General features: G+C 66.1%; 57 protein-coding genes (2 of these 57 running past the window's edge). 30 read left to right on the top strand and 27 right to left on the bottom strand.

All coding sequences use genetic code 11. From position 1 onward, the window contains the following. Both FBY28_RS14525 and FBY28_RS14530 read left to right on the top strand, forming a co-directional pair. A protein-coding gene (locus FBY28_RS14525; RefSeq protein ID WP_141867867.1) for an ABC transporter permease crosses the window boundary here: on the top strand, positions 1-570 show its 3' portion. 396 nt of this gene lie to the left of the window's left edge; 570 of the gene's 966 nt are visible here — the last part of the coding sequence; the start codon falls outside the window, past its left edge; the stop codon is at positions 568-570. Further along, a complete protein-coding gene (locus FBY28_RS14530; RefSeq protein ID WP_160145491.1) occupies positions 567-2,249 on the top strand; it encodes a dipeptide ABC transporter ATP-binding protein in 1,683 nt (560 codons plus the stop codon). Before FBY28_RS14525 ends, FBY28_RS14530 begins: the two co-directional genes overlap by 4 nt. A 13-nt stretch (positions 2,250-2,262) precedes the next feature. Here FBY28_RS14530 and FBY28_RS14535 read toward each other — a convergent pair whose 3' ends face one another. Beyond that, positions 2,263-3,087: a GntR family transcriptional regulator gene (locus FBY28_RS14535; RefSeq protein ID WP_160145492.1), complete on the bottom strand. Its 825-nt coding sequence runs from the start codon at positions 3,085-3,087 to the stop codon at positions 2,263-2,265. A 104-nt stretch (positions 3,088-3,191) separates the two neighbouring features. Between FBY28_RS14535 and FBY28_RS14540 the strand changes: the two genes are divergently transcribed. Continuing rightward, positions 3,192-3,974, top strand: coding sequence for a glucosamine-6-phosphate deaminase (locus FBY28_RS14540; protein ID WP_141867872.1), 783 nt, complete (start codon positions 3,192-3,194; stop codon positions 3,972-3,974). 24 nt (positions 3,975-3,998) lie between these two features. Here the strand turns inward: FBY28_RS14540 and FBY28_RS14545 are convergent, their stop codons facing one another. The 10 genes from FBY28_RS14545 to FBY28_RS14590 all read right to left on the bottom strand — a co-directional run bounded on the left by FBY28_RS14545 (position 3,999) and on the right by FBY28_RS14590 (position 12,962). Next, on the bottom strand, positions 3,999-4,589 hold the full coding sequence (locus tag FBY28_RS14545) for a hypothetical protein (protein ID WP_141867874.1): 591 nt from the start codon (positions 4,587-4,589) through the stop codon (positions 3,999-4,001). 8 nt (positions 4,590-4,597) lie between these two features. After that, positions 4,598-5,056: a lipoprotein LppJ family protein gene (locus FBY28_RS14550; RefSeq protein WP_216847696.1), complete on the bottom strand. Its 459-nt coding sequence runs from the start codon at positions 5,054-5,056 to the stop codon at positions 4,598-4,600. Positions 5,057-5,153: 97 nt separating this feature from the next. Continuing rightward, positions 5,154-6,974 (bottom strand): alpha/beta hydrolase, encoded by a 1,821-nt coding sequence (locus tag FBY28_RS14555; protein ID WP_216847697.1) that lies wholly within the window; start codon positions 6,972-6,974, stop codon positions 5,154-5,156. Between the two features lie 122 nt (positions 6,975-7,096). After that, positions 7,097-8,239 carry a sulfotransferase family protein gene (locus FBY28_RS14560; RefSeq protein ID WP_141867878.1) on the bottom strand — a complete coding sequence of 381 codons (1,143 nt, stop codon included), beginning with the start codon at positions 8,237-8,239 and terminating at the stop codon, positions 7,097-7,099. Beyond that, the gene (locus FBY28_RS14565) at positions 8,236-9,018 is read right to left on the bottom strand and encodes an SDR family oxidoreductase (RefSeq protein ID WP_141867880.1); all 783 of its coding nucleotides are present in this window, start codon (positions 9,016-9,018) and stop codon (positions 8,236-8,238) included. Before FBY28_RS14565 ends, FBY28_RS14560 begins: the two co-directional genes overlap by 4 nt. Before the next feature lies 1 nt (position 9,019). Then, complete coding sequence (locus tag FBY28_RS14570; RefSeq protein WP_141867882.1) at positions 9,020-10,147, bottom strand: hypothetical protein; 1,128 nt, start codon at positions 10,145-10,147, stop codon at positions 9,020-9,022. A gap of 133 nt (positions 10,148-10,280) precedes the next feature. Beyond that, entirely contained in the window at positions 10,281-10,769 is a 489-nt protein-coding gene (locus FBY28_RS14575; RefSeq protein ID WP_141867884.1) for an SRPBCC domain-containing protein, read from the bottom strand. A gap of 236 nt (positions 10,770-11,005) precedes the next feature. Beyond that, a complete protein-coding gene (locus FBY28_RS14580; protein ID WP_216847698.1) occupies positions 11,006-11,533 on the bottom strand; it encodes a CIA30 family protein in 528 nt (175 codons plus the stop codon). Between the two features lie 115 nt (positions 11,534-11,648). Next, positions 11,649-12,110 (bottom strand): DUF4174 domain-containing protein, encoded by a 462-nt coding sequence (locus tag FBY28_RS14585; RefSeq protein WP_141867886.1) that lies wholly within the window; start codon positions 12,108-12,110, stop codon positions 11,649-11,651. Between the two features lie 150 nt (positions 12,111-12,260). Beyond that, entirely contained in the window at positions 12,261-12,962 is a 702-nt protein-coding gene (locus tag FBY28_RS14590) for an HD domain-containing protein (RefSeq protein WP_141867888.1), read from the bottom strand. Between the two features lie 166 nt (positions 12,963-13,128). On the opposite strand from FBY28_RS14590, the gene FBY28_RS14595 reads away from it, so the two are divergent. Further along, on the top strand, positions 13,129-13,782 hold the full coding sequence (locus FBY28_RS14595; RefSeq protein ID WP_141867890.1) for a DJ-1/PfpI family protein: 654 nt from the start codon (positions 13,129-13,131) through the stop codon (positions 13,780-13,782). A 328-nt stretch (positions 13,783-14,110) separates the two neighbouring features. On the opposite strand, the gene FBY28_RS14605 is transcribed toward FBY28_RS14595, so the two are convergent. Together FBY28_RS14605 and FBY28_RS26060 are read right to left on the bottom strand one after the other, a co-directional pair. After that, on the bottom strand, positions 14,111-15,109 hold the full coding sequence (locus tag FBY28_RS14605; protein ID WP_141867894.1) for a GlxA family transcriptional regulator: 999 nt from the start codon (positions 15,107-15,109) through the stop codon (positions 14,111-14,113). A 71-nt stretch (positions 15,110-15,180) separates the two neighbouring features. Then, complete coding sequence (locus FBY28_RS26060; protein WP_216847699.1) at positions 15,181-15,393, bottom strand: hypothetical protein; 213 nt, start codon at positions 15,391-15,393, stop codon at positions 15,181-15,183. 23 nt (positions 15,394-15,416) lie between these two features. Here FBY28_RS26060 and FBY28_RS14615 point away from each other — a divergent pair, with 23 nt between their 5' ends. The 17 genes from FBY28_RS14615 (at position 15,417) to FBY28_RS14695 (ending at position 31,246) form a co-directional block, all read left to right on the top strand. After that, a complete protein-coding gene (locus FBY28_RS14615) occupies positions 15,417-15,860 on the top strand; it encodes a MarR family winged helix-turn-helix transcriptional regulator (protein ID WP_141867896.1) in 444 nt (147 codons plus the stop codon). A gap of 98 nt (positions 15,861-15,958) precedes the next feature. Beyond that, positions 15,959-16,489, top strand: coding sequence for a GNAT family N-acetyltransferase (locus FBY28_RS14620; RefSeq protein WP_216847700.1), 531 nt, complete (start codon positions 15,959-15,961; stop codon positions 16,487-16,489). A gap of 78 nt (positions 16,490-16,567) precedes the next feature. Continuing rightward, positions 16,568-17,293 (top strand): SDR family NAD(P)-dependent oxidoreductase, encoded by a 726-nt coding sequence (locus FBY28_RS14625; RefSeq protein WP_141867897.1) that lies wholly within the window; start codon positions 16,568-16,570, stop codon positions 17,291-17,293. A gap of 149 nt (positions 17,294-17,442) precedes the next feature. Further along, positions 17,443-18,285 carry an SDR family NAD(P)-dependent oxidoreductase gene (locus FBY28_RS14630; RefSeq protein WP_141867899.1) on the top strand — a complete coding sequence of 281 codons (843 nt, stop codon included), beginning with the start codon at positions 17,443-17,445 and terminating at the stop codon, positions 18,283-18,285. A gap of 11 nt (positions 18,286-18,296) precedes the next feature. After that, complete coding sequence (locus FBY28_RS14635) at positions 18,297-19,217, top strand: ferritin-like domain-containing protein (protein WP_141867901.1); 921 nt, start codon at positions 18,297-18,299, stop codon at positions 19,215-19,217. Continuing rightward, complete coding sequence (locus FBY28_RS14640) at positions 19,214-20,692, top strand: flavin-containing monooxygenase (RefSeq protein WP_141867903.1); 1,479 nt, start codon at positions 19,214-19,216, stop codon at positions 20,690-20,692. The genes FBY28_RS14635 and FBY28_RS14640 overlap by 4 nt, the downstream gene beginning before the upstream one ends. Before the next feature lie 9 nt (positions 20,693-20,701). Continuing rightward, positions 20,702-21,460, top strand: a complete 759-nt coding sequence (locus tag FBY28_RS14645; RefSeq protein ID WP_141867905.1) for a MerR family transcriptional regulator — start codon at positions 20,702-20,704, stop codon at positions 21,458-21,460. A gap of 92 nt (positions 21,461-21,552) precedes the next feature. Further along, on the top strand, positions 21,553-22,308 hold the full coding sequence (locus FBY28_RS14650) for an LppU/SCO3897 family protein (RefSeq protein ID WP_141867907.1): 756 nt from the start codon (positions 21,553-21,555) through the stop codon (positions 22,306-22,308). 354 nt (positions 22,309-22,662) lie between these two features. Then, positions 22,663-23,385, top strand: coding sequence for an MgtC/SapB family protein (locus FBY28_RS14655; RefSeq protein WP_141867909.1), 723 nt, complete (start codon positions 22,663-22,665; stop codon positions 23,383-23,385). Between the two features lie 117 nt (positions 23,386-23,502). Then, positions 23,503-24,495 carry a substrate-binding domain-containing protein gene (locus tag FBY28_RS14660; RefSeq protein ID WP_141867911.1) on the top strand — a complete coding sequence of 331 codons (993 nt, stop codon included), beginning with the start codon at positions 23,503-23,505 and terminating at the stop codon, positions 24,493-24,495. A gap of 47 nt (positions 24,496-24,542) precedes the next feature. After that, positions 24,543-25,499 (top strand): ABC transporter permease, encoded by a 957-nt coding sequence (locus tag FBY28_RS14665; protein WP_216847701.1) that lies wholly within the window; start codon positions 24,543-24,545, stop codon positions 25,497-25,499. Further along, complete coding sequence (locus FBY28_RS14670) at positions 25,496-26,278, top strand: ATP-binding cassette domain-containing protein (RefSeq protein ID WP_141867915.1); 783 nt, start codon at positions 25,496-25,498, stop codon at positions 26,276-26,278. The genes FBY28_RS14665 and FBY28_RS14670 overlap by 4 nt, the downstream gene beginning before the upstream one ends. Continuing rightward, positions 26,256-27,173, top strand: a complete 918-nt coding sequence (locus tag FBY28_RS14675; RefSeq protein ID WP_141867917.1) for a PfkB family carbohydrate kinase — start codon at positions 26,256-26,258, stop codon at positions 27,171-27,173. The genes FBY28_RS14670 and FBY28_RS14675 overlap by 23 nt, the downstream gene beginning before the upstream one ends. Next, the gene (locus FBY28_RS14680; protein ID WP_141867919.1) at positions 27,170-27,820 is read left to right on the top strand and encodes a nucleoside/nucleotide kinase family protein; all 651 of its coding nucleotides are present in this window, start codon (positions 27,170-27,172) and stop codon (positions 27,818-27,820) included. The genes FBY28_RS14675 and FBY28_RS14680 overlap by 4 nt, the downstream gene beginning before the upstream one ends. After that, entirely contained in the window at positions 27,817-28,833 is a 1,017-nt protein-coding gene (locus FBY28_RS14685; RefSeq protein WP_141867921.1) for a LacI family DNA-binding transcriptional regulator, read from the top strand. Before FBY28_RS14680 ends, FBY28_RS14685 begins: the two co-directional genes overlap by 4 nt. Before the next feature lie 74 nt (positions 28,834-28,907). Continuing rightward, positions 28,908-30,026: a cellulase family glycosylhydrolase gene (locus FBY28_RS14690; RefSeq protein ID WP_141867923.1), complete on the top strand. Its 1,119-nt coding sequence runs from the start codon at positions 28,908-28,910 to the stop codon at positions 30,024-30,026. Between the two features lie 95 nt (positions 30,027-30,121). Then, positions 30,122-31,246: a coiled-coil domain-containing protein gene (locus FBY28_RS14695; protein ID WP_216847702.1), complete on the top strand. Its 1,125-nt coding sequence runs from the start codon at positions 30,122-30,124 to the stop codon at positions 31,244-31,246. Here FBY28_RS14695 and FBY28_RS14700 read toward each other — a convergent pair. The 3 genes from FBY28_RS14700 to FBY28_RS14710 form a co-directional block, all read right to left on the bottom strand. Then, positions 31,227-32,405, bottom strand: a complete 1,179-nt coding sequence (locus FBY28_RS14700; RefSeq protein ID WP_174241632.1) for a lycopene cyclase family protein — start codon at positions 32,403-32,405, stop codon at positions 31,227-31,229. The two genes, FBY28_RS14695 and FBY28_RS14700, sit on opposite strands and share 20 nt — an antisense overlap. A gap of 77 nt (positions 32,406-32,482) precedes the next feature. Next, complete coding sequence (locus FBY28_RS14705; protein WP_216847703.1) at positions 32,483-34,741, bottom strand: CocE/NonD family hydrolase; 2,259 nt, start codon at positions 34,739-34,741, stop codon at positions 32,483-32,485. Between the two features lie 118 nt (positions 34,742-34,859). Beyond that, positions 34,860-35,528, bottom strand: coding sequence for an NADPH-dependent F420 reductase (locus FBY28_RS14710; RefSeq protein ID WP_141867925.1), 669 nt, complete (start codon positions 35,526-35,528; stop codon positions 34,860-34,862). Positions 35,529-35,707: 179 nt separating this feature from the next. On the opposite strand from FBY28_RS14710, the gene FBY28_RS14715 reads away from it, so the two are divergent. Then, on the top strand, positions 35,708-36,556 hold the full coding sequence (locus tag FBY28_RS14715; protein WP_141867927.1) for an HpcH/HpaI aldolase/citrate lyase family protein: 849 nt from the start codon (positions 35,708-35,710) through the stop codon (positions 36,554-36,556). A 5-nt stretch (positions 36,557-36,561) separates the two neighbouring features. Here the strand turns inward: FBY28_RS14715 and FBY28_RS14720 are convergent, their stop codons facing one another. Then, a complete protein-coding gene (locus FBY28_RS14720) occupies positions 36,562-37,326 on the bottom strand; it encodes a DUF1906 domain-containing protein (protein ID WP_141867929.1) in 765 nt (254 codons plus the stop codon). 136 nt (positions 37,327-37,462) lie between these two features. On the opposite strand from FBY28_RS14720, the gene FBY28_RS14725 reads away from it, so the two are divergent. Further along, positions 37,463-37,903 (top strand): carboxymuconolactone decarboxylase family protein, encoded by a 441-nt coding sequence (locus tag FBY28_RS14725; RefSeq protein ID WP_286178075.1) that lies wholly within the window; start codon positions 37,463-37,465, stop codon positions 37,901-37,903. Between the two features lie 185 nt (positions 37,904-38,088). On the opposite strand, the gene FBY28_RS14730 is transcribed toward FBY28_RS14725, so the two are convergent. Further along, positions 38,089-39,420, bottom strand: a complete 1,332-nt coding sequence (locus FBY28_RS14730; protein WP_141867933.1) for an HNH endonuclease signature motif containing protein — start codon at positions 39,418-39,420, stop codon at positions 38,089-38,091. A 345-nt stretch (positions 39,421-39,765) separates the two neighbouring features. Between FBY28_RS14730 and FBY28_RS14735 the strand changes: the two genes are divergently transcribed. Continuing rightward, the gene (locus tag FBY28_RS14735) at positions 39,766-40,071 is read left to right on the top strand and encodes a hypothetical protein (protein WP_141867935.1); all 306 of its coding nucleotides are present in this window, start codon (positions 39,766-39,768) and stop codon (positions 40,069-40,071) included. 219 nt (positions 40,072-40,290) lie between these two features. On the opposite strand, the gene FBY28_RS14740 is transcribed toward FBY28_RS14735, so the two are convergent. The 3 genes from FBY28_RS14740 to FBY28_RS14750 are packed head-to-tail and all read right to left on the bottom strand — an operon-like array spanning position 40,291 to position 43,043. Continuing rightward, positions 40,291-40,677, bottom strand: a complete 387-nt coding sequence (locus FBY28_RS14740; RefSeq protein WP_141867937.1) for a DUF3054 domain-containing protein — start codon at positions 40,675-40,677, stop codon at positions 40,291-40,293. Then, entirely contained in the window at positions 40,670-41,968 is a 1,299-nt protein-coding gene (locus FBY28_RS14745; protein ID WP_216847704.1) for a M23 family metallopeptidase, read from the bottom strand. Before FBY28_RS14745 ends, FBY28_RS14740 begins: the two co-directional genes overlap by 8 nt. Next, positions 41,958-43,043 (bottom strand): lysylphosphatidylglycerol synthase transmembrane domain-containing protein, encoded by a 1,086-nt coding sequence (locus FBY28_RS14750; RefSeq protein WP_141867939.1) that lies wholly within the window; start codon positions 43,041-43,043, stop codon positions 41,958-41,960. Before FBY28_RS14750 ends, FBY28_RS14745 begins: the two co-directional genes overlap by 11 nt. Positions 43,044-43,115: 72 nt before the next feature. Here FBY28_RS14750 and FBY28_RS14755 point away from each other — a divergent pair, with 72 nt between their 5' ends. Beyond that, on the top strand, positions 43,116-44,261 hold the full coding sequence (locus tag FBY28_RS14755) for an AI-2E family transporter (protein ID WP_141867940.1): 1,146 nt from the start codon (positions 43,116-43,118) through the stop codon (positions 44,259-44,261). On the opposite strand, the gene mmpL3 is transcribed toward FBY28_RS14755, so the two are convergent. The 3 genes from mmpL3 to trmB form a co-directional block, all read right to left on the bottom strand. Beyond that, on the bottom strand, positions 44,221-47,091 hold the full coding sequence (mmpL3, locus tag FBY28_RS14760; protein ID WP_141867942.1) for a trehalose monomycolate exporter MmpL3: 2,871 nt from the start codon (positions 47,089-47,091) through the stop codon (positions 44,221-44,223). The two genes, FBY28_RS14755 and mmpL3, sit on opposite strands and share 41 nt — an antisense overlap. Before the next feature lie 64 nt (positions 47,092-47,155). After that, entirely contained in the window at positions 47,156-47,857 is a 702-nt protein-coding gene (locus tag FBY28_RS14765; RefSeq protein ID WP_141867944.1) for an NYN domain-containing protein, read from the bottom strand. 28 nt (positions 47,858-47,885) lie between these two features. Beyond that, positions 47,886-48,644: a tRNA (guanosine(46)-N7)-methyltransferase TrmB gene (gene trmB, locus FBY28_RS14770; RefSeq protein WP_174241633.1), complete on the bottom strand. Its 759-nt coding sequence runs from the start codon at positions 48,642-48,644 to the stop codon at positions 47,886-47,888. A 125-nt stretch (positions 48,645-48,769) separates the two neighbouring features. Here trmB and FBY28_RS14775 point away from each other — a divergent pair, with 125 nt between their 5' ends. The 3 genes from FBY28_RS14775 (at position 48,770) to FBY28_RS14785 (ending at position 52,779) form a co-directional block, all read left to right on the top strand. Continuing rightward, positions 48,770-49,486, top strand: a complete 717-nt coding sequence (locus FBY28_RS14775) for a hypothetical protein (protein ID WP_216847705.1) — start codon at positions 48,770-48,772, stop codon at positions 49,484-49,486. Continuing rightward, complete coding sequence (locus FBY28_RS14780) at positions 49,483-50,805, top strand: hypothetical protein (RefSeq protein ID WP_141867948.1); 1,323 nt, start codon at positions 49,483-49,485, stop codon at positions 50,803-50,805. The genes FBY28_RS14775 and FBY28_RS14780 overlap by 4 nt, the downstream gene beginning before the upstream one ends. Positions 50,806-50,949: 144 nt before the next feature. After that, positions 50,950-52,779, top strand: a complete 1,830-nt coding sequence (locus FBY28_RS14785) for a phosphoenolpyruvate carboxykinase (GTP) (protein WP_141867950.1) — start codon at positions 50,950-50,952, stop codon at positions 52,777-52,779. A gap of 15 nt (positions 52,780-52,794) precedes the next feature. Here FBY28_RS14785 and FBY28_RS14790 read toward each other — a convergent pair whose 3' ends face one another. Together FBY28_RS14790 and FBY28_RS14795 are read right to left on the bottom strand one after the other, a co-directional pair. Further along, entirely contained in the window at positions 52,795-53,232 is a 438-nt protein-coding gene (locus FBY28_RS14790; RefSeq protein WP_141867952.1) for an SRPBCC family protein, read from the bottom strand. Next, positions 53,229-54,554, bottom strand: coding sequence for a DUF2867 domain-containing protein (locus tag FBY28_RS14795; protein ID WP_141867954.1), 1,326 nt, complete (start codon positions 54,552-54,554; stop codon positions 53,229-53,231). Before FBY28_RS14795 ends, FBY28_RS14790 begins: the two co-directional genes overlap by 4 nt. Before the next feature lie 136 nt (positions 54,555-54,690). Here FBY28_RS14795 and fadD4 point away from each other — a divergent pair, with 136 nt between their 5' ends. Beyond that, a complete protein-coding gene (fadD4, locus tag FBY28_RS14800) occupies positions 54,691-56,208 on the top strand; it encodes a fatty-acid--CoA ligase FadD4 (protein WP_141867956.1) in 1,518 nt (505 codons plus the stop codon). 3 nt (positions 56,209-56,211) lie between these two features. Here fadD4 and FBY28_RS14805 read toward each other — a convergent pair whose 3' ends face one another. Next, on the bottom strand, positions 56,212-56,922 hold the full coding sequence (locus FBY28_RS14805) for an SDR family oxidoreductase (protein ID WP_141867958.1): 711 nt from the start codon (positions 56,920-56,922) through the stop codon (positions 56,212-56,214). 86 nt (positions 56,923-57,008) lie between these two features. Between FBY28_RS14805 and FBY28_RS14810 the strand changes: the two genes are divergently transcribed. Beyond that, positions 57,009-57,671 carry the 5' portion of a helix-turn-helix domain-containing protein gene (locus tag FBY28_RS14810; RefSeq protein WP_141867960.1) on the top strand. It continues 156 nt past the right edge of the window, so 663 of the gene's 819 nt are visible here — the first part of the coding sequence; its start codon is at positions 57,009-57,011; its stop codon lies beyond the right edge, outside the window.

A 57,671-nucleotide genomic window follows, 5' to 3' on the forward strand; every position in this document is an offset into this window, starting at 1 on the left:
ATGCGGGTGACCGACTACTTCATGGTCATACCGCAGATCGTGTTGATGATCGTGGTGGCGGCGGTGTGGGGCCCAAAGCTGAGCCACGTCATCGTGGTCATCGGCTTCCTGATGTGGACCAGCACCGCCCGCGTGGTGCGAGCCCAGGTGAAGACCCTGCGTGAACGTGTCTATGTTCAGCGGGCGGTGTCGATAGGCGCTGGACATCCGCGAATAATCGCCCACCACATACTTCCTCAGTTGGGACCCTTGCTCATCGCCAACGCGGTGCTGGCCATCACGCTGGCGATCTTCAACGAGACCGCCCTGGCCTTCCTCGGTCTGTCCGATCCGACGGCGGTCACCTGGGGAACGATCATGGAACACGCGTTCGTCCGCGGCGCCATCAGCACCGGGGCATGGTGGGCCATCGTTCCCCCCGGACTGTGTGTGGCAATCCTGATCATGGGGTGCTATCTGCTGGGCAATTCGATCGAGGACACCCTCAATCCCCGGCTGCGCTCATCTCATCTTTCCCGGAAATCGTGGACGATGCGCCCGCTGGTGGGCCGCGGAAAGGACGCACTGTGAGTGCGCAGAACGCCTTGGAGATCGTCGATCTCAATGTGTGGTTCGAACCGCGGGAGACCCGTGCGGCCGGTCCCGTCCACACCGTGAAGAACCTTTCGTTGAGCGTGGCGCCCGGGGAGCGGGTGGGCCTGGTCGGCGAGTCGGGTTGCGGCAAGACCACCACCATTCTGGCCGCCATGGGGTTGTTGCCGTCCACTGCCACCGTCGGTGGTGAAGTACGCGTCAACGGTACGAACATCATCGGTGCCGGTGAGGCCGGTATCAACGGCCACCGGTGGACCGATATCGCCATGGTCTTCCAGGGTGCGATGAGCGCTTTCAACCCCGTGAAGACCATCGGATGGCAGGTCCGGGAAGCCCTGAGATTTCATGACATCGCCCACGGGAAGAAGGCGGTGGCCCGGTGTCGCGAGCTGCTCGACCTCGTCGGTCTGCCGCCGGACAGTGATGAGCGCTTCCCGCACCAGCTTTCCGGCGGGATGAAGCAACGTGCCGTCATCGCGATGGCGCTCGCCTGCGACCCGAAGGTGCTGCTGGCCGACGAGCCCACCACTGCTCTGGATGTCGTCGTCCAGGATCAGGTGCTTCGGCTGCTCGTTCGGCTGTGCAGTGAGCTCGGCTTGGCGCTGGTACTGGTCACCCACGACCTGGGCGTGGTGGCCCAGGCCTGCACACGCGCAGCGGTGATGTACAGCGGTGAGATCGTGGAAGAGGGGACCGTCGATGATCTCTACCATCGCCCGGCACATCCCTACACACGCACCCTTTTCGAGGCGACTCCGAACCTCGACGACGTGGCCGCCGGAGCGGTGCCTGTCGGCTCGCAAACGCCGACACTCGTCGTGCAAGACCTGCACGTCACCTACAGTGAAGGCGCCAAAAAGCCGTCACGACAATGGCTTACCCGTGCCGTGCGGCGACAGACGCTATCGGCAACTGCGCCGGCGGATGCTGTCGACGGTGTCAGCCTCCAGGTTGCCGAGGGCGAACTCGTCGCCTTGGTCGGACAGTCGGGATGCGGTAAGACGACGACACTGCAGGCAGTCCTGGGCATGCAGCCTGTGCGGTCCGGGTCCATCCAGATCGACGGGGTGGAGGTCGCCGGCCTGAGCGCACGCGCGTGGCGACCGCTACGCCGCCATGTCCAGATGATCTATCAAGATCCCTACGAGGCGCTCGACGGTCGGTTGCGAATCGAGGACACGATGGCCGAACCGCTGTTGGTCCACGGTATCGGCGACAACCGGGAGCAACGTCGAACCCTGGTTGCCCAGGCGCTGCGTGACGTTGGTCTGGATCCCTCGCGACTGGCCCAACGTTATCCGCACGAACTGTCCGGCGGCCAGCGTCAACGCGTCGCGATCGCTGCCAGTCTCGTGCTGCGGCCCCGTTTGTTGCTGGCCGACGAACCGGTGTCGATGCTGGACGTGTCGGTGCGTACCGGCGTGCTGGAACTGCTCGACCGGCTGCGGCGTGAGCACCGGATGGGCATCCTGATGATCACCCACGACCTGTCGACGGCGACGGCTTACGCCGACCGGGTCATCGTCATGCGTGAGGGGCGCATCGTAGAAACGGGCACGCCCTGGCAGATCGTCAACGAGCCCGCCGATTCCTACACCCGAAAGCTGTTGGACAGTGTGCCCAGTCCGGACCCGACACGCCACCGCGCCTCCTGAGCCGCGGCGCCGGTCATTCCCCGGTGGTGGGCGCAGATCCGAAGGGGCGCACCGACCACGGCCCGGTACGTGCCGGCTCCACCAGGCGGCGTCCAGACGTTCCCGAGACATAGAACAGAAACTCGCGCGCCGGGTAGGTCTGTTGGAAGCTGTCGAAAGCGGTCCCCTCGGCATTGACGCTCACACCGCGGATCCGCACCACGTTGTCCTTCGCCGTCAGCTTCAAATGCTCGCGCTCCAGCGAGTTGGGATGGTCGACCTCGAAGACCTGTTCCACGAAGTCATCGGTGAATCCGTAACGTTCGGCGAGAAATCCGTACAGGGATCCGCCGGTGGCGAGTCGTTCCTCGTCCAGGGACGGCACCAGGCTCAGCGGCAGCACCGCCTTCTCCAACAGTTTGGGCACGTTGCCCAGCCGACGCAGCCTGCAGATCTCCCACACCGGCTGTCCGGCCTCGATCCGCAAGGCGGCGGCGTGGTTGTCACTGGGCTGCCCGACCATCAGGCTGACGAGCTCGGTGGCGAGTTCGACGCCGTCGTCGTGGCCCTTGAGGGTCTCCAACAAGGCGCCGGGACGCGAGGGTTCACTGACGATCCGCTGCGGGGCCACGAACGTTCCGACACCCTGATGCCGCACGATCTTTCCGCTGTGGGTGAGTTCGTCAAGCGCACGACGCACAGTGATCACGCTGACATCGGCCATCTCGGCGAGTTCGGCGGTGCTCGGCAGCTGATCACCCTCATGCAGATTCTGCTCCTCGATGAGCGATACAACGAGGTCGTACACCTGCTGATATCGCAGCGGGCGCGCGGTCTTGCCGGTGCCGTCGTCGTTCACAAACCCTCCCCGGTGAGCTGCCGGCCGGTCCTGCAGGGGCACCGATGCGTGCCCTACGTGGCCATCTAACTACCTACATTGTCATACAAGGAATGAGGTTTGATATGAGAGTCGTCATCTGCCCCGACCTGGCTGTGGTCGCCACCACCGCCGCCGATATCGTGACCGATTTGGCCGTCCGTAAACCACAAGGGACGCTGGGGCTTGCCACCGGTTCCAGCCCGCTGGGGCTCTACGCCGAATTGGCCGAGCGGGTCGCCGCAGGTCTGGACATGAGTGGGTTATCCGGTTTCGCTCTCGACGAGTACGTCGGGCTCGCCCCGGACGATCCGCGTAGTTACGCCTACGTGATCCGGACGCGGGTCACCGAGCCACTCCGACTGAAACCCGAAAATGTTTACGTACCAACGGGACTCGGTGATGACCTGGGCGCTGAATGCCTGGCCTACGAAGACGCCATCCGCGCGGCCGGCGGTATCGACATCCAGATACTCGGGATCGGGCGAAACGGGCATCTGGGTTTCAACGAGCCCACCTCGTCATTCGCCTCCCGCACGCGGGTGGCGTCGCTGGCCAGTTGGACCCGACAGGACAACGCGCGCTACTTCGGCTCACCGGATGACGTTCCGCGAGAATGCGTCACCCAGGGGTTGGGCACCATCATGGCTGCTCGGATGACCCTGTTGATCGCCACCGGCGCGGCGAAGGCCGGCGCTGTTGCCCGCGCGGTGGAGGGCCCGGTCTCGGCGCTGTGCCCGGCTTCCATCCTCCAGCATCACGAGAACGCCGTCGTTATCATCGACGAGCAGGCCGCCGGCGAACTCGCATTGGTGGACTACTACCGCGACACTCACCGCCGGAGCACCCGCGATACAGTCGCCGGCTGACTCGCCAGTTGTGTATCCCCAGATTCAGGTAGTGATTCGAGGCGGGGTGCGCGGCTCACATGACCACCTGCCGCACGTGCGCCCCTCGGATCGGCAAAAGGAACTTGCCCAGTACAGGAGCACGGTGAACAACAGGACAAATTTCGTCAGCGCGGCGCGTCGAGCGGACACCACTTGTGCCTCTGGATCCCAGCCCCGCAACACGTTCAGTAATGCCACGCCCTCGCGTGCGTCCGCGGCCACCGCGACCGCACATGCGGTCTGCGCCCACGAAAACACGGGCACCCCCGACCGTCGCTTACCGAATCGACGGTCAGCGTGCTCGGCGAGCAGCGCCGAAAACACTCCGTACGTGGCCATGTAACCGAAGTCGAGCCACAACGACGCGCGGGCAGCCGCAATACCCTTCGGGCCCCAGCTTTTCATGATCGACGCCGCACGGTGCTCGCTGCCCGCCAACTCGAATGCGATGATTCCCGGTCCACCCGTAGCGTGGAGTGTGCGCTCCAACCGAAGCATCACCACGGTCGCGGCAACGAACAGGCCGCCCGCACGTCGCGTCGCCGTTCGCAACTGAGCGTCAGTCGTCGAGTGCACCGATGCCGCCAATAACATGGTCGACCTTATGATCTCAGCTCGTCGGTGATCGACACCGGTTGCATGCCACCGGCTTTCACCTGATCGGTGGTACTCCGGCATTCGCCGAGCACCTGGACTCGTCCACCGCCCTGATGTTCGGTCAGGATCGCCATAATCTTGCCCTGGTGGACCACCCTGCCGTGCGGCATCGCCCCCGGCGGGGGCCCGGGGGTCCAGCCCTGGTCGACCATCGTCGCCTCGACCTGCGCCAGATAGGTATCCGGTGGCGTGCCGGCGGGAACGGCGAAGCGGAAACCGGCGATACCGCGGAACGGCGGCTCGTTCTGGTCGTTGCACGCGCCGAACTTGAAGGATCCGCTGACGCCCTGCAGACGCGCGGAACGCACGATCTGACGGGCGGGCTCGACCACCTGCGCGCGTATCTGGTCATCGCTCAGCGCGGGGCCGTCCAGCTCACCGGAGGCATCCGAAGGTGAACTCATGTCAGTACATCCTCCCAACAGCAATACAGACAAGGCAACGATGCCGGCGGCCGCGATCCGTCGAACGGGACCGGCGACAGCCGTGTCGTCGGTGATCTCAGTAGCCATGGTCATTGGTGATCGATCCTCGTGGACGGTCCCCTTCGGGATCATTGAGTGCGGGTAGGCCAGGTATTCGAGTGTCCCAGTCGGGCAGGTCGATCGGGGGCAGTCCCGGGAGATCGATCTTGTCGGGCAGTCCGATATGCGGTTGCCGTCGCCCCTCGGCCAGCAGTCCATTGTCGCCGAGGGTATCCGCATCACCGGTGGCGATATCCGTCATCGCTCGCAGGGATTCGCTGCCCACCTGGTAGTACTTCGAGTGATCGCCGAAGGACAAACCGTCGCGTCCCACCGCCTCGGCATCGAAGCGCACCGAACCGAAGCCGTCGCCGGCAGGGTCTCGGCCCAGGCCGGCCTCCAAACCCAACGGGTAGTTCAGCTCGCGGTTGATGATGTCGGGGATCGGGCCGGCCTGGCCGATCCAGCTGACCGGATCGGTGGAGGCGGCCCCGACGTACACCTTGCCGCCCTCGGGCAGATGGAAATCCGACGCGCTGTTGGCCAAGTCTGTTCCCGGGCTGCCGATCAACACCGCATTGTCGGCCTTCATGCCGCTGCCGGCGAACGCATCGGCCACCGTGGTGGACCCGTAGGAGTGGCCGATGACGGTGAGGTTTGCGGGCACGCCCTCATGGGTGGCGGCCAGGCCGTTGACATCGGCGGCCAGCAGGTCACCCCCGGCGCGGGCCAGCGTCGGTGTGGCGATGGCCGGGTCGGTGGGGCTGTCGGGGGTGTCATAGCCCATCCAGGCGATGACCGACGTGGGCTCGTCGGGATCGGCGGCGATCATCTGGTCGTACAGGTTGGTGGCGTTGTCGCCCTCCAACCAACCTGCTTTCACACTGCTGCCGGTGCCGGGGACGACCACCGCGGTGTTCTGAGCCTTGTCCGGATTGCCGATGGCGATGGCGGCCTTGCCCTCGCCGTTGAACGCCAGTGGGTCATAAGCCCAGAGCAGCGTCGGCCGGTTGGCGTCCTCGGGGTCGGCGGTCTTGTTCAGCCCCTTCTGGGTCTGCACGGCATTGCTGTAGCGGGTGGCGTCCGCCGGGGTCAGCCCATAGTTGCCGGGGTTGGCCAGCACATCGCCGGTGGAGACGCCATGCTGGTCGGCCGCGTCGGTCACCCGAGCCACATCGTCTGCGAGCACGGCCCGGTTCACCTGATCGCGGACCTCGGCCGGGATTCCGTTGAGATTGCCGAGCTCGGGAGGGTGGTCGGCGATCAGCTGGCTCTTTTCGAACTGGCTCAGCGAATCCCACCACTTCTTGACGTCTTCGGGGCTGGTCCCGGACGCCGGTAGCCGGCGCGGATCACCGAGGGTTCCCGGCGGAGTCTGGGGCACCGGGCCACCGATGGAGGACTGGATGGCGGCGGCGGTCTGCGCGTCGATCTGCCCGAACACCGCGAGCAGCTTCTGCAAGATGGCGGTCCATGCCGGGGCCATCAGTCGCAGGATCGCGGGTAGCGGAGGCGCGGTGGCGGTCCCGTCATCGGCGACCCGCCAGCCGGCCGCCCGCAGCATCGTGACGGTGGCGAGCAGCCCGGTGCGGGTGAAGCCCAGCTGTGTGCCGCCGGTGTGGAGTGCCTGCTGCAGCGCGCAGAGCCGGGCGCGCAGTTCTTCTTGGCGATTGAGGTTCTGCTCGGCTTTGATGATCGCCGCCGACGCCGCCTGACCCTGCCACGAGGACCTCAGTTGCGCCAGCGCCTGGCGTTGTGCCGCCATCGTCGTATCGAGAGCGGCGACCTTGGTGCCGAGGTCGGCGGCGGAAGCGACCAACTGCTCAGGTCGCGACGCCTGCACCGTCGACACCGTCACCGACAACTTATGCCCCCTCGTCTCCGCATCCCATCGTCGCACGGGCAAAAGAGTCAGTCGGGCACCAGTTTCGCGGCGCAGGACTGATGCCGTGCGGCGAGAGCGCGGCCGGGTGGGGTGGGCTAGCTGCCGAATCGCTCGTGTACTTGGTCGGCGGTCAGCCCGTAGTTCTCCAGCGTGTACCGGTGCTTGGGTGCACGATGGTCTGCCTTACCCTCCAGATGGGCGAGTTTCATCGCCGATATCGCGTCATCGCTCAGTGGCACACCGAAGTGGCGATACACCCCGACGGCCGCAACGACGGGATCGGCAATGAAGTCGAAGTAGTCGACATCGCAGAACTGCTCGGGGTTGTACTTTGCGCGTGAGGTGTTGAAGCGCTCGATCCCGCGTGCCCAGGTATCGAGTACGTCGTGGCCGATCTGAGTGCCGACGAAGGTGTTCGACCAACCCTTGGTGCTGTGCTCGGCCAACGAGCACATCGATGCCAACAGAGTTTCGGGCGGGCGGTGACATTGGACGATCAACGCATCGGGGTAGACCGCCATGATGGCGTCGAGAGAAAACAGATGGCTGGGATTCTTGAGCACCCAACGCTTGTGCGGTTCGTTCGATCCGATCAGCTGGAGGTTCTTGCGATGCCGCCGGAATGACGGCGTCCAGTCTTGGCTGGCCAACCAGCGTGTGTAGCTGGGAATGTGGGCCAGTGATTCGTAGGACACCGAATGCAAGGACTGGCGGAGAAGCTGCCAGCATTCCTCGAGGACGTCTTCGGCGATGTAATGCAGGCCCAGGAAATCGGGATTCTCCTGATGTGCCTTCGCATAGTAGGCCTTGAGTTCTCGATACTCCGCGATGGATTCCCATTGATCACGTGGGGGACGGGGCTGGGGGTACTCCGCCAGCCAGAGCTCCAGGCCCTGGTGGTCGGGGTCGGCCCCGAGTAGGCGGTGCAGCGCGGTGGTGCCGGTTCGAGGTAGACCGGTGACGAAGATGGGTTGCGTGATCTCCACGTCCGTGTAGTCAGGGTGGCGCTTCCAGGCAGCCTCGCTCAGGAGGCGCGCCACCAAACCCGAGCGGAGGTAATGGCGTGTCATCGTGGCCCCGTGCGGCGTCAGATCGGCTTCATGCGCGTAGCTTTCGAGTAGCACATCCAATGCCTCGGCGAAGTTGTCGGATGGGTCGCCGAAGTCGCTGTGACCGGCAATCTCGATCGCCTGCCTGCAGAGTGCTTCCGCGGTACCCACCTCTGTCGAGGAGGTCATGCCTTGTACTCCCCACAGTTGACGTCAAGAGTCTGGCCGGTGACACCGCTGGCCAAATCGCTTATCAGAAAGAGGATCGCCGAGGCGACATCGTCTTCTGTCACCAAACGTTTGAGATCCGATGATCCGGCCGCTGCGGCATAGACCGTATCGAGCGAAACTCCGGAGTCTTCCGCCTGTTGCCGAAAATAGTCCTTGAGGACCTGACCCCAAATATAGCCAGGGGCAACAGAATTGACGCGTATCCCGCGCTCGCCCAGTTCACTCGCCAGGGATTGAGACATGGCCAACAGCGCCGATTTCGCCAGCTTGTAGGGGCCGTACAATGGGTCGGAGTGTCGAATGACCATCGAACTGAGATTGACAATCGATCCGTGCGATTCGGCGAGCGCCGGGGTGAAGGCCTGGATGGTGCGGAGAGCGCCGAGGACCGTGAGCTCCAGGGAGTCTCGGATGTGAGTGAATGTGGTTCCGGCGAACGGCTGCATGGATGGATACATGAAGGCGTTGCTGACCAAGCCGTCGACCTTTCCGTAGGCGGATAGTGCTCGCTCGGCAAGCGCCTTCACGTCGCTGTCCACGGTGATATCGGTGGGCACTGCCAGCGCACGCCTACCGAGACTTGCCACGCTGTCCGCGACCGCGTCGAGCCGTGACGCCGATCGCGCCGCCAGCACCAGATCGGCTCCCTCCTGGGCGCACCGCCGCGCCAAAGTGGTGCCCAAGCCCGGCCCGACACCGGTGATCACAATGACCTTGTCGCTCAGCAATCCCGCCATATCAGCCGAGCATCCTCTGGCCGATCTGAGCTTGGCGCAGAGCTATTCGAGATCGCCAATCGTCGGCGGAGATGGCGTTCTCGGCATGGAAGGGCAGTGCGTCGGCAATCTCGGAGAAGCTCACGAGTTGAACCGTCGGACCGTCGGCCTCGGTAAGCCGGCGCGTCAATCGTTGCCACCGGAACTGCAGGTAGCCACGGCGGTGACCAAGGGTTTCGACCCAGTTGGTCACGCCAGGGTTCTGTTCGCTGACAACGATACGGACCAAACCGTCGGGGTCGACCTGCATCTGCGCGCCGTTGAGCGAGGTTTGATGGTTGATGTAATCCAGCGACGTGTACCACATGTTCCCCAACTGAAATCCCAGGTAGGGGGCATCAGACATGGGGACTGTGATGACAAGTGCCTGGTCCGGCTCGAGCGCGAAATGTCCCGCCGACGAATATTGGGTGGTGAGACCGCCGGGGGTGGAACGCGGAGCTACCGCCGTGTTGACTGGGAGATTCAGATAGAACCACTGCGGAAACTGCAACCAGGTCTTCACTCTGTTGACCAATTGCGATGCAACAAGCCTGAATTGCTGCTCGACAAGTTCGGTGGTCAACGTCGGCGGAGCTGTGCCCACCGTATCGGTACGGTGGATCGTCAGACTCCCTCGACGTTGCGACCAGTCGCCATAGACTTCACGAATGACCAGCTGACCCGGGCGCTGTGGGACGAATCGCCATTCGAAGAAGCCATCTTCAGCGATGTTGAGATCACGGTCGTCAAAGGCCACTTCGCTTTCAGGCACGGTGTCGTCGGTGTACTCGCCGGCGAGGTACTGAAAGCTCAGGTCGGTGGTGGTTCCGCGAATCCCCCTGACGACGTACTCGAAGCCGGCCTGCATCTTTGTGCCGAAATACAACGTATCCGGATTGTCGAGACCCATCTTGGTGAACGGACCGGTACCGGTCAGGAGAATGGGATGGTCCGGGGACTGATAGAGGGCTTGGTGGGTGCACGCCGCAATGCCTCCGGCCAGATACTGCAAACCCTCGGCGAGGTCGTTGTCATTGTCGATGTGTGGCGCGGCTCTGACCAGTTCTTCTGCTTCACGGATCGCGTCGGCCAGCGGCTCTGAGGTCATGGTCTGGGACGCTAGTGATAGCCAATGTGGCTGTCACTTGGGCAATTCCGCTCAGCGGAACACTTTTTGGGCAATGTTGGTATTTTTACCCAGGTTTACAGGTGCACTGGGCGACGAGTGGGACCCGGCAGGTTCAGCGTTCGGCGTACAGCAGTTCGCACCGCTGCTTCAACGCCAGCGCGGTGTCGTCGAAGGCCCGTTTCACCCAGTCCCCGGTCTCGCGCATGATGTCGTGGGAATGGTCGCCGAGAAAGGCATCCGTCGAGTAGTACTGGCATCGCTCGGCATCGATCCGCTCGATCACTTGGTCTCTGCGCGCTGCGTACGGGGACTCGTCGGTGGCGACCAGTTCCCATGACAGCAACCGCTCGGGGACAACGGCGCAGATGAACTCGGTATTGTTGAATGTGCCCTCCCCGCCGGCGTAATCGGTCAGCACCATGTGAACGGGGTCGCCGAGTTCGAGTGTCGATACTGCCGAGACGCAAAATGGATTCCATGCCGGATAGCTGTCCAGGTCCACCAGTACAGCCCAAACGACATCCGTTGGAGCGTCGATCTCCACGGTGACAGAACGCACCAACGTCTTCGGGTCGTAATGAGGGATCTCGAGCTCTTGCATCAGCACTCCTATGAGAAACGCTGCAGGAAAAGGGAATCCGCGGCGCGATCGGTTGTGGGCCACATCGTGGCACGGTTTCGGTGCCCAGTCGTCGCTCGGTGTCGGTCAGTGGGATGGCGTCGCTGGAACTGCGCCGGTACTCCGCACTCGAACACGATGATTGCGCATACCGATCGATCGGGAGGGCTCGTTGCGTGTCTCGCGCTTTGACTGCAGCAGCGAGGAGAGGAGCTCGTTCAGATCGTGGCGGTGATGGCGTCGATGGTGATCCGGAAGGGGCCCTGCTGCTTGTCCAGGATGTAGACCGCGACCTGGTCGATCGTCGAAGGATCGAGGGTCTGGGGTGCATCGGGCTCGGGATCTAGGCGCATGCCGACGGGTTCGAAGCGCTCGACAGGCAGGTCGTAGGTTCGCGCGGCGCCCGCTTCGGTGGCGAAGCGCTGAACATATGACCAGGGCTGGGTGCTGTCACGCACCTTCAACAGATATGTCTTTCCGTCCCCCTCGGCGCGCACTCCGAAAGACCGCGCGCCCGTGGCTTTGCGGCCGATATCGGGGTCCAGTGGTCCGCGCGTCGAGGCGAACCCACCGTTGTTGTCCAACGAGATGTTTCCCGAAAACCGCAGGCCGCCATCGTCGAACGCGACCTCGGACGTCGATCTGCCACCCATGACGGGATCATTCATGGTCGTCCACTCAGCGGCCTCGTCGGCGACACCGAGATCGACGACAACGACATCCGAGGCGGGAGGCGACGAGGACACCGGCTCCTCTGCCTGAACGGCGCCATTACATGCGACGAGCGAGAACGCCGTACATGCGCCGATGAACAGGACGCAAGTGCGACCGATCTTCTCGCGCAGTGATGGGTATCCGGTGTCAGCACGCACTGTTGTCCTCACCCATCTCCTGGCCGCGCATCGGCATTCCGTCGATCACGGCGTACACCGTCTGCAGGTTCGGGACCGTGTCGACGCGCCACTTCTGGCCGCCGTCCTTGCCGATCAACAGCACGGCGAAGCTGGTGTCGCGGACTCCGTATCGGTCCGCCAACTGACGGGCAGCGTCGGCCTCGAGCACTCGGCCGTCGAGCTTGCTGGTCCCGGCGGCAAGCACCTGAGCGAGCACCATGTCGCGACTGGTGAACTCACAACGGCTGGACTCGACGCGAGCCAGTGTCTCGATGAGTCGAGGGTCGTCGGCACTGGGCGCGAACACCAGCAGCGGCCGGTGGTTCCACAGATAGCCGTCCAGCTCACCGGCCCTGGCCATGCCCGACCCGAGTAGGACGGCGAAACCCATCATGGTGAGAACGAGTAGGGAACGCACGGCGGCTCCCATGACAACCTCCTCCGCACGTCGGCGTCGCCATGGACAAGTACCCCGCATCGGGTGCTCGCTAACCAACACGAACGGCGCGCATGTCGTTCTTACCTCCCCAGGGGCTTTGAGTGTGACGACAAATTCGACAATGCAATCTGTGACGAACGCTCAGGCGGTGGACTCGATTGAGTACGAATCACCCCAACCTGAGCCCGCCACCAGCTCCGCAAAACCGACGGAAGCTGCCTTGTTGACCACTTCGTGCACATGCGCAGGGAATGAGAAGGGCGGGGCCTTGCCCGGATTGGCCTGCGTGTCGCGACCGATCGCTTCTGCGATGGCGAATCCCAGATTGTGGCGTGGCCACGCCGCATGTACGCGGTCAGCGAAGCCGGCTGGGAGCAACTCCCGCTGCGCACCAAGAACATCCATGTCGATCCCGCCGTGGCAGACCGCTTGTTCGGTGCCGAACCTATGGCCCAGGCCGACACTTGTGTGCAGTGCAATCGATTGCCAGACCACTGCCGTGCGGTCCTCGTCGAAACCCCGCTCACGCAGGAAATGTGCGGCTGCGTCTGCGCCATCGACCTCGAATCGCTGATCGCCCCGTCCGTAGGCGGTAACACCCAGGTCGTGCAGGATCGTGGCCAGGAACACCGTCTCCTCGTCATAGTCGACCCCGCCGCGTAAGCCCTGGGCGGCCGCGAGTTCGCGTCCGAACAGATAGCCGCGAACGCAGTGGTTGTGCAGGAACTCGGGGGATACATCGTCGGCGAGCGCGAAAGCCGCTGTGCAGATGGCGGAGTCGGGAAAGTTCCACACAGTGGCCTGGCGGGAAGCGGCTGTCTCGGCCGAATCTTGGGTGACCATGACGTCACTGTGCCTATCCCGCCGGCGCGCCGCCAGAGGCTGGACAGCCAACTGCCGCCGGAATCTGGACAGCAAGCGACGGGGCGGGCACGGCTGGCCAGATTCCGGCTATACGTGTCCATCTGGCTACTGGGGCAAACGCCGTGAATCGATGAACATGGCCCACATGCATGCACAGATTGTGTTGTTCGACGGCTTCGACCCCCTCGACGTGATCGCCCCTTTCGAAGTCCTCGCCTTCGGGGGCCAGCTTCTCGGTGGCGAACTGGTCGTCGAACTGGTTTCCGCCGAGGGTGCCCGCGTGGTCGTCAGCGGCAGCCTCGGCCTGTCACTCACGGCAACGGCCCAGCTCGACCCGACGAAGCCGGGTTACATCGTGGTCCCGGGCGCTGTCGGGCCGGTGGAAGGAGATCCGGACGAGGTCGACACCATCCCGGTCCTCCTCGCCAGGTTCGGGGAGACTGCCGCGATCCCGCTGATCCAGCAGGCGCTGACGAATCCCGATGTCACGGTGGCGACAGTCTGCGGTGGTGCCTTGGCCTTGGCGATGGCGGGCTTGATCGAGGGCAGGCACGCCAACACCCACCATCTGGGAGTTGATGTGCTCGAGGCTGCCGGGGCGATCCCGATCGCGGCCCGAGTGGTCGACGACGGCAATCTGATCTCGGCCGGCGGGGTGACATCGGGCCTGGATCTTGCGCTCTACCTCCTACGGCGCAGCTTCGGCCCGCGGATCTCTTTGGCCGTGGAGGCGATGTTCGCCTACGAGAGCCGTGGCACGGTGTGGACCAATACCGGCCGCGCGCCCCAGGCGGTGTGAGGTGAGCATCGTCGGTAACTGGGATGTCCGAATCAAGACGCCGGTTGGATCTCTGCACGTCGTCTACCGCTTCGACCGCGACGAAAGTGGCGTGACCGGCATCGCCACCGGAAAGGGCGAAACGGTGCCCTGCACCGACATTGCGGTGGCTCGGGAGGGAGGCGGTCAGCGAGTGCGATGGCGGCAGAGCGTCACCAAACCGATGAGACTCACCCTCGATTTCGACGTTCTCGTCCAAGGTGATCAGCTCAGCGGGCATTCGCGGGCGGGTCGTCTACCGAGGTCGACCGTGGTCGGTACACGCTGTTGAGCGATTGCGTCGGTCAAGCTAAGCGGTCGCCAGCGACGAGCGTGGTGGTTGGTCGGCGTCGGAGGAGCGCTCTTTGAACGTATTTCGGTAGCTCTGCGGGGCGACGCCGCTGACCCTGCGGAACTGCTCACGGAAGTTCGCCGCCGAGGTGAAACCTACTTCGCGCCCGATTCGCTCGATGCTGTGCGACGTCTGCTCGAGCAGTTCCTGGGCATGCCGGATGCGCACCCCGGTGACCCACTGCATGGGCGTCTGGCCGGTTTCGGTCTGGAAACGTCGGTTGAGTGTCCGAATACTCGTTGCGGCGTACCCGGCGATATCGGCCAATGTCAGTTCGCGGTGGGCGTTCTGTTCGATCCAGGTGAGCACTCCGTTCAGGTGGGCCTGTTCGCCGATCATGCCGACAGGAAGCTGGTTTCGGACGATGAACTGTGCCTGACCACCGCTGCGGTGAAGCGGTGCCACAGCAAGCTTCGCGGCGGTGGCGGCCGTGGCGGCGCCATGGTCGCGCCGCACCATGTACAGGCAGAGGTCCACCCCCGCCGAAGCGCCCGCCGATGTCAGGATTCGCTCTTCGTCGACATAGAGGACGTCGGGGTCCAGATTCACGTCAGGATGCATCGCGCGGAACAGGTCCGCCGCGGCCCAGTGAGTGGTCGCGCGCTTACCGTCGAGCAGGCCCGCGTCGGCCAGAATGAATGCGCCCGTGCAGATCGAGGCGATGGTGGCGCCGGCAGCGTAGGCGGCGCGTAGTGCTGTGACCACCGCGGCCGGGGTCTGCGTCTCGACGGTCTGTCGGCCAGGCACGATGACGATGTCCGCGTCGGCGAGTGCCTCCAGGCCATGGTCGGTGGCAATGCGCAGCGGGCCGGCGGACACCAGCGGCTCGGTGCCACACACCTGCACGCGGTATCCGTTTGCGCCGTCGGGCAGCCGAACCCGTCCGAAGACCTCGACGGGAATGCCCACGTCGAACGCGATGACGTCGTCGACAACCAAGATCGCAACTTTGCGCATGCTGGCAGCGTAGTCACGAGCCTGGCAAAATTCGCTCCTGCCGCCGGAATCATGCCATAGCGGCCCTGTCGTTACCCGACCTCGGCAATGACGTCGATGGCGGCGGCGACGATCTGTGCGCGTTGCGCGGAACGAATGAACGACTGCGTATGCACCGGGGTGGTCGGCATGCTCCGAACGTAGGACGAACTCTCTTTTCTGAAGAGGTGATCTGAAAACAGATCATCTGATCTATGCGCCCGAAGAATCCCGACCTGCTGATCGGGCGTCTTGACGTCAACCATCGTTGAGGTTCTACCGTCGGACCATGCCAAGAGACATGCAGCCCGCTGCGCTACAACCCCTCGGTTTCTGGTCAGTTCGCGCAGGAGAAGCCATCCAGGCGCGTACCCGCGGCCGACTGTCAGATCTGGATGTCAGCCAGCCGGAGTGGTGGGTGCTGCACCAGTTGTCGATGCACTCGCGCGGCATGAGGGAGGCAGAACTCGTGTCGATCGTCGGCCCAAATGAGTCCGACGAGAGCATCGTGCGTGCGATCGCGGCCGGCGTCGAAAAAGGGTGGCTCGGTCGCGCAGGTGATCACGTCCGCCTGACGGAGCTGGGCGTGCAGAAGTTTGACGCCGCCGCCGAGGTGCAGAAGGAACTCAATGACGAGCGACGCCAGGGGATATCCGACGAGGACTACGCCACCACCATCGAGGTATTGCAGCGCACCATCACCAACGTTGGTGGCACCGCCTGGCATTGGTGACGGCTGTGGGGCGGCACGCGACCCTGCCGTAGAAAATGCTTTGGCTCAACCCTGTTCGCCTGAGACGATGTCACCGTTCACTATCGGGGGAGGCGGCGGTGGTCGATATCAGGCCCGCAACGGCACACGATGCGATGGGTGTGGCCGAGGCGCACGTGCGCGCATGGCAGGTGGGCTACCGAGGCTTGATCTCCCAGCACTACCTCGACGGGCTTCGCCCCGAGGACAGGGCGCGACGCTACGGCTTCGAGCGGATGGACCCCGGCGGTCCCTTCACTCAGGTCGCCGTCGATGGGGAGACCATCTGCGGCCACGTCACCACCGGGCTGAGCAGGGACGCCGATCTCGCGGGCGCCGGCGAAATCTGGGCGATCTATGTCGACCCGCTCCGATGGGGGCAAGGACTCGGCCGCCGGTTACTGGCCGCCGGTTGTGCTCAACTATCGCGGCAGGGGTGCGAAAAGGCCGGTCTGTGGGTCCTTTCGGGCAACGTGCGGGCTCGCCGCTTCTACGAGTGTGCGGGATGGCGCTTCAACGGTACGGAGCGAACCGATGACATCGGCGCCGATCTGGTCCACGAAGTGCGCTACGAGCGGATGGTGGGCGGGAGTGTGCCTGCGCAACGCTGAGTGCGAGGTCGCAAATCCGCCAGCGCCTGATGAGCGGCGGATCTAGCGTCGTCGGCGGTTGCACTCAGAAAGGGCATCATGACCGACATCGTTCTGATCACCGGCGGCTCCCGAGGAATCGGGTTCGAAACCGCCTCCGCGCTCGGCCTTCTCGGCGCCACCGTCATCATCACCGGTCGCACGACAGCGACGCTGGCGGCCGCCACCGAGGAACTGGCGGGACGCGGTGTCCTGGTGGAGGCGGAACTCCTCGACGTGACATCACCGGAGAGTGTGAGCCGCCTGCTGGAGCGGGTGCGGCATCGACACGACCGTCTCGACGTCTTGGTGAACAATGCCGGCGTCGCGGGGGAGTGGTCACACCCCTCGACGACGGGCTTCGTGCACCCGGACGCCGTGCGCGTCACCTTCGACACCAATGTCCTGGGTGTCCTCTACATGATCGAGACGTTCCTGCCGCTGTTGCGCGCGAGCTCGGATGCCCGCATCGTCAACGTTTCGTCCTTCATGGGGTCACTCACGCTGCAGTCGGCAGCCGCGTCCGACACTCTCGTCGTCCCGGCCTACCAGGCGTCGAAGGCGGCCCTCAACAGCATCACCATCACGTTGGACAAGGCACTGAGCGCCTCCGGAATCCGTGCGGTATCGGTCGACCCCGGTTTTGTCCAGACCGACTTCTCACCCATCAACCGTGATCAGGCACCGCTGACCGCTGCCCAGGGGGCCGAACCGATCGTGCGCGCTGCCTGCGGGGAGTACACCGCGGGCACTTTCATCGGGCGAGAGGGCGCGCTGCCCTGGTAGCCGTCTCGCCGGTAACAAATGTGCCACTGACAAAAGGCGACATTGACAAATGGCACATTTGGTGATGGTCTTTGGAGTGTGACGGACCTCGCTATGGCGACCAGTCGATTGGTCGGGGGCCGATTCGACGAGCAACTCCAGGAGACCTCTTGATAGGCAACCTCTTCGGTCGGCCGAGGCGCACTGCCGATGCCAAGGCCGTGGTCACCGGCGCGGGCAGCGGTATCGGACGCGCCTTCGCTCTGGAGCTCGCGCGGCGTGGCGGCGAGGTCATCTGCGCCGATATCGACCTCGATCGGGCCGCGGAGACGGTCACCCTCATCGACAGCCTGGGAAGCGGCACCGGACATGCCGTGCAGTGCGACGTATCCGATCGCAGTGCCATCGAACAGTTGGCCAAACAGGCCGAGGACATCTTCGGCGGTGCTCCCACCTGCGTCATCAACAACGCGGGCGTGGGAATCGGCGGAAAGCCGGTCGGCGATATCGGTTTCGACGACTGGGACTGGGCCCTGGGGATCAACCTGTGGGGCGTGATCTACGGCTGTGAGGTGTTCACCCCGGTCCTGCGTCGCGCCGGCAGAGGCGGCATCATCAACGTGGCCTCGGCCGCGGGGTTCGCCGCAGCGCCCTCGATGGCGGCCTACAACGTCTCCAAGGCCGGCGTGATGTCGCTGTCGGAGACGTTGGCAGCCGAACTCAGCGGCACCGACATCGCGGTGACGGTGCTCTGCCCCACCTTCGTCAAGACCAATGTGTTCACCGACGGGCGGATCACCCCCGGGTCGATGAACCTGAGTCAGCAGCTGGCGCGCTGGACCGGCGTCTCCGCCGAGGGCGTGGCCACCCGCACCCTCGACGCACACGATCGCGGCAATCTCTATGTGGTGCCTCAACTGGACGCCAAGGTCGTATGGCACCTGAAGCGTCACGTGCCCGCCCTCTACGCGCACGGCGCCGGATTGCTCGGCCGGCTCCTCCCGTCCAACTGAAAGGAACGACCATGGCAATGGATCTGGACAAGATGCTGCAGATGATCAAGGACAAGCAATGGTCCTTGGTCGATATCGACTGGGATGCACCGGGAGCCGAGCTCATAGACGAAGAGCTCTGGGCCAAGCTCAAACCCTTCATGACCGATCTCATGTGGATCGAGAACGTCGGTGCACGAGGCTTCGCGGCGCTGGCCAAGAAGGCTCCGACCCCGACCTTGAAGAGCATCTACGAGCATTTCCACGCCGAGGAGCAGAAGCACGCCAACGCCGAGCTCGCACTGATGCGACGTTGGGGCATGCTCGACAACGACGAGATCCCGCCTCCGAGTGTGAACGTGCAGCTGGTCATCACCTGGCTGGACAAGTTCTCCGACGGGATGTCGCTGTCCATCCTGGGCACCGTCATCCCGATGCTCGAAGTCGCCCTGGACGGGGCGCTGATCAAATTCATCACCGACGAGGTCAAGGACCCGGTGGCCCAAGAGGTGTTCAAGCGCATCAACTCCGACGAGTCACGCCACCTGGCAGTCGATTTCGAGGTGATGGACATCCTGGGTCACGCGGACCTACGCAAGCTGGCGGTGGAGTTCGTGGGAAGTTGGATGAACCCGGCCCTGGTCATCGGCACGTTGAGCTACTTCCCGCTGCTGAACAAGATGCGCGACAACATCGTCGCGATGGGAGTCAACGAGGAGCGGTTGTACCAGGCGATGCGACGGTTCCGCAGCGTCGGTGAGCGTAGCGAGTACGTGAATCGGGTTCCGATGTACCGCTTCATCAGCTGGCACAGCAAGAAGGTTATCGACCGAAGCTCGAAGTATCACTGGCTGGCGGACTCGTTGGTGAAGGTGACCGGCGCCATCCCGATGCCGCTGGTGCGCTACACCCCGACCTGGTCGGACGAGCTGACCTACGAGCCCGTCGCATGAGCGCGGACGTCCGCAGCGTCGCGATCATCGGAGCAGGGTTCGCCGGGGTCGGAGCGGCCATCCGCCTCCGCGACGAGGGCATCACCGATTTCGTCATCTACGAACGCGGCGCCGATATCGGCGGAACCTGGCGGGACAACACCTATCCCGGCGCGGCCTGCGACATCCCCTCGCGGTTGTACTCCTACAGCTTCGCCCCCAACCCCGACTGGTCGCACACCTACTCGGGCAGCGCCGAGATCTTGCAGTACATCAACCGCATGGTCGACACCTGCGATCTGAGGCCCCGCATCCAGTTCGGTCACGAGGTGACGGCCCTCGAGTATGACGACGCGGACGGCACCTGGACGATCCGATTCCGCGATCGGGAGCAAGTCAGGGCGCGCTCAGTGGTGATGGCATCCGGCCCGCTGGCCAATGCGAGCCTGCCCGACATACCGGGTATCGAGACCTATGAGGGCAACAAGATCCACAGTGCGCGTTGGGATCACGAGTACGATTTCACGGGCAAGAAGGTGGCCGTCGTCGGCACCGGGGCCAGTGCGGTGCAGATCATCCCCGAACTGGTCAAGGTGGCGGACTCGGTCAAGGTTTTCCAGCGCACACCCGGCTGGGTGCTGCCGCGGGTCAACACCGAGACCGGTGACTGGGCCAGGCGCCTCTACCGCTCGGTGCCGCTGACCGAGAAACTGGCACGGTCGGCGTGGTTCTGGGGACACGAGTCGGTGGCCCTCGGTGTCGTGTGGGACACCCCGTTGACCCGCATCGTGGAAGCGCTCAGCTTGGCCAATCTACGGATGCAGGTGAAGGATTCGTGGCTGCGCCGGCAGCTCAAACCCGATTTCTCGGCGGGGTGCAAACGGTTGCTGATGTCCAGCGACTATTACCCGGCGTTGCAGGCCGACAACTGCAAACTGGTGACCTGGCCGATCGCGCGGCTGTCGCCGCGTGGGATTCGCACCGTGGAAGGTATCGAGCATCAGTTCGACGCCATCGTCTTCGCCACCGGTTTCGACGTCTCCAAGGCCGGGACTCCGTTCCCGGTCATCGGATCGGGCGGGCGTGAACTGGCTGCGGAATGGAGTTCTGGGGCGTACGCCTACCGCAGCGTGGCTGTGTCCGGTTACCCCAACCTGTACTTCACCTTCGGGCCGAATTCCGGCCCGGGGCACAGCTCGGCGCTGGTCTACATGGAGGCGCAGATCGACTACATCACCAAGGCCATCGGAACCCTGTTGCGCTTCGGCTGGAAGGCGCTGGACGTGCGTGCCGACGCTCAGGAGCGCTACAACGCAGACATCCAGCGTCGGTTGCAGTCGACCACCTGGAATTCCGGATGCCAGAGTTGGTATCTGACCGAGGACGGCTTCAACGCGACGATGTATCCCGGGTTCGCGACGCAGTACGTCAATCAACTCAAGAACCTCGACCTGCACGACTATCGCATCACGGTGGACGAGCTGGTCGGCGCTTAAGATTCGCCGGTGACCGAATACCGGATAGACGACCTGGCTCGCCGCGCCGGGACGACCGCTCGCAACGTCCGGGTGTACCAGGAAAGCGGTCTGCTCCCGCGCCCGCACCGTCGCGGCCGGGTGGCCATCTACACCGACAGGCATCTGCGCCAGCTGGAGGCGATCATCCGTTTGCTCGGTGAGGGTTTCACGGTCAAACACATCCTGAGATTCCTCACCGGCCTGCAACGGGGCCAGGACCTGGCACAGGTGCTCGACCTGACAGATCTCGGCGAGCTGGTCACCGAGCCGTGGTCGCGTCCGGTTACCGTCACCGTGACCCGCGCCGAGCTGGAGAGCCGACTCGGCACCCTCGACGAGAGCACGCTCGACCGGTTGTTGTCCGACCGGATCATCGAGGAGACCGAGGAAACGGATCGGTTTCTCGTCCCGGATCAGCGCGTCATCGAGGATTTCGCGACGTTGATCGCACGGGGTATGCCGCTGGTGACGATCCTGCAGACCACCGCCACCGTCGATGCCCGCCTCGACGAGGCTGCCCGCGAGCTCGCGGGAGCGGGTCACAGCGAGGTGGTCCGGCAGCGCGGGGCCGGTTGGTACCCCTCCAACGACACTGAATTAGCCTGGGCGGCAGACCTTGTCGACGCCATGCGGCGGGTGGCCCGGCGATCGGCACATGCCAGTCTGGACCGGGCGCTCGACGAGGCGGTGCGCACCGAGCTGCGCCGGTACCAGCAATACGAGGCCGCCGACACCGACGGGAAGTGACCTGCTCGCCGGCCACCGGAAATCCCTGCCCGCGTTCTGCGGTGTAGCGGTTACGCTACGCAGAACAGAGCACTGTGGGGGGATCTGTGTCGATGGATGTGCTGGCGGACGGGCTGTGGTCCTACCGCCTCGGGCAGGCGGCTTTCGCGCTGATACTGCCGACGGTCGGGGTGTTGTTACTGCTCGTCGGGTTGGTTCGACGGCGTGCCTTCAACCGTTGGAACAGCCGCGACGACGATCGACTGCTGGCCCCGAATGCGTCTTCAGGCGATGATGACACGGTCACCGACCCCTATGACGAGTTCGACGGACTACCAGAAGACCTACCGCCGCGTCCGTCACGACCTGCGGGCAAGGGAACCGTCCCCATCGTCGTCGGTGTGGTGCTGCTGGTGCTCGGTGCGGCACATGTCTTCTCGGCGCTGGTGTCCTCCGGCCGTGTGCAGTCGACGGGCAATGTCGCTGTAGGTCAATGCATCACGGCGCAGGCCTACGACCAGGGCCGGATGAACTCCGAACCCGTCGACTGCCGGCGGTCGGATGCGACGATGGAGCTGGTGTCCAAGGGTGACGGCACGGCCACCTGTCCGGATGGTCTGCGGCGCAGCCCCCGCTATCCGGCGCTCACCAATGAGGTACGCACCCATTGCTTCATGTTGAACCTGCGTGAAAACCACTGCTACGCCGTCAGTGGAACCGTCACCCCCATCAGTTGCGCAGAACCGGGAGCCAGCATTCGGGTGGTGCGCCGTGTCGACGGTGCCAGCGAAGCGGTCGGGTGTCCGGCCGGTGCTCGGGTGGTTTCCTATACCGACCCGGCGCGGGTCTACTGTTTCGTCGCACCGTGAGAGTTGGTCTCGTGATCCTCATCTCAGCGGGGCCGGATAGCGATTGACTTTTTCTACGACCGGGGTCCTAATGGTCCGGGCACGATCAGGTGCCTGTCGAGACCGAAAGCGAGGTGTGTGGCCTGATGCCCAGTGGCAGTATTCGTCCCGGCGCGGACGCCGCCCTCGCGGTTTCCCTCCGGTTCACCCACCGCTGATCTGATTTCCCCGGCCCCGGTGGCCGGAACATCCCGCGGCGCTCCACAACAAACACCAAGGATCGCCGCGTTCAATCGCGCGTGAAACGCGCATCTGATCCCGTCACCCGCCATGCCGGTGCCATGGCGGGTGACACCATGCGAAAGGAGTCCGGCGATGACGACCGTGGAGATGCTGCTGCGGCTGGGTGCCGGTGTGGGACTGGGCACGTTGATCGGCCTGGAACGTCAATATCGAGCCCGGATGGCGGGCCTGCGGACCAACGCCCTGGTGGCGGTGGGATCGACGCTGTTCGTGCTGCTGTCCGCACACGGCTTCGTCGGCGATTCGGGGACGCCCGACCCGACCCGGGTAGCGGCCCAGATCGTTTCGGGCATCGGGTTTCTGGGCGCCGGTGTCATCCTCCGAGATGGGTTGACCGTGCGCGGTCTCAACACGGCGGCCACGCTGTGGTGTTCGGCGGCTGTGGGAGCGCTGTGTGGCGCCGGTCTGTTCACGGTCGCCGCGGCGGGCACCGGCGTCGTCGTCACCGTGAACGTCGCGCTGCGCTACCTGGGCCGCGCCGTGGACCGGCGTCCCGACACCGGTGACGAGCATCCGACCAACTATCTGTTCGTGGCGACCACACGCGACGAGCACGAGGCCCATATCCGGGCACTGATCGTGCAGGCACTGACGCGCACAGATTTCCGCCTGCAGTCGATCGCCAGCACCAACATCGACGGCGGTGGCGTCGAGGTCCGTGCGGAGTTGGCCAGCGATCAGCGCGACGATCGGCAGATGGAATCGGCCGTCAGCAGGCTGAGCATGGAGCCGTCGGTGACCAGCGTGCGCTGGCAGGCCGACAGCGAAGAGCACCGGGACGCGGTCGACCGCTGAGCACCCTGGCGGTCGGCGAACCGACTTTTGCGAAAGCGCATGCGCAAGCGCTTGCGTGACTCTACGCTGCCAGTCACGCCTGACGCGACCTGCGTCACACAGGACAAAGGAGTCCACATGATCGGTAAGCGCAGCACACACGCCGTCGGGATGATCCTGATGGCCGGATCGCTGGTCCTCGGCATGACGGCCTGCGGGGGATCGGACTCGGACAGCATCAAGGTCGGCCTGATCACCAAGACCGACTCCAACCCGTTCTTCGTGAAGCTTCGCGAGGCGGCGCAGGCACAGGCCGAGAAGGACGGAGCCCAGTTGGTCGCGCTCGCCGGTGCCTTCGACGGCGATAACGAAGGCCAGGTCGCAGCCATCGAGAACATGGTCGGCCAGGGCGTCAAGGGCATCCTGATCACCCCCAACTCGTCCACCGGCGTCCTCGACGCCATCAAGAAGGCGCGTGACGCCGGTGTCGTCGTCATCGCCCTGGACACGGCAACCGACCCCGCGGACGCGGTGGACGCCACCTTCGCCACCGACAACCTCGCGGCCGGGGTCAGCCAGGGTAAATGGGTGCGGGCCGCCCTCGGTGACGCACCGCCCCAGGTCGTGATGCTCGACGGCACACCCGGTGGCACGGTCGACACTTTCCGGCACGACGGATTCCTGGAGGGTTTCGGCATCACCGAGGGATCCCCGGAGATCGTCGGCCAGGAGAACACCAACGGTGATCAGACCAAGGCACAGACCGCGATGGAGAACATCCTGCAGCGCGCTCCCGGTATCAACGCGCTCTACACCATCAACGAGCCTGCAGCCGCCGGCGCCTACCAGGCCATCCAGTCGGCCGGTCGGGCCGATCAGATCACCATCGGCTCGATCGACGGCAGCTGCACGGGTGTCGCCGACGTGAAATCCGGCAAGATCGGCGCGACGGTCATGCAGTTCCCGGCCAAGATGGCAGAACAAGGCGTGCAGGCCGTGGTGAAGTTCGCCAAGGACGGCACCAAGCCGAGCGGATTCAACGACACCGGATCCGAGCTGATCACCGACAAGCCGGTTCCCGGGCTCGACTCCAAGGACACCGCCTGGGGCGAACAGAACTGCTGGGGCTGACGTAGCCCATGAGCACCGACGCTCCGGCAACCAACGCGTCATCGCCTGTGAGACGGTTGAGCTCCGATCAGATTCTGCGTGAACCCCTGCTCGGCCCCCTGGTGGCGCTCGTACTGGCCATCGTCATCTTCAGCTCGATCACCGACTCGTTCCTCAATCCGCAGAACGTGTCCCTGATCCTGCAGCAGTCGGTTGTCGTGGGCATCCTGGCGGTCGGGCAGACGCTGATCATCCTCACCTCGGGAATCGACCTGTCCATCGGGGCGATCGCCGTCTTCGGCAGCATCGTGCTGGCCCAGAGTGCCGGCGCCAACGGGCCTTTCGTGGCACTGGGATCGACGCTGCTGGTCTGCGTCCTGTTCGGCGCGATCAACGGCGGACTGGTCACGATGCTGCGGCTGCCTCCGTTCATCGTGACGCTGGGGACCTTCACCGCGATCCAGGCGGCGACGCGGCTGCTGGCGGGGTCGGAAACCTACCGCGTCGAACAGGGACCGCTGACCTTTCTGGGTACCTCGTTCCGGCTGGGATCGTTCTCGACCACCTACGGCGTGGTGGCCATGCTGCTGGTGTACCTGGTGGTCTGGTATGCCCTGAGTCAAACCGCCTGGGGCAAACACGTTTACGCCGTCGGGGGAAACCGTCAGGCCGCCGATATGTCCGGGATCAAGTCCGGGCGCGTGCTGGTCTCGGTCTACATCACCACCGGTGTGATCGCGGCCATCGCCGCCTGGGCCGCACTCGGCCGGATCCCCAATGCCGATCCCAACGCGTATCAGAACGCCAATCTGGAATCGATCACCGCGGTGGTGATCGGGGGAACCAGCCTGTTCGGCGGGCGCGGCGGTGTGGGCGGGACGTTGGTAGGCACGCTGATCGTCGGCGTGCTGCGCAATGGCTTGACCCAGGCCGGCGTCGACAACCTCTATCAGAACATCGCCACCGGCATCCTGGTGATCGTCGCGGTGGCGGTGGATCAGTTCGCGCGCAGGAGATCACAATGAGTGACACACCCGTGCTCGAGGCACGCGGCCTCGTCAAGAAGTACGGCAGCGTGACCGCGATCAACGGTGCCGACTTCGCGTTGCACGCCGGCGAGGTCCTGGCCGTCATCGGTGACAACGGGGCGGGCAAGTCCAGCTTGATCAAAGCCCTTGCCGGCGCAGTCATCCCGGATTCGGGCCAGATCCTGATGAACGGCGCACCCGTGTCGTTCAAGAACACCAGGGACGCCAGGGCGGCGGGCATCGAAACCGTCTACCAGGACCTAGCGGTGGTCTCGGCCCTCGACATCGCCTCCAACCTGTACCTGGGTCGCGAGGTGCGTCGAAAAGGCCTTGCCGGCCGGGTGTTCCGCCGACTCGACATGCCCGTGATGCGACGCGACGCCGCACAACATCTGGCGGACCTGAAGATCGGGATCAAGTCGGTGAACCAGGCGGTCGAAACGCTCTCCGGTGGACAGCGCCAAGGCGTCGCGGTGGCGCGCGCGGCGGCGTTCGGTCGCGGCGTGATCATCATGGACGAGCCGACCGCCGCGCTCGGTGTCCGGGAATCCGGACAGGTGATCGATCTGATCCGGTCGATCCGCGACCGCGGTATCCCGGTCGTGCTCATCAGCCACGACATGCCCCACGTGTTCGAGGTGGCCGACCGGATCCACATCCACCGCCTCGGGAAGCGTGCCGGAGTGGTCGATCCGAAGAAGCGCTCCATGTCCGAGGTGGTCGCGCTGATGACCGGTGCGGAGGAGCCGACCGATGAGGAACGCGCCGCTCGCTGAGAGGGCCCCGATCGGGGTCTTCGTCGGTCTGGCCACATTGGATGTGATCCATCGCATCGTCGCACCACCCGCGGTCAACGAAAAGGTAACCGCGCGTGACCAGTTCGTCGCCGCGGGTGGACCGGCCGCCAATGCCGCCGTCACGTTCGCCGCGCTCGGCGGGCGTGCCGTCCTGGTGACCGCGTTGGGCGCCGATCCCGTCGCCGACCTGGTGCGCGCCGATCTGACGGCCCACGATGTCCGGATCGTCGACAGCGCCGAAGGCGAGCGCCGGCCGGTACCCATATCGGCGGTTTCGGTGCTGGAGTCCACCGGCGAGCGGTCGGTCGTCTCCCTCGATGCCGTGCGTTCCGATGTTCGGGCACCCGACGGTCTCGGCGATCTGATCGCCGACGCCGACGTCGTCCTGGTCGACGGGCATCACCCACGCCTTGCGGTGGCCGCCGCCGCGCGCGCAACGGCACACGGGAGAGCGCTCGTCGCCGACGCCGGCAGGTGGAAGCCGGTGATGGCCGATCTCATCCCGCACGTCACCGACATGGTGTGCTCCAACGACTTCCGCGTGCCAGACACCGAGACTTCGGAATCCACCGCGACGGCGCTGCGCGACCACGGGGTGCACACCGTGGTGACCACACACGGCGGTGACCCGATCCGGTGGTGGTCGGCGGGGCGGTCCGGCTCGGTGGCGGTTCCCGCGGTCACCGCCGTCGACACCCTCGGCGCCGGCGACGCCTTCCACGGTGCGTACTCCTACTACCGTGCCGGGTCCGGTGACCTCGAACAACGCCTCGGCAACGCGGCGCGCGTGGCGGCACTACGGTGTTCGATAGTCGGGCCACGGACGTGGTTGGACCGATTGCCAGAAGATCTCATCCGGAAGCAGGAGCGGTGAACCCCGAGCAGGACGTCCAGGACGCGACGCTGGATCAGTTGGTCGATGCGGCCGCGGCGCTCGTCGTCGCCGGCGAACGACGCATCCTCGGCGTGACCGGCGCTCCCGGTGCCGGAAAGTCCACGCTCGCCGAACAGCTCGTCACCGCGCTCGGTCCCGAGGTTGCGGTGCTGGTGCCCATGGACGGTTTCCATCTGGCCAACGAGGTCCTCATCGAGCTGGGGCGACTGGATCGCAAGGGCGCCCACGACACCTTCGACGATGGTGGTTACTCGCGGCTCATGGCCGCACTGCGAACCCAACGTGTCGATGACCCCGTGGTCTACGCGCCACGGTTCCGGCGGGAGATCGAGGAGTCGATAGGTTCGTCCATCCCGGTGGCGCCGACCGTCCCCCTGGTCGTGACCGAGGGCAATTACCTACTGCTGGAATGCGATACCTGGCCGGTCGCGCGATCTCACATCGACCAGGTGTGGTTCCTGGCCCCCGACAACGATATCCGCCACGAACGGCTGGTACGACGACACCAGGTGTATGGGAAATCGCTGCAGGAAGCCGAGTTCTGGGCGCTGGGCTCCGACGAGCGCAATGCCCGGCTCATCGAATCGACCGCCGGTAGGGCCGACCGTATCGTGCGGGTCCGATGACCACGATGGGCGATGTCGCCCGGCTGGCCGGTGTATCGGCCTCCACGGTGTCGCACGTGCTCAACGGCACGCGCAATGTCAACGCCGCCACCCGACTGCGGGTGGAGGCCGCCATCGAGGAGGTCGGCTACCGCCGCAACGGCGTGGCGCGATCGTTGGCAGCCGGCCGCACGCACACCGTCGGGCTGTCGATCTCGGCACTGACCAACCCGTATTTCGGCAGCCTCGTCCATGCCGTGGAGCGCGCCCTCTCCGACGCCGGCTATGTGTTGATCGTCGGTGATTCCCACGATGACGTGTCCTCCGAGCAGCGCGTCACGGGTTCGCTGCTGGACCGCCAGGTCGACGGGATGATCGTCGCTCCCGCGGCGGGTTCGGAGCGGACCACTCTGCCCGAGATCACTCGCTCCCGGACCCCGATGGTGCTCATCGACCGCGGCGAAGATGTCGGGTTCGACCGCATCGTCCCGGAGAACTTCGGCTCGGCGAAGGGATTGACCGACCATCTGCTCGATCTCGGCCATCGCCGGATCGCGGTCGTGCGCGGGCTGGCCGGAATCTCGTCGACCATCGAACGATTCGACGGGCACCGTGCGGCACTGGCGGGCCGCGGTATCGCCGTCGACCCCACGCTGGTGGTCGACGGGGAATCCAGTACCGACGTCGCCGAACGGGAAGTCCGGGCGCTGATGTCGCGCGCAGACCGGCCGACTGCGCTGGTATCGCTCAACAATGCGATGACCATCGGCACCTTGAAGGCGATCCGCGGGCTCGGATTGTCCATACCGCAGGACGTGGCCTTCGTCTGTTACGACGATTTCGAGTGGTCAGACCTGTTCGAACCGCGGCTGACCGCCGCCGCCCAGGACGTCGAGACGATCGGTGTGACGGCGGTCGAACTACTGCTGGCCCGTATCCGCGGCTCGGAGGAACCCCCACGACACATCCGGGTGCCGACGACGTTTCACCACCGCAATTCGTGCGGTTGCACCTCCGCTCCGGTGAGTGGATAACGGTTTGCCACCGTCGAGGTTGCAGTGTGGTTCTGCGCTGGCCGCGCTCGGCCGCGGCGCCCTAGATTCTTCAGGTGCACCGCCGAACCCTGCTGCAATTGTCCGCGGTGGCGGCCGCGGGCGCGCTGATCGGTCGGGCACCCGTCGTGGCGGCCGAGAACACCCGGTGGACCGCCGAGCGCGCGAATGCCTGGTACCGCCAGCAGGGGTGGCTGGTGGGCGCGAACTACGTCCCCGCCACGGCGACCAACCAGATCGAGATGTGGCAGGCCGGCACCTACGACCCGCGCCGCATCAGCGGTGAACTGCAGGTTGCCCGCACCATCGGGTTCAACACCGTCCGGGTGTTCCTGCACGACCAGCTGTGGGCCCAGGACCGCGCCGGATTTCTGCGCCGGATCTCCCAGTTCGTCGACATCGCCGCCGGGCAGGGCATCAAGCCCCTGTTCGTGTTGTTCGACTCCTGCTGGGATCCGCACCCCAAGCTCGGCCCGCAGCCCGCACCGAGGCCCGGTGTGCACAACTCCCGGTGGGTGCAGGGCCCCGGCGCCGACTTGATCGACAACCCGCGGTACCGGCCTGTGCTGCGCGACTACGTCACCGGTGTCATCGGCGCGTTCGGTGCCGACAACCGGGTGCTGGGCTGGGATCTGTGGAACGAACCGGACAGCCCGGCAAGCCAGTACAAGGCGGTCGAACGCAGCGACAAGCTGAAAGTGGTCGGCGAGTTGCTCCCGCAGGTGTTCGGATGGGCGCGGGCGGTGAACCCGAGCCAACCTCTGACCAGCGGGGTGTGGCGCGGGTCGTGGCGCACGCCGTCCGGCATCGTGGCCACCCAGCTGGACAACTCCGACATCATCTCCTTCCACAGCTACGCAGAGCCGTCGACCTTCGAGGAAAAGATCGATGAGCTCGAACCGCTGGGCCGGCCGATCCTGTGCACCGAGTACCTGGCCCGCGAGGACGGCAGCACCGTCGAAGGCATCCTGCCGATCGCCAAGCGGCGTGGCGTCGGCGCCTACAACTGGGGGCTGGTCGCCGGCCGCACGCAGACCTACTACCCGTGGGATTCGTGGGACAAGCCCTACGACAAGGTGCCCGAGAAATGGATGCATGACCTGGTCCACCCCGACGGTCGCGCCTTCCGTACCAGCGAGATCGAGACCATCCAGCAGCTGGCCGCCAAGACCTGAGCCCGGCGGTCGGGTGGACATCGGCAACGGCAGTTCGTAGCCTGTCGGAGGACGTGCAAGCTGGGCCAGGATTCGGTCCGCGCAATCGAAGGACCGTGACAATCCGTATCACCCTGGTGCGTAGAAAACTGTGGCGAACCGTGTCCATGTCGGTGGCCGCGGCACTGGTCACGGGCGTCTCGGCCCTTTCGGTGAGCTCGGTCGGTGTGGTGAACGCCGATCCCGCCGCCGACGCGCTGGCCAAGCTCGAAGAACTCTCCAGCCAGGCCCTCAAGACCCGCGAAGCCGTGACCGTCGCCCAGCGCGATGCCGACACCAAGCTTGCCGAGCAGGTTGCCGCGGACGCCCGGCAGCGCGCCGACGCCGAGATTCTCGCCGCCGCCCAGGCCCGGCTGGCACCCGTGCAGGCTGCCGCCGACCGGGTGGCGGTGATGACCTACACCAGTGGGCGCACCGGCCAGCTCCAGTGGCTGATGACCGCATCATCGCCCCAGCAGCTGATCGACAACATGTCCCTGCAGCAGGCTGTCGCCACCCATTCGGCGGACCGGATGGCGGATCTGCGGGCGGTCCGGGAACAGGCCGCCGTTGCGGCTCGGACTTCGGAAACGTCCGCCGCCGCGGCCCGGGTGGCCGCCGAGCAGTCCGCCGCGGTTCGGGCCGACCTGCAGACCGCACTGAGCGATCTGCTGCGTCAGCTCGCCGCCGCCGAAGCCCAGTACGCGGCGTTGACGCCACAGCAGCAGGCGATCGTCGACAGCGCGCCACCGGCCGCACCGCCGGCCGCTCCGGCGCCTGACGACCCGGCGATCGTGGCGATGCCCGGCCAGCCCTCGCTGGCCGCCGCGCGCGTCGACATCCCGGAGGCCGCCGCACTACCGGTCGGCGTGGCCAACGAGGCGGGTCTGCAGCCGAATGCGATCCTGGCCGCGCGGTCCGTCAGCCAGCAGTTCCCGCAGATATCCGAGATCGGTGGGGTGCGCCCGGACTCCAAGCCCTGGCATCCCAGCGGGCTTGCCATCGACATCATGATCCCCAACGCCGGCAGCCCCGAGGGCATCGCGCTCGGGGACCAGATCATGGCCTATGCCCTGGCCAACGCCGGGCGGTTCGGGCTCCAGGATGTGATCTGGCGAGGTACGTACTACACGCCCGCGGGTCCGCAGGCATCCGGATACGGCCACTTCGACCACGTGCACCTCACGGTGACACGGCGCTGACCGGTCGCCGGACCGCCGAACCGACCAGGTGACCGCGTAATCGCGGATTCGCGATCCGGAACAGGTGGCCCATCGCCACGGCGGTACCCATTACGTCATCGCGAGACGTCAGATATGTCCAGCGGTGTGCCGGGGGCAGCGAGAAGAAGGTGTCGAAGAAATCGGGCACCTCGTCGGCGGGCATGCGTAGGAGCGCCTCCAGACCGATCCGCCGGAAACGGTGGATGGCCCGCGCCGACCGCGGCCAGACGATCCCACGGGCCGCCGCCAACGCGGCCGCCTGACCCAGCGGGAGGTTCGTCGCCAACGCATCCGCCACGCGTGGGGCGAGCCGCAACGCGGATGCCACGCTGAAACCCGTCGCCGGGTGGACCAACGGCGCCGCCGCCCCGAACCCGAGAACACCCGCGGTGCGGTGCCGCGGTTGATCGAGCGGGAAGGACACCTTCTCCGTCGGCGCATCGTCGGGCACCACGATGCCGTGCCGGGCCAGCCGGGCATGCAACCGGCGGCGCAGCGTTGTCATGGGCAGACCGGGCCGCCGCGCCAGGGAGGTCTCCTCCAGCAGGATCCGCCCGGCACCCAGTGGCACCGCGTAGAGAAACGTGGGCCAGCCGCTCTCACCGTGGTCGGCGCGCCAGTCCATGAACAACGCCTCACCGGGGGCCGCCAGCGTCGTCGCCGCATCCATGTCGACGACCACCCCGTACGCGGTCTGGGCGGCGGCCACCGCCGCCGGTGGCGTGGCCGGGTCGAGTGGACGCCGCCGGCCGCCGGCATCGATGACCACCGCGGCATGCAACTGGGAGCCATCGGCCAGGTCGACCACTCCGGGGGTGGGGCTGCCGGTCGCTCGCCCCCGGTACAACCGCACCGCACCGAGCCGATCGGTCAGATGTGCCTGCAGCGCAGGCACATCCAGTACCGCATACTCCCAGCCCAACCGGTGTTCGGCACGGCCGACCGCCCGGCCTGCGGCCCGAGCCGCGACCACGGATGCGGGCAGGTCGACGGGTAGTTCCCGGCTCCACATCCCGTAGGTGGCGCTCCATGGCCGGTCCGGCGCCGGGTCCAGCAGGCCGGTGTCGAGGCCAAGGCGGGCACACGCACCCGCGAGAGCGACCCCCGCGGGACCGGCGCCCACGATCAGAACGTCCATCCGCATCAGTTCGCTGGGATCGATTCGGGTGCGCGGCCGCTGGTCATAGTCGAACACTACGCATCGCGGCTCGGCTGTCAGATGGCGATCGGGGTGATGGTCGTCGGGTCCACGGTCGGCAGGCTCAGCCGCATGCCGGTCACCTGCAGTGAACCGAAGGAGGTGAGGGTGGCGTAGGTCGTCGACGACGCGACCAGCTGCAGTGTCACCGTCTGGCCCGGCCGAAGGGTGTGGGCGACCGGTTCCAGCGCGATGGTGATCTCGCGCGGCTGTCCGTCCAGGGTCACCGGAATCGGCGTGATCTGGTTGCCCAGCACCTGGCCGGTGGAGTCGTCGACGAGTTGGGCGTAGACGTGCCGGGCGCCACCGGTCCCGCTGTAGTTCACCGTCAGCTGTGGTGCGCCCACCACATGGGTGGTCGTCTCGGCCGGCGCGGTGGTGAGATTCAGCGCGTTGTAGGCCTTCGACGCGGCGAAGGGCAGCACCCCCAACAGTGGTCCCGAGCCGCCGAAGAAGGGGACCAGCGGCAACTGGCCGCCCGAGCCGCTGGCCACGACCGGGCTGTCGGCGGTGATCGGGTAGCGGTCCGATGCGTAGAACTGCCAACGCTGGTCGACGAATTCGAACTGCGGGCCGGTCGCCGTTGCGGTGTTGCCGTTGACATAGCGGTCCAGCCACGCGAGCGTGGCCCGCTGGATGAGGACACCGTCGGTGGGGTCGAACAGGTTGCCGCAGAGTCCGTGGCCCCCGCAGAACCAGATCACCTTGGTGGGAACACCATTGGCGATGAGGGTCGCCGCCGTGGTGTCGGCTTCCTGCAATGAGAACAGCGTGTCGACGGTGCCCTGGATCAGCAGTGTCGGCGCGGTGATCTTGCCGACGAGATCTCGAGGGCCGCCCGGGCCGAGTTGCGCCAGGCGTTCCTGCTCGGCGGCGGTCTGGCGGCCGGTCAGGACCCCGTAGATCGTGGCGGGCAGGATCGCCGGATTCGGCCGGGTGAAGAGGGTGATCCCGGCGGTCAGGATGGTCGCCCAGCTGCTCTTGAACGCGTCGTTCTTGTACTGCGCGGTGTTCAGGGTGTTCCAGGCGATCGCCGGCACGATGGCGTCGATTCGGGGATCGGTTGCGGCGCTGACCAATTGGATGCCGCCGCCATAGGATGCGCCGGTCATCCCGACGCGCGGATCGAGCACGCCCGGATCGAGCCGGGCCTCCGGCTGGGTGGCAATCCAGCTGATGATCGCCGAGACGTCCTTGGCGTCGAAGTCCGGTGAATCCTGTTCGAGCCGCCCGCCGGAGTTGTGCTCACCGCGTGGATCCCAGGTGACGACGTTGTAGCCGGCGGTGCGCAGTGTGCCGGTGTACACCAGGCCAGAAGTGTCGGCGATGATGCCGTCGAGCAGGGTCGGCGTGAGATTGGTGGCCCCCGGCAGCAGTAGACCGGGACCCTGCAGGATCGTCGCGGCCCGCTCACCACTCTGCAGACCGGCCGCGGGCATGAAGTGGACATAGATCTGCGTGCCGTCGAACGAGGTGATCATGACATCGCGCGGCCGCGGCGTACCCGGTGGCGAGCCCCACTGCAGGGGATAGCCGAGGATCGGGTGCAACAGGTCGCTGATCACCGGTATCTGGTTGACGAACGCGACGATCGGGGTGACGAACAGCGGGCCGATGATCGGTAGATACTGCAGCGGTTCGAGTAACGGGGTTCGCGGCGTCGCGATCACCGGTGCGTGCGTGACCGGGTCGATCAGCGGTGCGGCCAGTGTCGCTGTCGTGGGCGGGGGTGTGGGCGCGAGGGTGTTTCTGCTGGCCGCGGCCGCCACCGTCCACGACAACGGGGTGTCCACGGGCGTCGTCGGCTCGTCCTCGTCCGCGGCATCGTTCTCGGGTGCGGTGCGCTCACCGGTCACCGCCGGGGTGATGTCGATGGCCGGTGTCGGTGTCGAGATCACGGGGTCGGGTTCGCGTTCGTCCCGGTCCTCGGGTTCCGGCGTGACCAGTTCGGTCGGGTCGGCACGCTCTTTTGGTTCTCGTGCTGCTGCTGTTTCTTCCTCGCTGGGCGTGTTCGACCTCGCCGAACGCATCTTTCTCGGCGCAAACGGCTCCGTGCTCGTCACGGTGGGGTTCGCCTGCTCGTCGGGGGAGGAGGCGTCCTTTGCTGACGTGGGGGCCGGATCGCTGGGCGTTGCGGCGTCGGCGGAACTGTTGGGCGATTCGGTCGGTGCGGCCGCGGCAGCTCCGGCGCCGCAGATTATCGCCGCTCCGATTCCGAGTGCCGCGGCCAAGCCGCCGATTCTTCCGATATGCGCTGCCGCGCCGACATTGGTCATGACACGGCGCTCCAGTCATTCGGGGGAGTTTGCTGACGGCGTCGTGTCCATCAGACCATGCGGTCAGCGGCCGGACAAGGCCAGCAAACGCAATGCGCGCATCCCCGCGAGCAACCGGCTACGTCGTGCGGGCGCTCCATTCGGCGGTCCGCTCCGGTGTGGCCTCCGCGAGCGCCGTGCGGGTGGCGGCGACGTCGAAGTCCTTGCCGTATACCGGTGTGCCTGGCTGCTGACGCCACGAGTCCGATATCGGGCCCGCGTCGACCGGGTCGAATCCGAGTTCGTCGACGATCCTGTGCACCAGCTCGCGGCCAGCGCCATCATCGCCGGCGACCGGCAGGGCGATGCGGTTGGCCGTTCCGCTCGGGGTTCCCCGTTCCAGCAGGTGCTTCCAGAAGATGCCGTTGAACACCTTGTACACAGGTGCCCCGATCTGCTCGGCGACCCAGGCGCTCTCGACCTGGCCATCCTCGATTTCGGCTATCTCCCCGTCGCGCTGCTGCGGGTAATAGTTGTTGGTCTCGATCACCGGGGCGCCGGGTTTACGGGCGTCGACGATGCCGTCGGCCAGATCGGGAACGTTCTTCTGCGGAATGCTCAGGATGACCAGATCCGCATCGGTGGCGGCGTCGCGTGCCCATACCGCGGTGGCACCGGTCTCGGCGGCCAGCTCGGCGAGTGTCTCTGGCGCACGCGAGTTGGAAACGTGCACCTCGTGCCCGAGTTCTCGCAGCCGGCGGGTCAGTGTGCCGCCGATGTGTCCTGCTCCGATGATGCCGATGTGCATGTGACCTCCAAGTGTCGGTGGATCTCTTGGCGGTCAACAGCCCGCGCCTCGGGCTTGTTCCTGCTGCTCATCGGAGGATGGCAGCCCGGGCAATCGGGAGTGAACATTATGTGCTTAATGTGGGCGATACGGTTTGGGGGCGAGACGATGGAAGTACACCCCGAGCGGAAGGTCAATGCGTGACCGCTTCAGCGCAGACAACCGAACGACACCGGAAGCCGCATTGGTCGCTGGCCCGGACCTGGCTGCTGCAGCCAGGACTGCCCGACGGCGGCGCGGCCTTCGACGCTGCGGTCGCCGGGCGGTCCGATGTCGTGGTGCTCGACATCGAAGACGGACTACCGGATCAGCAGAAGGCGGCCGGACGGGCCGCGGTCGCCGAATGGCTGAACGTCGGGAAGGCATGGGTCCGGATCAACAGCGTGTCGACATCCGCGTGGGAGACCGATCTGGACGCGGTGGCCAACGCTCCGGGGCTTCGCGGTGTGATGCTGGCCAAGGTGGAATCCGGAGACGATATCGCCGCCACCGCTGCGCGGCTTCCCGCCGGTACCCCGGTGGTGGCTCTGGTCGAATCGGCGCTCGGCATCGAGGCGTCATCCGAGATCGCGCGGACACCGGGGTGCTATCGAATGGCGTTCGGGCTCGGCGACTTCCGTCGGGACACCGGTATGAGTGCTGATCCGTCGGTGTTGGCCTACCCGCGGGCCCGGTTGGTGATCGCCAGTCGCGCCGCGCGGTTGCCCGCACCGATCGACGGCCCGACCCTGCGCAACGAGTCCCGTCACCTGGCCCGCGAGACCGAGGTGGCCAAGGCTGCGGGCATGACCGCACGGTTGTGCCTGGATCCCGGGCACGCCGAGACGATCAATGGTCTGCTCAGCCCGTCGACGCTGGACATCGATGAGGCGCGGCGGACACTGGCACGGTTGGATTCACCTACCGGGCCGTATGACGGCAGCGTCGGCCCCACTCGTGCGCGAGCCGAAGCGGTGTTGGATCTTGCCGGCAAGCTCGGCTTGGTCTGAGTCCTTCAGGGGTGCAGATTCCACTGCCCGACGTCTGATGCCAGCACATCGTTGACGTCGACGCGGATGCCGCCGACCACCGGTCCGGGATTGGATGCCGTGTCGATGATCCGCTGGTACAGGACGGCGGCGGGGTGGATCTGACCGCCCGACCATGACCGGGTCTGCCATACCCAGGCCTTGCCGGGTGTGCTCGAGCGTCCGACCACACCGCTGGTGATGGCCCACTCGCACGGCCGGATACCGGCGTAGATGCCGGTGCGCATGGGCCCGATGACGGAGTTGATTCCCCGGAACCATTGCAGTGCCACCGTGTCCCAGGTTTCGCGATCGATGTCGTCGTCGACGCTGAAGTACACCGGTGCGGTCTGACCCCCGCCGGCGGCGGTATGAAGCTGCCACGCGGTCCGCGCGTCGGCGACCCCGCCGGCAAACCCACGCGTGAAATCCGATGGAGCGGTGCCGCCGGGCTTCCCGTACTGGAAGTTGCTGACGATGACCAGGCCGGCCGCGGTGAGCGACTGGGCATAGGGCAGCGTGATCGGCTTGGCCCCGAACGAGGAACCGGGCCGCGAGGTCGACACGTAGTTGATGACGCCGGCATGACCCGCCGCGCGGATGTCAGCAGCCGGGATCTGACGCATGGCGAAGTCGATGAGGGTGGGCGCTGCGGCGGCTGCCGTGGGTGTCCCAGTGGTTGCGGCACCGAGCCCGGCCAGGGCCGTTGTCGCCGCGGCGTAGCGCAGCGCGTCCCGCCGCGAGAATTGCACGGCGCGATGTTAACAAAGTGACTGCTGATGATCGGGCAGCCTCGCCGACGATTCACGCTGTCACATACCGCCTGGTCATTTCGTCTACTGGGGGACGATCACGGACGACCGGAAAGAGGACACAATGCTCCCGCACGTGAACATCAGCAAGCAGTTCGCCGAACCGTACAAGACCTTCGCGGCGTTGGACACTCAGGTCAAGGACGCCATCGAGCAGGCAGGACTTCCCGTTCAGCTGGCCGAGCTCGTCAAGATACGGGTATCGCAAATCAACGGCTGTGCCTTCTGTCTGCGGATGCATACGCGCGACGCGCTGGCTGCCGGCGAGAGTACCGATCGGCTCGCCGTCTTGCCCGCGTGGTGGGAGTCGCAGTACTTCACCGAACAGGAGCAGGCGGCCTTGACGCTTGCAGAGCGTGTCACGCGGATCGGTGACGAGCACACCGGAGCGCCCGATTCGGTCGACATCGAGGCGGCCCTGACCGCGCAGCAGATCGCCGCGGTCACCTGGCTGGTGGTGGTCATGAACGGGTGGAACCGCATCGCGATCACCAGCCATTGTCCGGTTGGTCCCTGAGCGCCGAGGCTCAGGTGCGGCGTGCCGTGCCGTGCCGTGCCGTGCCGTGTGATCGGCGTACGACGTAGGCGCGGAGGGCTCAAAGCGGTTTGGGAAGGGCCTGTTGCAGCTGGACCGCTCGTTCCTCGGACCTGGTTTCTCTGTTCAGTTGTCAAGGTGCGCTGGTTCTTTGGGGTGCCTTGGGGTTATGCGGCGGTGGGTAGGTCGGTCATGGTGCGGCGGGTGTGGGAGCGCAGAGGTGCCGGCTCGCGTTCACCGGGTGTGTGGGGTGGGATGAACCAGGGGTGGCGGTCCCTACCGAGGTAGACCTGCCAGCCACCGTGATGGATCAAGCTGTGGTGCAACCGGCACAGCAGCACCCCGTTGCCTAAACTCGTTTCACCCCCGGCACTCCAGGGTTGGATGTGGTGGGCATCGCACCACGACACCGGGCGCCCACACCCGGGATGGGCGCACCCACCGTCGCGGACGGCCAGCGCTTTACGGATCGCCGGGGTGAACAGCCTTTCCGCGCGCCCGACATCCAACGGCACCCCCGAGTGGTCGACGATCACCGACGTCAACGTCGCATCACAGCCGATCAACTCCGCGGTCGCCGCGGAGACCGGCCCGCCGAACCCCAACCGATCCACCACCTCCCCACTGTTGCCCGCCGTCACGCCCGGGGCTACCGGTCGGATCAGGGTGACGTGCGGGAGCACCCCACCGGACATCGGACGCCTCGACTGCGACAGGTAGGTGCGCAGCACCTGCCCCAACGCCTCCGCCCGCCGAGTGTTGATCGGGCGCGGATCCGGGGATCCGTCGGGTAGCGGGACCGGTCGGCACAACGGATCCAACGCCGCACACAGCTCTTCCCCAGTACCGACGTCCAGATCCAGGGTGGCCTCGAACCGGCCCTCAGCGTTCTGCACCAACGTCATCTGGTTCAGGGTGGTGTCCTCGGCCACCGGCACCACCCGGTCGCCAGGTGCAAGACGCGCAGCGCGGTCGATGGCGGTCGCCCGGGCCTTGGCGGCTACCTCGGCCGGGCTGGTCTGCACCATCAGTCTGGTCACCACCGCCGCCCGATCGTCCTCGGACAACGGCGTCCGCGACTCCACGTGCGCGACACCTTTGCCGACGGCGTCGGCGAACTCGATACCGATCCCACCCAACCGCTGCGCCGTCGTCAGTGCGGGCAGCACAGGTGCCATCCGCCCCACCCGCACCGCCCGGGCCGCCGCACCCGGGGACATCCCCAACAACCTCAACAGATCAGCCCCGGTGCGCAGGTGCCGCCGACCCGGCACACCCGCCCGCTCGGCCGCCACCACCGCCGAAGCGATCACAAAGTCCAACAGATTCCGCGCCGACACCGCCGCAGCCAACACACCCAACAACGCCTCGTCATCGACCACCGGCCGCGGACAACCCACCAACCGACCCAAAACCGGCCCGACATCACCCTCCGGTGACACCGGAACAAGCTCATCGATCAGCGCGTCGACAAACGCATCAAGACAGCTGGCGTCCATAACGGATACCGACTTCCCCCACAGCACCCACCAAGGGGCACCACCCCACAAGCACAGCTCGCACGATCCCCCGGACAGGAACCGTCGAACCCCGCGGCGACCGGAGTCGCGGTCTGCGGCTCACCAAATCCGAAGATCGGGAACCGCGGCGCATTCGAACTTGTGTTCGAGCGTACGCCGAACGAAGAACTTGCGCAAGAGGTTTGCGAAGGCTTGCGCGAGTCGAATATCGGGCGTACGGTCGAACGCAAGTTCGACTACTGATGGCTCACGATGTTGATCCGGTGGGCCCGTCTCGATGGTTCTCGTGCCGTCGGGAGTGACTCTGCTCGCCCTGGAGGCGGTGTGTGGGTCTTGTTGCCCTTTGGGCTACGTGTGCTGGCCTTGTTCGAGAGGTTGGGTAACAGGATGGATGTCATCAATTTCAGGTGTTCGGCAGATGTGCAGAGCGGCGTTTTGGCGCGGTTGACCGCGGGCACGCATGGCGCTGAAAAGCTGGTGGAGACAACGGGTTCTGGTCCGCGGTTCTACGCTCGCGGTATCGATCGGATTACTCGGGTCGGTGCTCTTGCATCGGTGATCGTCGATTGGCGCAGGATGCGGTTCGATGTCGTCGGCGGTGACCGGCTGTTCAGTGCGCGCGATCCGTAAGTGGCTGGGCCGACAGCGGTCGGTCCAGCGCCGAGGCGGCCAGGGTGAGTGCGGCTCAGCGCCATTCGTATGCCGCGCAATGAGATCGACCTGGGTGGTGCCACAGTTTCGAACATGTGGGGCGAGTCAGCTCAGACGTACCTTGACAACTACACAGTGAAGCACGCGCCGCGGATGATGGTGGTGTGCAGCAGGATAGCGCGATCATCGCTGTGCGTTCTAGCGGCGTGCAATAGCGGTGGCGATGGCGCGCCAGCCGATGATCAGCGCCGCAGTTGTCAGTGTGGCGACCACGATGAAGCTCGGCGCGGTGCCCGCCGACGTTGCCTTGCGTAACAGCATCCCGATGATCACGGTGCAGGCCCAGACAATGAGACCGGTGGGGTATATCGCCGAGGGCCTGAAGGCGCCGGGGTAGGCGCGGGCCGCGAGCCAGCCGGCCACCGTTCCCGTGATGAAGGGCCATGCGGTCTCGGCGATACCGATGAGGGTCAGGCCCTCGGCGTGACTGCGCCGCCCGATGGTGCAGAACACCAGCACGCATACCACATCGGCGAGTAACGCGATGGCTGGTCTGGTCGGCCGGGCTCCGGTTCGCTCACTCACCGGGATAGTCCATCACATCGGAAACCAGTGGCGTGACTTGGGTTTCGTCTCGGGCCGTGAAGTCTGGGACCATGGGTGCCGGCTTACCCGCCTGTGCAGTGTCGATGGCATCGCCATCGGGACCGAGACGGTCGTCGGTGCGTCCGGTGAGTCGGAAGCTGTCGAAGACGAACGGCAGGCCGTCGGCTTTCAACGGATCCGGGGAGTCCATGACGTGGAAATGTAGGTGCGGAGCATCGGTGTTGCCACTGTTTCCGAGTGAGCCCAGCACCTGGCCGGCACTCAGTCGGTCACCGGGTTTCACTGCCACCGATCCGGTCTTCAAGTGAGCGTAGAACGCATAGTTCCCGCCGCCGATGTCCTGCACCACGTGGTTTCCGCCGTACTGGTCCAGGCGCAGCCCGGTCGGACTCTTCCCTGGTACCTGCTCGGGTAGTCCGTCCAGCACCGCAACCACCGGGCCATCGGCCACTGCGTGCACGTCGGCACCGAAGTAGGCGTAGGACGCGGTCTCCGCGACGTCACCGGCGAACAAACGACCATCGGGCAGCAGTTGCACATAATCGATGGCATACCGCTCGGCACCCCAGAGTGCACCGTCGATCGGATTGATCGCCATTCGGTGCGGCGTCATCCCGCAGCACCCGTTGGCATCCCACCACTGCGGGCCGCGCAGTGGTGGCGCGATGACCACCGGTGTACGGGACTGGACGGTGGCCGGGGCGACGGTCTCGGTCAGCTGCGGCGGCAACAGCGGCGGCATCGGTTTGGTGAGAGTGACCTGGACCTTATGGTCGAGTTCGGTTGGTGCAGCGTCCTTGTCGGTACTGACATCGAGCCACACCAACGCCGACTGTGCCGGTCCGAGGCGGCCTGTCGGTGCAGTGGTGCCCAGAATCCGGGTGCGTTCGGCCAGATCGGTGCCGCTGAGGGTCAGCAGCGGCTCACCGGCGTCGCCGGCGCGGACCTGCAGGGAATCGACGGTGATGCCTTGATCCATCGCGTTGGTCAACAGCAACTCGTAGGCGAGATGCGTCCGACCATCGGTGGCCCGCACCGGGACGGGTGCGGCGACGACCCGGGCCAGCACAGGGGTGGCCACGGGGGCATCGGCGTCGGCCGCGGGAGTGGGGATGGACGATGTCGTCGGGGTGCCGTTGCCCGGAGCGGTGGGGGAGACGGTCGGCGAACCCTCCGTACTCGTGGCGGGTTGCTCGGTGGTCGGCGAACATGCCGACACCGCCAATGCCGCGGCGAAAAGTACGGCGGTGCAGGCGCTTCTAGGTATCACGGCGCTCCTTGTCTTCGGGCTCTGCCGGTGCGTCCGGGTCGACGTCCATCTCGGTGCGGAACAAGAACAAGAACACCACCCAGCCGATGGCGGAGATGAAGATCCAACTGACCAACCGATAGATCAGCATCGCTGAGATCGCCGAGGCCAAGGACATGCCGCTGGACACCAGCCCCGGCACCAGTACGGCCTCGACCACCAGTAGCCCACCGGGCATCAGCGGGATGGATCCCACCGCGCGGGCGGCCGCGTAGGCCACCGTCAGCGCCGCCAGCGAGGGATGCCCGCCGGCGGCGTACGCGGCGAAAGCGAGGCAGGCGACATCGGCGATCCAGTTGAACAGCGACCAACTGAACGCATTGCCCAGCGCCCGTCGGCTCAACCGCACCGATTCCAGCTGGCACAGCAGTTCGCGCCACTTGTCCAGCCACGTGTCGGCAGGCTTGTTGCGCAGCGCATTGAGCCAGGTCAGCAGCCGCACGCCGATGCCGTCGATCTGCTGCGGATTGGCCGCCACCGACTGGGCCAGTACCAGCAGTAGGAAGAACCCGCCCAAGGTGAAGATCAACGACAGCGGATTTCGGCTGGCGCCCAACAGGAATGCTCCACCAAGACCGAGCAACGCGAGACCGACGGCCTGCAGAACTCCCGACATGACCAGCTGCCAGGACGCCACCACCGGGGACGCACCCCACAACCGCTGCTGGCGGTAGACGAATGTCGCCGAGAGCACCGGGCCGCCGGGCAGCGTCGTGGACAGCGCGTTACCCGCATAGAACGCCGCTTCCGAGCGCCACTGGCGGACCTGCACGCCGGCCGAGCGCAGCAGGGTCCGCTGAATCTGGGCGAAGCTGTGCATCGACGCCATCGCCGCGACGACGGCCGCGAGCACCCACCACCAATTCGCCGAGAGCAGGCTCCGCCAGGCCTTGGCCAGCTGGTCCCAGACCAGCGTCAACTCGACCGTCAGCACCGCCACCGCGACCACGATGACCACCCAGCGGACCCACCAGTATTTGCCGCGGGTACTGGCGTCGCGGCCATGGGCGTCGCTCATCGGCGCTTCGTGCGACACGTGATCAAGGGTAACCGGGCCATGTGGCGCATGACCTGCGATAACCCGGCGAGTCGCGCGTACGGTAAGCCCATGGCAATAGATCCGGTCGCCGATCAGTCGGTACATCCGTTGGTCCGCAAGGCCGCGGCCTGGTCGTGGCGCCTGCTGGTGATCGGATCGGCCGTGGTGGCGCTGCTGTGGGTGATCGGCCACATGATGCTGATCGTCGTGCCGGTGGCCTTGGCGACGATGTTCGCGGCATTGCTGACGCCGTTCGTCGACTTCATGCATCGTCGTCGCGCTCCGCGGGGCTGGGCGGTGGCGGTGGTGCTGCTGAGCTCCATCTCGATCGTCGGCGGGTTGCTCAGCTTCGTCGTCAGCCAATTCATCAGCGGCGCACCGGCATTGGTGGATCAAGTATCTGCCAGCGTGGACGGTGTGCGGGGTTGGCTGATCGACGGGCCGTTGCACCTGAGCCGAGATCAGATCGACCATGCGGGCGACGCGGTGATAAGCACCCTGCAGGAGAATCAGGCCCGGGTCACCAGCGGTGCGTTGTCGACGGCGGCCACCGTCACAGAGATCCTGACCGGCGCTCTACTGGTGCTGTTCACCCTGATCTTCCTGCTGCTGGGTGGTCGGGAGATCTTCACCTACGTCACAAAGATCTTCCCGACGACGGTGCGGGAGCGGGTCCGCGAGGCGGGCCGCGCAGGATTTGGATCGCTCACCGGTTACGTGCGGGCGACCTGCCTGGTGGCACTCGTCGACGCCGTCGGTATCGGTACCGGACTGGCCATCATGGGCATCCCGCTCGCCCTGCCGCTGGCATCCCTGGTCTTCCTCGGCGCATTCGTCCCGCTGATCGGCGCGGTGCTCACCGGCGGCGTCGCGGTGATCGTCGCGCTGATCGCCAAGGGCTGGGTGTACGCGCTGATCACCTTCGGGCTGATCCTCGCGGTGCAACAGCTCGAATCACATGTGCTCCAGCCGTTGGTGATGGGCCGCGCGGTGTCGGTCCACCCCCTCGCCGTGGTACTCGCCATCGCCACCGGCGGCGTACTGGCCGGCATCCTCGGGGCGCTGTTGGCGGTCCCGATCCTGGCGGTGCTCAACAGCGCCATCCGGGTCCTGCTGGCCGACGATCCCGAGGCCGAGCAGGAGCAGGTGGTGGCCGAGCTGGAGCCCGAAGCCCCTACAGGCGGCCCTCCCGGCGAAGCAGATCGGCCGCACTGACGCCGCCACCACGCCGGGTGGGGGCATCGTCGGTCGTCTCCCGCGCGGCGCGGGTGTCGAGCTTCTCCGTCGGCTCCGGATCGCCCGAATCCCGTTGGGCGGGAATGGCAGTCGTCTGATCGCTGTCGCCACCGGCGGGTGCGGCCGGCTGCTGGGCGCCCGGGCCTGCGCTCGGGATCGCCGTGGTGGGTGCGGCGCTCCCGCGCAACTCGCCCAGCCACGACTCGATCTCGCGCTTTTCCCGTGCGGGATTCTGGTCGGTGCGCGGCCGGCGTTCGGTCGGTGTGTTGACCGCGTTGATCGCCGACGTGGCGGCCGAGTCCGGTTGCGCGGCGAAACGCGTCGTCGGAGGCTCAGGTGCCGCCGGGGGAGTGGGAATCCGGCTCGTCCCGACCGCGGACGGACCCGTGGGACGCACGGGCGGAAGCCCGCGGGGCGGCGGAGCGATGGGATGCCCCGGGTCGTGCTGCGGGCGCGCGGGTGCACCGGCACCCACCAGCGCTGCCTCGTCGGCCGGCTCCTCATCGGGTTCGCGGAACCCGGGACGCTTGCGCTCATCGGGCAATTCGGTCTCGCCCAGACCGATCTTCTCCTGAACGCGCTTCATCCACTGTGGCGCCCACCAGCAATCATCGCCGAGCAGTTTCATGATCGCCGGGACCAGGAACATGCGGATCACGGTGGCGTCGAGCAGCAGCGCGATCAGCAGACCGAAGGCCAGGTACTTCATCACGACGAGATCGGAGAAGGCGAACGCCGCGACCACGACGGCCAGCACCAGAGCGGCACCGGTGATCAGTCGACCCGTGGTGGCCGTTCCGATGCGGATGGCCTCGGCCGTCGACAGACCGCGTTCACGCGCCTCGACCATGCGGGAGACCAGGAACACCTCGTAGTCGGTCGACAGGCCCCAGATCACGGCGATGATCAGGCCGATCATCGGTGCGAACAACGGCTGCGGGGTGTAGTTGAACAACCCGGAACCGTGTCCGCCCTCGACGAACATCCAGGTCAAGATGCCCATCGTGGAGCCCAATGTGAGGGCGGACATCAACGCCGCCTTGATCGGCAGCACCAGCGATCCGAACGCCAGGAACATCAGGATCGTGGTGGTGATGACAAGGATCACGACCATCAGGGGCAACTTGTCGAACAGCGTCAGGATGCTGTCCTGAGCCAGCGCCTGGGTGCCACCGACCAGGATCGTCGTTCCACGGGGCGGCGTGAGCGCGCGCAGCTCCTCGATCTTCTTGGGCGCGGTGCTGTTGTCGACCAGCCCGTTCTGGATCACTCGCACAGATGGATCCTTGGACCCGCTCTCCTGTGCCGGCCGCTCCTGCCACATCTCCGACGGTTTGTCGGCGCCGGCAAAACCGGGGATCGTCTGGGCGTCGGCGCGAACGGCCGCCACCTGCTGATCGGTCAACGGTTCGCCGTTGTCGCTGCGGATGACCAGGGTCAACGGTTCGGTGCGGAACCCGGAGAACTCGCGGTCGAACTGCTGCTGCGCCATGCGCACGGGATTGTCCGGCGGCAGATACTTCTCACTCAGGCCGCCGAGCGCCATCTGCCCGATCGGGATGACCAGCAGCGTCATCACGACGAGGATCGGGGCAGCGAACGCGATCGGCCGCTTCATCACGACGTTGACCAGCTTGCCCCAGAAGCCCTTCTCGACCTCCTCGCGCGTCATCGTCTTCTGGGTCTTCTCGATGAACCAGTCGATGATCTTGCGGGAGAACGGCCAGTTGGCCAGGAAGGGCACGCGCAGCAGGGTGCGGACGCCGAGTGCATCGACGTTCGCGCCGAGGATGCCCAGCACCGCGGGCAATACCGTGATCGACAGGAACGCCGCCAGCAGCACCGACGTGATGATCGCGTACGTGATCGATTTGAGGAACCCGAGCGGTATCAGCAGCAGCGGAAGTGACGATGCCACGATGATCACCGCGGAGAACGCGACAGTGCGGCCCGAGGTCATCACCGAGCGGCGTACCGCTGCCGGTACGTCATACCCCTCGGCGAGTTCCTCGCGGAACCGGCTCACGATGAACAGGCCGTAGTCGATGGCGATACCGAAGCCCATCATCGTCACCACGGGCTGGGCGAAGAAGTGCACCGGACCGAACTCGGCCATGAAACGCAGGATGCCGAGTGCTCCGGCAATGGTCAGACCGCCGACGATGGCGGGCAGGGCGGCGGCAACGGCGCCGCCGAACACGAAGAACAGCACGACCGCGACCAGCGGCACGATCGCGATCTCGGCGCGTTTCTGGTCGGTGCCGATGGTGCCGGTGAGTTCGCTGGCCAGCGGGTTGAGCCCGGCGAGCTTGATGTCCCCACCGTTGACCTGCTTCAGATCGGATTCGACGGCCTGATAGTTCTTCAGGATGGTGTCGTCGTCGTCGCCCTTGAGCGGCACGCTGATGAAGGTCTGCCGCAGATCGTCGGTCTTCATCTGGCTGACCGTCGGGTTATCGGTATCGGGTGCCTTCAACCAGCCAACCCAGCCGACGATCTGGTCCGGGTGGTCCTCGACCACCTTGTCCAGTTCGCCGGTGACCTCGCGCTGCCACGCCTTGTCGGTGACCTTCTTGTCATCCGGGGGCGTGAGGATTGCGACGACGTGGCTGGTGCGGTCACGGCCGTACACCTCGTCGCCGATCAGCGAAGCCTGCACCGACTCGCTGGTATCAGCGTAGAAACCGCTCTGGGTGACGTGCTGTCCGAGACTTGCTCCGAACAGCCCGCCACCAAGGCACAGTGCGACCATGACACCGATGACTATGTATCGGTACTGGTACACCGTTCGACCCCACCAGGCGAACACGTCAGCTCCTTAAAATCTTCTTCAGGTCTGTTTCTCGTTGCGCGCGAATTGTCGCTTCAATTGTTCAAACGCGCGAGGTCAGCAGCGCTGACAACGGCCGGAACGGCTGCAACCACGCGCCCTGCTCGGGCAGCGAATCAAGGCCGATTCGCGGTAGCGGTTCCCGGAAGACACCAGGGATGTCCTCCAGGTCGACGAACTCCAAGGTATCCGACGCTAACGCCCAACTGGCATGTTCGCGAAATCCGAGCACCTGCACGGGAACGCCGTCGTGAGCAATGTCCTCCAGCGGTGCGCGGAACGCCTGACCGTCGGCCGAAGCGACCACCACGCCGGCCAGTCCCTCGCCGCGACGCAGCGCAATGTGCTCCAGCATGTCGCTGTCGACATCACTGTCCTCGTCCACCTTCGGCTTGGCGAACACCGCGAAGCCGACATTGCGCAGGGCCTCCACCCAGGGCCGCACGACATCGGCGCTGCCCGGGGCGATGTTGGTGAAGACGGTCGCCTCGGGCTCCAGGGTCGGCACCGCGCCACCATCTGCCTGCCTGCGTCCGGACAGCTCCGCGGTCCGGCTCAGCAGCCACCTGCCCAGCGCGTCGAAGCGGGGCCGGTGCGCGGCGGTGGGACGGCCGCCGAGGATGGAGCCCAGTCCCATGTCGAGGTTGGGCGCATCCCACACCAGCAGTACGCGCTGGACGGTGGACGCCGGCTCGGCCGGGGCGTCGGGGGTCTCGGGAAGATCTGGCTCGGTGTCGATACTCACCTTGGCCTCCTGGTCTTCGTGCAAGCGCTCATCGCCGTTCCCACAGCAGCTCCGTCACGATCGGTCCGGCCAGCGCCTTGCGCTCGTATTTGGTCTCCGGCCGCGCCACCGATATCGGCAGCTCGTCGTCCATGCCGACGCGACGCAGCGCGGGTTCGGCATCTCCCACCTCGGCGATGTGCTCGGCATAACCCTGGTGGTCGGTCGCCACATGGAGCAGCCCGCCGGGGCGAAGGCGGTCGGCGATCAGGGCCACCGAGGCGGGCTGGATGAGCCGTCGCTTGTGGTGGCGGGCCTTGGGCCACGGATCGGGGAAGAACACCCGGACACCGGTCAGCGATCCGGCGCCCACGAGGTGTTCCAGCACATCCACCCCGTCACCGCGGATCAACCGGATGTTGGTGATGCCCTCGCGATCGATGGCCGACAGCAGTTGCGCCAGTCCACGCTTGTAGACCTCGACGGCGATGACATCGCGCTCGGGTTCGGCCTGGGCCATCGCGGCGGTCGAGGTACCGGTGCCGCAGCCGATCTCCACGATCAGCGGTGCCCGCCTGCCGAACCATTGCTCGAGGTCGAGGGATACCGGCCGTCCGTCGGCATCCAGCGCCTCGGAGCCCAACTCGGGCCAGCGGCGCTCCCAGGTCTGCTGCTGACCCCCGGTCAGCTGGGATCGACGGGTGCGGAAGCTCGTCACCCGGCGTTGATGATGGGCGGGAGCACCCGGCGCGGGATCGGCTCCCCCGGGCTCCTCCCCCTGGGCATACATCGGTCCATCGTCGCTCATCGGAGCCGGGGTACCCGCATCGCGGCACATATTGATACCCAACAGTTGCCTGGGCAGCGTTGTGACCCACATCAAGGCCCAAATCAGCGCGTCCCGGGGTGCGCCACCGGTGCCACGATGAACGGGTGGGTTTGATCGCCGAGTTGACCGCGCTCGCCGAGGGCGGCTCCCGGCCTCGACTGGGTCCGATCATCGCCGCGCTGGGGCGCCCGGTACGGGTTCGGGTGACGGGTCGCCCGGGTGTCGGGTGTCGGTCGGTCACGGCTGTGTTGCGGGATCAGGGACTGGACTGTGTGCCCGACGATGCTGTCGCCGACGTGGTGGCGCTGGTGATCGCCGAGACCGTCAAACCCGAGGACCGTTGCGACCATCTCGGCACCGACCGGCCGCGCCTGATCGTGCTCAACAAGGCCGACGCACTCGCCGACCCCGCGGCGCGGGCCGCGGCGATCACCGCGCAGACCGGTGTGCGCACCGTCCCGATGTGTGCGTTGGCCGGCGGCGAACCGACACCGATCCTGGATGCGATGGCCGAACTCTCGGCACCGCTGCGCTATCGAAGGCTGCGCACCGCGTTGACCAGGTTGCATGCGCTCGCCGCCACCGATCCCGCGCTTGCCGAACTGCTCGCAGCGGACACGACGGTGCTCGCCGCCGCGGCGGCGGCCGAGGAGGTGGTCCGCGCGGCCGGTCTGCGGCCGTCCCCGGCGGCACCGCTGCGCTCGGCGGTGCGCTGGCTGCACTACAGCCGAGGCCCGGTCAGTCCGCTGCATCGAGATTGCGGCGCCGACCTTTCCCGCGGGCAGCTGCGGCTGGTGGCCGGACGCGATACGCCACCGTGAACGCACCCGTCGTGATGGTGACCGGGCCGCCGTTCGCCGGGGTGTCCACTCTCGTGTCGGCACTGCGCACCGCACTGCCCGGGCACCGCTTCGTCGAGCACGCCGACGAGCCGGACGCCGTCGTGTTCGCGGTCTCCGCCGCCGCCCCGGTGGTCGATTCCGATCTGAGGGTCCTCGACGATGCGGCCCACCGCACCGACCTGGTGGTCGGTGTCGTCACCAAGATCGACGCCCACGCGGATTGGCAGACGGTCGTCACCGGTGCCCGGACGGCCGTGCAGGGTCATGCCACGCGATACCGGTCGATGCCGTGGGTCGGTGTGGCCGCCGCGCCGCGCGCGGGCGATCCGGTGCTCGCGGAGCTGATGGACCTGCTGACGAGCGGACTCGACAGCCCCACGCTGGCGCAGCGGAACCGGATGCGCGCCGATGAAAGCGCGCTGTGCGACCAGATCGATGCGCTCTGCGCCCCCGACGGTGTGGCCATCGCATTGCACCGCCGGCGTGCGGACGCCCTGCGCACAGCCCGGAACCTGAGCGCGACACAGGCCCGTGACCTGCGCACCCGACTGCAGCGAGCCCGTATCGACCTCAACCAGCAGGTCCACCGCCGGTGCGTGGACCTGCGGGCCGCACTCGCCGAGGAGGCTGCCCGGTGGCGCCGCGGTGTCGACCTCGGGGCGGTCGCCGTCGAGCACGCCGACCGGGTGGCCGCCGAGGTCGATGCGGCCGTCACCGCCCGGGTGCGAGAGATCGCGGGCGATCTGGGGTTGTCGGCTCCACCTGCCGAGACGTCACGGGTGGCGACCGATCCCGGCGCACCCGAGCCGTCCGGGCAGGACCTGGAGGCGCGTCTGATGATCGTGCTCGGGGCGGGGTTCGGGCTGGGGGTTGCCCTCGCGGCGGCCCGACTGCTGGCCGGGCTCGCTCCCGAGGCGGCCGCCGTCGCGGCGGGTGGCGGTGCCGCGGTCGGTCTGCTGTTGGCGGCCTGGGTGGTCCGCGTGCGCGGGCTGCTGCACAGCCGCGCCCGATGGGACCGCTGGACAGCCACCGTTACCAGCACCCTGCGTGCCGACCTCCAGGCGGCGGTCGCGTCCCGATTGTTGTCCGCCGAGTCGGCGTTGGCTGCGGAATCCGCAGCCGAGCGCGAAAGGGTGGCCGCGCGGACCCACACCACGCTTGCCGTCATCGACGCACGGCTGCGGGAGCGGGCGATCGCCATTGCAACCGCGGCCGGACCCGCTGAACGGCGGTTATCCGCCCTGCGCGGGTCCCTGCGCGCGGTCCGCGCCCAACTGGATTCGGTTACCGCCGAGTAGCAGCAACATCTGAATCGTTCCTGTGAGTGATCGGACATCGTCCCGATTCCACGGACCAAAGTCACCCGCGTTAACCTCTATTTCAGGGACGATCGTGACCTGCCGGTTAACGGCACATGCACGGAAACAACGCAGGAGACTTTGATGACCTCAGCGACCATTCCCGGTCTCGACAATGCACCGACGACGCATCAGGGGCTGTTGGCCTGGGTTCGTGAGGTCGCCGAACTGACCCAACCCGACCGGGTGGCCTGGGCCGACGGCTCGCAGGAAGAGTACGAGCGGCTCGCCGAGCAGCTCGTCGCGGCCGGCACCTTCCAGAAGCTCAACCAGGAGAAGCAGCCGAACTCCTACCTGGCGCTGTCGGACCCCTCAGACGTCGCCCGCGTCGAATCCCGCACCTTCATCTGCTCCGAGCGTGAAATCGACGCAGGCCCGACCAACAACTGGATGGAACCGGCCGAGATGCGCGGCCTCATGACCGAGCTGTACCGCGGCTCGATGCGGGGACGCACGCTCTGGGTGGTCCCGTTCTGCATGGGTCCGCTGGACGCCGAGGACCCCAAGTTGGGTGTCGAGATCACCGATTCGGAGTACGTCGTCGTCTCGATGCGGACCATGACGCGGATGGGTAAGGCCGCGCTGGACAAGATCGGCGAGGACGGTTTCTTCGTCAAGGCGCTGCATTCGATCGGCGCACCGCTGGAAGAGGGCCAGAAAGATGTGCCCTGGCCGTGCAACGACACCAAGTACATCACCCACTTCCCCGAGACCCGCGAGATCTGGAGCTACGGCTCCGGCTACGGCGGTAACGCCCTGCTCGGCAAGAAGTGCTACTCGTTGCGCATCGCCTCGGCGATGGCGCATGACGAGGGCTGGCTCGCCGAGCACATGCTGATCGTCAAGCTGATCTCCCCGGAGAACAAGTCGTACTTCATCGCCGCCGCCTTCCCGTCGGCGTGTGGGAAGACCAACCTCGCGATGCTGCAGCCGACCATTCCGGGCTGGCGAGCCGAGACCGTCGGCGACGATATCGCCTGGATGCGGTTCGGTAAGGACGGCCAGCTCTACGCCGTGAACCCGGAATTCGGCTTCTTCGGTGTCGCACCCGGAACCAACTGGGATTCCAACCCCAACGCCATGAAGACCATCGCCGCAGGCAACACCGTGTTCACCAACGTCGCCAAGACCGATGACGGTGACGTCTGGTGGGAGGGTCTGGAAGGCGAGCCCGATCACCTGATCGACTGGAAGGGCCAGGACTGGGTCCTGCGCGAGACCGAAACCAAGGCCGCACACCCGAACTCGCGGTACTGCACCCCGATTTCGCAGTGCCCCACGCTGGCTCCGGAGTGGGACGACCCGCAGGGCGTGCCGATCTCGGCGATCCTGTTCGGTGGACGCCGCAAGACCACCGTCCCACTGATCACCGAGGCCCGCGACTGGCAGCACGGCGTGTTCATCGGCGCCACGCTGGGCTCCGAGCAGACCGCCGCCGCCGAGGGCAAGGTCGGCACCGTGCGCCGCGACCCGATGGCCATGCTGCCGTTCCTGGGCTACAACGTCGGCGACTACTTCCAGCACTGGATCAACATCGGCAAGCAGGCCGACGAGTCCAAGCTGCCGAAGGTGTTCTTCGTCAACTGGTTCCGCCGTGGCGAGGACGGCCGCTTCCTGTGGCCCGGATTCGGTGAGAACAGCCGCGTGCTGAAGTGGGCCATCGAGCGCATCGAGCACAAGGCCGACGGCAAGAGCACCCCGATCGGGATCGTGCCGACCGCCGCCGATCTGGACCTGTCGGGTCTGGACGTGGATCCGGCCGATGTGGACGAGGCGCTGGCCGTCAACGCCGAGGAATGGCGTGCCGAGCTGCCTCTGATCGAGGAGTGGTTCTCCTTCGTCGGTGAGAAACTGCCCACCGGCATCAAGGACGAATTCGACGCTCTCAAGACCAGACTGGCCGAGTCCGACTGACCTCGGGCACGGCGTTCAGGCCTGCAGCCGGGCCAGTTCCCGGCGCAGGCCTGCTGCGCTGTGGTCGGCACGGTTGGACATCGTGCGACGCAGGAGCGGTTCGGCGTAACGCAGCCAGCCGCGAAAGGTGAACTCGACGCGGTAGGTCACCGCGGACCCGCTCGGATGCGGTTCCACCGTGATGATGTCGTGCGCCATCAGCGCGGAGGTGTTGCCGCGCAACTCGATCGACGAGCCCGGCGTCAGCGCGATGACCTCGTAGTCGACGTCCCTGGTGCGTCCGGCGAGTTTTGCGCTGTTGGCATAGTGCGTTCCGATATCGCCGTTGCCCCGGACCCGCACCGTGCGGACGGAACCGGCATCCCACTGCTCTGTGGTGGTGAAGTCCGCGAGGTAGTCGAACGCAGATTGTGGATCGGCCGAGGTGATCACCTCACGCTGCACCTCGATCATCGTCGGCTCTCGGATCGCCGAACGACGGTCTGCATCGCCCGCCGCAGACCGATTCGGTGCACGGGCTTCAATCCGAGCCAATAGAGTTGTCCGGGAAGGCCTTTGGGGATATAGCTGACGTGCTGATGGAGACGGGTTCGTCCCGGTGCCGCCGGCTCGATGCGCCACTGCAGCCGTGCTCGGCCGGGACCGTGCAGCTCCAGCAGTGCGGGTTCCTGCTTGTTCTCGACGGTCCAGTGCCCGTGCTTGGATGCCCAGTGCGCCAAGGCTTCCCACACTCGTTCCGGATCGGCCCGGACATCAGCGTCGTGACTCTCGGTGTAGACGATCTCGCCCGTCCACGCCGGATCGGTGGGTAGTGGGTCGGCGGCGGTGCCATCCCAGCCGGCCTCGGTGCTCTCGGCATTGCGCAGCGCCAGCGCCACGGCATCGCGATAGGGCGTGAGCCCACCGCTGGGCGCAGCGATGATGGCGTCGATATCGTGCTCGTAGGCGACGGCGTCGGTGCTGAGCGACTCGATGAGAGCCCGGCCGATGCTCAGCGGTACCGGAGTCACCAACCCGATCCACAGTCCGGCGAGTTTCGGTGTGAGAACCGGCAATACGAGGATGCGACGCCGCGTCAACCCGGCCACCTCGGCATAGATCTGCATCATCTCGCCGTAGCGCAGCACATCGGGCCCGCCGATATCGTAGGTGCGGCTCTCTGGGGTCGCCGCGGTGGCCGCGGCCGTCAGGTAGTGCAGGACATCGCCCACGGCGATGGGCTGGATATGGTTGTTGACCCAGCGCGGCGTGGTCATGACCGGTAGTCGGTTGGTCAGGTGCCGGATCATCTCGAACGACGCCGACCCCGCCCCGATGACCACCCCTGCCTGCAGCACCATCGTGGGTACACCGGATTCGATCAGGATCTGACCCACCTGGGTTCGTGAGCGCAGGTGCGTCGACAGTCGATCGGAGTGTTCGTGCAGACCGCCGAGGTACACGATGCGCCCGACGGCGGCCTCGCGCGCGGCGGCGGCAACATTCTCGGCGCTGCGCCGTTCGGCCTCCTCGAAATCGCCGTCACTGTTCATCGAGTGCACGAGGTAGTAGACGACGTCGACATCCCGGAACGGCTCCCGCAGGCTCGCGGCATCGGTGAGGTCTCCGCGAGCGATCTCGACGTCATCGGCCCAGGGCACCGTACGGATCTTGGCGGGGTCACGCACCAGCACCCGCACGTGATGGCCTGCATCGAGAAGTCTGGGCACCAGACGTCCGCCGATGTAGCCGGTGGCTCCCGTGACGAGAACCCGAAGTGCACCCACATTGCTCATTCGGAGAAGATGCCCCCTCAGATGGGTCTTCAAGCCTTCCGGCCCGGTAGGCCCGCTACCACGGAAAACTTGACGGATGTCAAGTTTTTGCCGACTACATGGTCGGAGGGCCGGGGCGGCATCGTAAAGTCGCCTCATGCAGATCCGTGACACGGCCACAGCCAGCCCCGATAAGCCCGCCGTCATCATCCACCCGTCCGGCACGGTGGTGACGTTCGGAGAGATGGAAGCGCGGGCCAACCAGCTGGCGCATTACTTCCGCGAGCACGGTCTTGTCGAGGGCGACGCGGTGGCCATCCTGATCGAGAACAACGAGCACATGCATGTGGTCATGTGGGCGGCCCGGCGTTCCGGCCTGTACTACGTGCCCATCAACACCCACCTGACCTCGGCCGAAGCGGCCTATATCGTCGACAACAGCGCGGCCAAGGCGATCGTCGGGTCGGCCGCCCTGACCCCGGTGCTGGAGGAACTCGCCGAGCACCTGCCCGGCGGCCTGCCTCCCGTGCTGCTGACCACCGGTGAGCTGGAGGGTTGGGCGAAGTACCCGGAGGCGGTTGCCGATCTACCTACCACCCCCATCGCCGACGAGTGGGATGGTGACCTGCTGCAGTACTCCTCGGGTACCACCGGCCGGCCCAAGGGCATCAAGCGGGCGCTACCGCATCTGCCGCCCTCGGAGACCCCCGGCATGATGGCCGCCCTGGTCTCCTTCTGGATGAACCCCGATGCGGTGTACCTCAGCCCGGCGCCGCTTTATCACACGGCGCCGTCGGTGTGGTCCATGCAGGCTCTTGCCGGCGGTATCACCACCGTGGTGCTCGAGAAGTTCGATGCCGAGGGCGCGCTCGCGGCGATCGAGAAGTACGGCGTGACGCACGGTCAGTTCGTCCCGGTGATGTTCACCCGGTTCCTCAAGCTGCCCGAGCAGGTGCGCAACTCCTATGACGTGTCGAGTCTGCAGCGGGTGATGCACGCTGCCGCCCCGTGCCCGGTCGAGATCAAGAAGCAGATGATCGACTGGTGGGGCCCGATCGTCGACGAGTACTACGCCTCGTCCGAGGCGATCGGTGCCACGCTGATCAGCGCCGAGGAGTGGCTGGCGCACCCGGGTTCGGTGGGCAAGGCGATGACCGGCATCGTCCACATCCTCGACGAGAACGGCAACGAGCTGCCCCCCGGCGAGCCCGGTGAGATCTTTTTCGAGGGCGGGCAGGACTTCGAGTATCTCAACGATGCCGAGAAGACCGCGTCGTCGCGGGATTCGCACGGCTGGAAGACGGTGGGCGACATCGGCTATGTCGACTCCGACGGCTATCTCTACCTCACCGACCGGCGCCATCACATGATCATCTCCGGCGGGGTGAACATCTATCCGCAGGAAGCCGAGAATATACTCGTCACCCACCCGAAGGTGATGGACGCTGCAGTGTTCGGCATCCCCGATGACGAGATGGGCCAGTCCGTCAAGGGCGTGGTGCAGACAGTCGACCCGGCCGATGCCACTCCCGAATTCGCCGACGAGCTGTTGGCCTGGTTGCGAGATCAGCTGTCGCACTACAAGTGTCCGCGCTCGATCTCCTTCGAGGCGCAGCTGCCCCGCACCGACACCGGCAAGCTGTACAAGCAAGAGCTCATCGAGAGGTACTCGTGACCCTCAGCGCTGCCGGGCGGGCCTGACCACCATCTCGTTGACGTCGACCTCGGCGGGTTCATCGATGGCGTAGCCCACCGCCCGGGCGATCGCGTCCGGCGCGATCGCCGCTGCACGGTAGCTGCGCATTGCATCGGCCGCGGTCGGATCCGTGATGGTGTCGGCGAGTTCGGATTCGACGACACCGGGGGAGATGGTGGTGACGCGGATCGACGGATCCATCTCCAGCCGCAGGCCCTCGGTGATCGCCCATGCCGCATGCTTGGTGGCGCAGTACACCGCCGCCGTCGGGACGACCTCGTGCGCGCCGACGGAGGCAACCGTGACGAAATGCCCGCTGCCCGAGCGCTGGAAGTGCGGGAGGGCGGCCGCGATGCCGTGGAGAACACCGCGGATGTTGACGTCGATCATCGTGTCCCACTGGTCGACCAGCAACGCGTCCATCCGGGACAGTGGCATCACACCGGCGTTGTTGACCAGCACGTCCACTCGCCCGTACTCGGCGACCACCGAGTCGACGAATCCGGTGAAGTCCGCGCGGTCGGTGACATCGAGCCTGCGGACAGCCAGGTTGTCGGTGGCCAGCGCCGCCAGCCGGTCGGTGCGGCGGGCGCCCGCCACCACCTGGTGGCCCCGGGTGGCGAGCCGACGGGCGATGGCTTCGCCGATCCCGCTGGTGGCTCCGGTGACGAGGACGATCTTCTTATCGGTCATGCGTCCAGCATCGGTGTCTCCCAGTGACCGGTGCCAGGGTGCGTGACACCCAGGCACCCGCGATCGGACACGCTTACGCTGGCCGTATGTCGGAGCTCGGGGATTATCTGCGCAGCCGACGGGCGCTGCTCGGGCCCGCCGATGTCGGACTTGTCAGCGTGGGGCAACGGCGGGTGCCGGGGCTGCGGCGCGAAGAGGTTGCCCAGCTGGCCGGGGTGAGCGTCGACTACTACATCCGCCTCGAACAGGGCCGGGAACGATCACCGTCGGCGCAGGTGCTGGAGGCGCTGGCTACCGTGCTGCACCTCGAGGCGGACGGGCGCGTACACCTGTTCCGATTGGTGGGCCACGCGGCACCGGTGCCGGCCCCCGCGACGCCCGATCGGGTGGATCCCGCGCTGCTGCAACTGATGGCCGCCTGGCCGGACAATCCGGCGCTGGTCTACAACCGGGCCTACGACGTGTTGGCTGCCAATCCGATCGCCGAGGCGTTGTTCGGCGACTTCGGAGCGCACGGCAACCTGATGACGCTGGTGTTCACCGAGGTACGGGCCAGGCAGTTCTATGCGGACTGGCCGCGGATCGCGGCGAATTCGGTGGCCGGTTTCCGTCGCAACCACGGCGAGCAGCCCAACGATCCGCGCGTCGTCGCGGTGCTCACCGAGCTGCTGGCGACCAGCGTGGAATTCGCCGCCCTGTGGGACCGTCATGATGTGCGGGGAAAAACTCAGGACAGCAAGACTTTTCGG

Origin of the sequence: Arthrobacter sp. SLBN-53 (assembly GCF_006715585.1) — a bacterium.
In the GTDB taxonomy this organism is placed as follows: Bacteria; Actinomycetota; Actinomycetes; order Mycobacteriales; family Mycobacteriaceae; genus Mycobacterium; species Mycobacterium neoaurum_A.

Bases quoted from the DNA above. Each gene is read 5' to 3' on its own strand.
- fadD4 (WP_141867956.1), top strand. From the start codon at position 54,691: ATGCAGATCCGTGACACGGCCACAGCCAGCCCCGATAAGCCCGCCGTC.
- FBY28_RS26060 (WP_216847699.1), bottom strand. From the start codon at position 15,393: ATGGTTGACGTCAAGACGCCCGATCAGCAGGTCGGGATTCTTCGGGCG.
- FBY28_RS14670 (WP_141867915.1), top strand. From the start codon at position 25,496: ATGAGTGACACACCCGTGCTCGAGGCACGCGGCCTCGTCAAGAAGTAC.
- FBY28_RS14805 (WP_141867958.1), bottom strand. From the start codon at position 56,922: ATGACCGATAAGAAGATCGTCCTCGTCACCGGAGCCACCAGCGGGATC.
- FBY28_RS14675 (WP_141867917.1), top strand. From the start codon at position 26,256: ATGAGGAACGCGCCGCTCGCTGAGAGGGCCCCGATCGGGGTCTTCGTC.
- FBY28_RS14730 (WP_141867933.1), bottom strand. From the start codon at position 39,420: ATGGACGCCAGCTGTCTTGATGCGTTTGTCGACGCGCTGATCGATGAG.
- FBY28_RS14595 (WP_141867890.1), top strand. From the start codon at position 13,129: ATGCATGCACAGATTGTGTTGTTCGACGGCTTCGACCCCCTCGACGTG.
- FBY28_RS14785 (WP_141867950.1), top strand. From the start codon at position 50,950: ATGACCTCAGCGACCATTCCCGGTCTCGACAATGCACCGACGACGCAT.
- FBY28_RS14640 (WP_141867903.1), top strand. From the start codon at position 19,214: ATGAGCGCGGACGTCCGCAGCGTCGCGATCATCGGAGCAGGGTTCGCC.
- FBY28_RS14635 (WP_141867901.1), top strand. From the start codon at position 18,297: ATGGCAATGGATCTGGACAAGATGCTGCAGATGATCAAGGACAAGCAA.
- FBY28_RS14790 (WP_141867952.1), bottom strand. From the start codon at position 53,232: ATGATCGAGGTGCAGCGTGAGGTGATCACCTCGGCCGATCCACAATCT.
- FBY28_RS14545 (WP_141867874.1), bottom strand. From the start codon at position 4,589: ATGTTATTGGCGGCATCGGTGCACTCGACGACTGACGCTCAGTTGCGA.
- FBY28_RS14700 (WP_174241632.1), bottom strand. From the start codon at position 32,405: ATGGACGTTCTGATCGTGGGCGCCGGTCCCGCGGGGGTCGCTCTCGCG.
- FBY28_RS14795 (WP_141867954.1), bottom strand. From the start codon at position 54,554: ATGAGCAATGTGGGTGCACTTCGGGTTCTCGTCACGGGAGCCACCGGC.
- FBY28_RS14585 (WP_141867886.1), bottom strand. From the start codon at position 12,110: ATGGGAGCCGCCGTGCGTTCCCTACTCGTTCTCACCATGATGGGTTTC.
- FBY28_RS14615 (WP_141867896.1), top strand. From the start codon at position 15,417: ATGCCAAGAGACATGCAGCCCGCTGCGCTACAACCCCTCGGTTTCTGG.
- FBY28_RS14550 (WP_216847696.1), bottom strand. From the start codon at position 5,056: ATGAGTTCACCTTCGGATGCCTCCGGTGAGCTGGACGGCCCCGCGCTG.
- FBY28_RS14570 (WP_141867882.1), bottom strand. From the start codon at position 10,147: ATGACCTCAGAGCCGCTGGCCGACGCGATCCGTGAAGCAGAAGAACTG.
- FBY28_RS14560 (WP_141867878.1), bottom strand. From the start codon at position 8,239: ATGACCTCCTCGACAGAGGTGGGTACCGCGGAAGCACTCTGCAGGCAG.
- FBY28_RS14590 (WP_141867888.1), bottom strand. From the start codon at position 12,962: ATGGTCACCCAAGATTCGGCCGAGACAGCCGCTTCCCGCCAGGCCACT.
- FBY28_RS14625 (WP_141867897.1), top strand. From the start codon at position 16,568: ATGACCGACATCGTTCTGATCACCGGCGGCTCCCGAGGAATCGGGTTC.
- FBY28_RS14605 (WP_141867894.1), bottom strand. From the start codon at position 15,109: ATGCGCAAAGTTGCGATCTTGGTTGTCGACGACGTCATCGCGTTCGAC.
- FBY28_RS14650 (WP_141867907.1), top strand. From the start codon at position 21,553: ATGGATGTGCTGGCGGACGGGCTGTGGTCCTACCGCCTCGGGCAGGCG.
- FBY28_RS14710 (WP_141867925.1), bottom strand. From the start codon at position 35,528: ATGCACATCGGCATCATCGGAGCAGGACACATCGGCGGCACACTGACC.
- FBY28_RS14660 (WP_141867911.1), top strand. From the start codon at position 23,503: ATGATCGGTAAGCGCAGCACACACGCCGTCGGGATGATCCTGATGGCC.
- FBY28_RS14575 (WP_141867884.1), bottom strand. From the start codon at position 10,769: ATGCAAGAGCTCGAGATCCCTCATTACGACCCGAAGACGTTGGTGCGT.
- FBY28_RS14540 (WP_141867872.1), top strand. From the start codon at position 3,192: ATGAGAGTCGTCATCTGCCCCGACCTGGCTGTGGTCGCCACCACCGCC.
- trmB (WP_174241633.1), bottom strand. From the start codon at position 48,644: ATGAGCGACGATGGACCGATGTATGCCCAGGGGGAGGAGCCCGGGGGA.
- FBY28_RS14755 (WP_141867940.1), top strand. From the start codon at position 43,116: ATGGCAATAGATCCGGTCGCCGATCAGTCGGTACATCCGTTGGTCCGC.
- FBY28_RS14705 (WP_216847703.1), bottom strand. From the start codon at position 34,741: ATGACCAATGTCGGCGCGGCAGCGCATATCGGAAGAATCGGCGGCTTG.
- FBY28_RS14655 (WP_141867909.1), top strand. From the start codon at position 22,663: ATGACGACCGTGGAGATGCTGCTGCGGCTGGGTGCCGGTGTGGGACTG.
- FBY28_RS14685 (WP_141867921.1), top strand. From the start codon at position 27,817: ATGACCACGATGGGCGATGTCGCCCGGCTGGCCGGTGTATCGGCCTCC.
- FBY28_RS14565 (WP_141867880.1), bottom strand. From the start codon at position 9,018: ATGGCGGGATTGCTGAGCGACAAGGTCATTGTGATCACCGGTGTCGGG.